This is a genomic window from Streptomyces sp. 8N706 (genome assembly GCF_052245415.1).
In the GTDB taxonomy this organism is placed as follows: domain Bacteria; phylum Actinomycetota; class Actinomycetes; order Streptomycetales; family Streptomycetaceae; genus Streptomyces.
Window position 1 is genome coordinate 57,129 of record NZ_JBQQBW010000010.1, and the last position, 51,264, is coordinate 108,392.

General features: G+C 72.0%; 48 protein-coding genes and 1 pseudogene (1 of these 49 cut by a window edge). 11 read left to right on the forward strand and 38 right to left on the reverse strand.

Features of this window, described 5'->3' with window-relative positions; translation table 11 throughout:
• The 7 genes from cobT to ACTWQE_RS06595 all read right to left on the reverse strand — a co-directional run.
• On the reverse strand, positions 1-1,097 hold the beginning of the coding sequence (gene cobT, locus ACTWQE_RS06565; RefSeq protein ID WP_443327846.1) for a nicotinate-nucleotide--dimethylbenzimidazole phosphoribosyltransferase. The gene continues 2,785 nt to the left of window position 1, outside the view; only the first 1,097 of its 3,882 coding nucleotides appear in the window; the start codon lies at positions 1,095-1,097; its stop codon lies beyond the left edge, outside the window.
• Positions 1,098-1,372: 275 nt separating this feature from the next.
• The gene (gene cbiE, locus ACTWQE_RS06570; RefSeq protein ID WP_443327847.1) at positions 1,373-2,617 is read right to left on the reverse strand and encodes a precorrin-6y C5,15-methyltransferase (decarboxylating) subunit CbiE; all 1,245 of its coding nucleotides are present in this window, start codon (positions 2,615-2,617) and stop codon (positions 1,373-1,375) included.
• A 258-nt stretch (positions 2,618-2,875) separates the two neighbouring features.
• Positions 2,876-3,517: a GNAT family N-acetyltransferase gene (locus ACTWQE_RS06575; RefSeq protein WP_443327848.1), complete on the reverse strand. Its 642-nt coding sequence runs from the start codon at positions 3,515-3,517 to the stop codon at positions 2,876-2,878.
• A 344-nt stretch (positions 3,518-3,861) separates the two neighbouring features.
• Positions 3,862-4,692 (reverse strand): MetQ/NlpA family ABC transporter substrate-binding protein, encoded by an 831-nt coding sequence (locus ACTWQE_RS06580; RefSeq protein WP_443327849.1) that lies wholly within the window; start codon positions 4,690-4,692, stop codon positions 3,862-3,864.
• A gap of 59 nt (positions 4,693-4,751) precedes the next feature.
• The gene (locus ACTWQE_RS06585; RefSeq protein WP_443327850.1) at positions 4,752-5,486 is read right to left on the reverse strand and encodes a methionine ABC transporter permease; all 735 of its coding nucleotides are present in this window, start codon (positions 5,484-5,486) and stop codon (positions 4,752-4,754) included.
• A complete protein-coding gene (locus ACTWQE_RS06590; RefSeq protein ID WP_443327851.1) occupies positions 5,483-6,550 on the reverse strand; it encodes a methionine ABC transporter ATP-binding protein in 1,068 nt (355 codons plus the stop codon). Before ACTWQE_RS06590 ends, ACTWQE_RS06585 begins: the two co-directional genes overlap by 4 nt.
• A 603-nt stretch (positions 6,551-7,153) precedes the next feature.
• Complete coding sequence (locus ACTWQE_RS06595) at positions 7,154-7,801, reverse strand: HAD family hydrolase (protein ID WP_443327852.1); 648 nt, start codon at positions 7,799-7,801, stop codon at positions 7,154-7,156.
• A gap of 133 nt (positions 7,802-7,934) precedes the next feature.
• On the opposite strand from ACTWQE_RS06595, the gene ACTWQE_RS06600 reads away from it, so the two are divergent.
• Both ACTWQE_RS06600 and ACTWQE_RS06605 read left to right on the forward strand, forming a co-directional pair.
• A complete protein-coding gene (locus tag ACTWQE_RS06600) occupies positions 7,935-8,303 on the forward strand; it encodes a hypothetical protein (protein ID WP_443327853.1) in 369 nt (122 codons plus the stop codon).
• On the forward strand, positions 8,296-8,790 hold the full coding sequence (locus tag ACTWQE_RS06605) for a hypothetical protein (RefSeq protein ID WP_443327854.1): 495 nt from the start codon (positions 8,296-8,298) through the stop codon (positions 8,788-8,790). The genes ACTWQE_RS06600 and ACTWQE_RS06605 overlap by 8 nt, the downstream gene beginning before the upstream one ends.
• An 11-nt stretch (positions 8,791-8,801) precedes the next feature.
• On the opposite strand, the gene ACTWQE_RS06610 is transcribed toward ACTWQE_RS06605, so the two are convergent.
• The 3 genes from ACTWQE_RS06610 to ACTWQE_RS06620 form a co-directional block, all read right to left on the reverse strand.
• Entirely contained in the window at positions 8,802-9,305 is a 504-nt protein-coding gene (locus ACTWQE_RS06610; protein WP_443327855.1) for a GNAT family N-acetyltransferase, read from the reverse strand.
• Between the two features lie 118 nt (positions 9,306-9,423).
• Positions 9,424-9,999, reverse strand: coding sequence for a sigma-70 family RNA polymerase sigma factor (locus ACTWQE_RS06615; protein ID WP_443327856.1), 576 nt, complete (start codon positions 9,997-9,999; stop codon positions 9,424-9,426).
• 227 nt (positions 10,000-10,226) lie between these two features.
• Positions 10,227-11,369, reverse strand: coding sequence for a glycerophosphodiester phosphodiesterase (locus ACTWQE_RS06620; RefSeq protein WP_443327857.1), 1,143 nt, complete (start codon positions 11,367-11,369; stop codon positions 10,227-10,229).
• 244 nt (positions 11,370-11,613) lie between these two features.
• Between ACTWQE_RS06620 and ACTWQE_RS06625 the strand changes: the two genes are divergently transcribed.
• Complete coding sequence (locus ACTWQE_RS06625; protein ID WP_443327858.1) at positions 11,614-12,282, forward strand: lysophospholipid acyltransferase family protein; 669 nt, start codon at positions 11,614-11,616, stop codon at positions 12,280-12,282.
• A 409-nt stretch (positions 12,283-12,691) separates the two neighbouring features.
• Here ACTWQE_RS06625 and ACTWQE_RS06630 read toward each other — a convergent pair whose 3' ends face one another.
• The 4 genes from ACTWQE_RS06630 to ACTWQE_RS06645 form a co-directional block, all read right to left on the reverse strand.
• Complete coding sequence (locus tag ACTWQE_RS06630; protein ID WP_443327859.1) at positions 12,692-13,516, reverse strand: alpha/beta fold hydrolase; 825 nt, start codon at positions 13,514-13,516, stop codon at positions 12,692-12,694.
• Between the two features lie 112 nt (positions 13,517-13,628).
• Positions 13,629-14,600: an aldo/keto reductase gene (locus ACTWQE_RS06635; protein WP_443327860.1), complete on the reverse strand. Its 972-nt coding sequence runs from the start codon at positions 14,598-14,600 to the stop codon at positions 13,629-13,631.
• Between the two features lie 1,103 nt (positions 14,601-15,703).
• The gene (gene argH, locus ACTWQE_RS06640) at positions 15,704-17,152 is read right to left on the reverse strand and encodes an argininosuccinate lyase (RefSeq protein ID WP_443327861.1); all 1,449 of its coding nucleotides are present in this window, start codon (positions 17,150-17,152) and stop codon (positions 15,704-15,706) included.
• 102 nt (positions 17,153-17,254) lie between these two features.
• Positions 17,255-18,448, reverse strand: a complete 1,194-nt coding sequence (locus ACTWQE_RS06645; protein WP_443327862.1) for an argininosuccinate synthase — start codon at positions 18,446-18,448, stop codon at positions 17,255-17,257.
• Between the two features lie 217 nt (positions 18,449-18,665).
• Here ACTWQE_RS06645 and ACTWQE_RS06650 point away from each other — a divergent pair, with 217 nt between their 5' ends.
• From ACTWQE_RS06650 to ACTWQE_RS06660, 3 genes are read left to right on the forward strand one after another with little or no spacing between them, the layout of a single operon-like run.
• Positions 18,666-20,048 carry a ferredoxin reductase family protein gene (locus ACTWQE_RS06650; protein ID WP_443327863.1) on the forward strand — a complete coding sequence of 461 codons (1,383 nt, stop codon included), beginning with the start codon at positions 18,666-18,668 and terminating at the stop codon, positions 20,046-20,048.
• A 4-nt stretch (positions 20,049-20,052) separates the two neighbouring features.
• Positions 20,053-20,610, forward strand: coding sequence for an FMN-binding protein (locus ACTWQE_RS06655; RefSeq protein WP_443327864.1), 558 nt, complete (start codon positions 20,053-20,055; stop codon positions 20,608-20,610).
• Positions 20,611-20,641: 31 nt separating this feature from the next.
• Positions 20,642-21,376, forward strand: coding sequence for an FAD:protein FMN transferase (locus ACTWQE_RS06660; protein WP_443327892.1), 735 nt, complete (start codon positions 20,642-20,644; stop codon positions 21,374-21,376).
• A 403-nt stretch (positions 21,377-21,779) separates the two neighbouring features.
• Here ACTWQE_RS06660 and ACTWQE_RS06665 read toward each other — a convergent pair whose 3' ends face one another.
• The 8 genes from ACTWQE_RS06665 to ACTWQE_RS06700 all read right to left on the reverse strand — a co-directional run bounded on the left by ACTWQE_RS06665 (position 21,780) and on the right by ACTWQE_RS06700 (position 29,041).
• The gene (locus tag ACTWQE_RS06665) at positions 21,780-22,316 is read right to left on the reverse strand and encodes an arginine repressor (RefSeq protein WP_443327865.1); all 537 of its coding nucleotides are present in this window, start codon (positions 22,314-22,316) and stop codon (positions 21,780-21,782) included.
• A gap of 5 nt (positions 22,317-22,321) precedes the next feature.
• Positions 22,322-23,515 carry an acetylornithine transaminase gene (locus ACTWQE_RS06670; protein WP_443327866.1) on the reverse strand — a complete coding sequence of 398 codons (1,194 nt, stop codon included), beginning with the start codon at positions 23,513-23,515 and terminating at the stop codon, positions 22,322-22,324.
• Positions 23,512-24,435 carry an acetylglutamate kinase gene (gene argB / locus ACTWQE_RS06675; RefSeq protein WP_443327867.1) on the reverse strand — a complete coding sequence of 308 codons (924 nt, stop codon included), beginning with the start codon at positions 24,433-24,435 and terminating at the stop codon, positions 23,512-23,514. The genes ACTWQE_RS06670 and argB overlap by 4 nt, the downstream gene beginning before the upstream one ends.
• Positions 24,432-25,583, reverse strand: a complete 1,152-nt coding sequence (argJ, locus tag ACTWQE_RS06680) for a bifunctional glutamate N-acetyltransferase/amino-acid acetyltransferase ArgJ (RefSeq protein WP_443327868.1) — start codon at positions 25,581-25,583, stop codon at positions 24,432-24,434. Before argJ ends, argB begins: the two co-directional genes overlap by 4 nt.
• Positions 25,580-25,708: a hypothetical protein gene (locus ACTWQE_RS06685; protein WP_443327894.1), complete on the reverse strand. Its 129-nt coding sequence runs from the start codon at positions 25,706-25,708 to the stop codon at positions 25,580-25,582. Before ACTWQE_RS06685 ends, argJ begins: the two co-directional genes overlap by 4 nt.
• Entirely contained in the window at positions 25,705-26,733 is a 1,029-nt protein-coding gene (argC, locus tag ACTWQE_RS06690; protein ID WP_443327869.1) for an N-acetyl-gamma-glutamyl-phosphate reductase, read from the reverse strand. Before argC ends, ACTWQE_RS06685 begins: the two co-directional genes overlap by 4 nt.
• Before the next feature lie 334 nt (positions 26,734-27,067).
• Entirely contained in the window at positions 27,068-27,382 is a 315-nt protein-coding gene (locus ACTWQE_RS06695) for a DUF4326 domain-containing protein (RefSeq protein WP_443327870.1), read from the reverse strand.
• Positions 27,383-27,586: 204 nt separating this feature from the next.
• On the reverse strand, positions 27,587-29,041 hold the full coding sequence (locus ACTWQE_RS06700; protein WP_443327871.1) for an aminotransferase-like domain-containing protein: 1,455 nt from the start codon (positions 29,039-29,041) through the stop codon (positions 27,587-27,589).
• On the opposite strand from ACTWQE_RS06700, the pseudogene ACTWQE_RS06705 reads away from it, so the two are divergent.
• Positions 29,040-29,934, forward strand: a pseudogene (locus ACTWQE_RS06705) (DMT family transporter). The gene ACTWQE_RS06700 and the pseudogene ACTWQE_RS06705 overlap by 2 nt on opposite strands.
• Before the next feature lie 111 nt (positions 29,935-30,045).
• Positions 30,046-30,252 (forward strand): DUF1918 domain-containing protein, encoded by a 207-nt coding sequence (locus ACTWQE_RS06710; protein WP_443327872.1) that lies wholly within the window; start codon positions 30,046-30,048, stop codon positions 30,250-30,252.
• A gap of 21 nt (positions 30,253-30,273) precedes the next feature.
• Here the strand turns inward: ACTWQE_RS06710 and ACTWQE_RS06715 are convergent, their stop codons facing one another.
• Positions 30,274-31,524 carry a glycoside hydrolase family 10 protein gene (locus tag ACTWQE_RS06715; RefSeq protein ID WP_443327873.1) on the reverse strand — a complete coding sequence of 417 codons (1,251 nt, stop codon included), beginning with the start codon at positions 31,522-31,524 and terminating at the stop codon, positions 30,274-30,276.
• Positions 31,525-31,706: 182 nt separating this feature from the next.
• Here ACTWQE_RS06715 and ACTWQE_RS06720 point away from each other — a divergent pair, with 182 nt between their 5' ends.
• Positions 31,707-32,567, forward strand: a complete 861-nt coding sequence (locus ACTWQE_RS06720) for a 3-hydroxybutyryl-CoA dehydrogenase (protein ID WP_443327874.1) — start codon at positions 31,707-31,709, stop codon at positions 32,565-32,567.
• A gap of 527 nt (positions 32,568-33,094) precedes the next feature.
• Complete coding sequence (locus ACTWQE_RS06725; protein ID WP_443327875.1) at positions 33,095-33,352, forward strand: hypothetical protein; 258 nt, start codon at positions 33,095-33,097, stop codon at positions 33,350-33,352.
• 465 nt (positions 33,353-33,817) lie between these two features.
• Here ACTWQE_RS06725 and ACTWQE_RS06730 read toward each other — a convergent pair whose 3' ends face one another.
• The 12 genes from ACTWQE_RS06730 to infC form a co-directional block, all read right to left on the reverse strand.
• Positions 33,818-34,348, reverse strand: coding sequence for an NUDIX domain-containing protein (locus ACTWQE_RS06730; RefSeq protein WP_443327876.1), 531 nt, complete (start codon positions 34,346-34,348; stop codon positions 33,818-33,820).
• 64 nt (positions 34,349-34,412) lie between these two features.
• A complete protein-coding gene (locus ACTWQE_RS06735) occupies positions 34,413-35,750 on the reverse strand; it encodes a transcriptional regulator (RefSeq protein WP_443327877.1) in 1,338 nt (445 codons plus the stop codon).
• 193 nt (positions 35,751-35,943) lie between these two features.
• A complete protein-coding gene (locus tag ACTWQE_RS06740; RefSeq protein WP_443327878.1) occupies positions 35,944-36,603 on the reverse strand; it encodes a hypothetical protein in 660 nt (219 codons plus the stop codon).
• A gap of 355 nt (positions 36,604-36,958) precedes the next feature.
• Positions 36,959-38,203, reverse strand: a complete 1,245-nt coding sequence (locus tag ACTWQE_RS06745) for a PP2C family protein-serine/threonine phosphatase (RefSeq protein ID WP_443327879.1) — start codon at positions 38,201-38,203, stop codon at positions 36,959-36,961.
• 235 nt (positions 38,204-38,438) lie between these two features.
• Positions 38,439-39,233 carry an Fpg/Nei family DNA glycosylase gene (locus ACTWQE_RS06750; RefSeq protein ID WP_443327880.1) on the reverse strand — a complete coding sequence of 265 codons (795 nt, stop codon included), beginning with the start codon at positions 39,231-39,233 and terminating at the stop codon, positions 38,439-38,441.
• Positions 39,234-39,671: 438 nt separating this feature from the next.
• Positions 39,672-42,197, reverse strand: coding sequence for a phenylalanine--tRNA ligase subunit beta (gene pheT / locus ACTWQE_RS06755; RefSeq protein WP_443327881.1), 2,526 nt, complete (start codon positions 42,195-42,197; stop codon positions 39,672-39,674).
• Positions 42,197-43,330 carry a phenylalanine--tRNA ligase subunit alpha gene (gene pheS, locus ACTWQE_RS06760; protein WP_443327882.1) on the reverse strand — a complete coding sequence of 378 codons (1,134 nt, stop codon included), beginning with the start codon at positions 43,328-43,330 and terminating at the stop codon, positions 42,197-42,199. Before pheS ends, pheT begins: the two co-directional genes overlap by 1 nt.
• 174 nt (positions 43,331-43,504) lie before the next feature.
• The gene (locus ACTWQE_RS06765) at positions 43,505-44,683 is read right to left on the reverse strand and encodes a sensor histidine kinase (RefSeq protein ID WP_443327883.1); all 1,179 of its coding nucleotides are present in this window, start codon (positions 44,681-44,683) and stop codon (positions 43,505-43,507) included.
• 40 nt (positions 44,684-44,723) lie between these two features.
• Complete coding sequence (locus ACTWQE_RS06770; protein ID WP_443327884.1) at positions 44,724-45,578, reverse strand: TrmH family RNA methyltransferase; 855 nt, start codon at positions 45,576-45,578, stop codon at positions 44,724-44,726.
• Between the two features lie 377 nt (positions 45,579-45,955).
• Positions 45,956-46,339 carry a 50S ribosomal protein L20 gene (rplT, locus tag ACTWQE_RS06775; RefSeq protein ID WP_016642495.1) on the reverse strand — a complete coding sequence of 128 codons (384 nt, stop codon included), beginning with the start codon at positions 46,337-46,339 and terminating at the stop codon, positions 45,956-45,958.
• Between the two features lie 115 nt (positions 46,340-46,454).
• Positions 46,455-46,649, reverse strand: coding sequence for a 50S ribosomal protein L35 (rpmI, locus tag ACTWQE_RS06780; RefSeq protein WP_014175142.1), 195 nt, complete (start codon positions 46,647-46,649; stop codon positions 46,455-46,457).
• A gap of 127 nt (positions 46,650-46,776) precedes the next feature.
• Complete coding sequence (gene infC, locus ACTWQE_RS06785; protein ID WP_443327893.1) at positions 46,777-47,415, reverse strand: translation initiation factor IF-3; 639 nt, start codon at positions 47,413-47,415, stop codon at positions 46,777-46,779.
• Positions 47,416-47,775: 360 nt separating this feature from the next.
• Here infC and ACTWQE_RS06790 point away from each other — a divergent pair, with 360 nt between their 5' ends.
• Positions 47,776-48,159 (forward strand): DUF1844 domain-containing protein, encoded by a 384-nt coding sequence (locus ACTWQE_RS06790; protein ID WP_443327885.1) that lies wholly within the window; start codon positions 47,776-47,778, stop codon positions 48,157-48,159.
• Positions 48,160-48,585: 426 nt separating this feature from the next.
• Here ACTWQE_RS06790 and ACTWQE_RS06795 read toward each other — a convergent pair whose 3' ends face one another.
• The 3 genes from ACTWQE_RS06795 to mycP all read right to left on the reverse strand — a co-directional run.
• The gene (locus ACTWQE_RS06795; RefSeq protein WP_443327886.1) at positions 48,586-49,347 is read right to left on the reverse strand and encodes an MIP family channel protein; all 762 of its coding nucleotides are present in this window, start codon (positions 49,345-49,347) and stop codon (positions 48,586-48,588) included.
• Between the two features lie 57 nt (positions 49,348-49,404).
• Positions 49,405-50,145, reverse strand: coding sequence for an SseB family protein (locus tag ACTWQE_RS06800; RefSeq protein ID WP_443327887.1), 741 nt, complete (start codon positions 50,143-50,145; stop codon positions 49,405-49,407).
• 22 nt (positions 50,146-50,167) lie between these two features.
• On the reverse strand, positions 50,168-51,264 hold a 1,097-nt coding region (gene mycP / locus ACTWQE_RS06805), incomplete at its 5' end, for a type VII secretion-associated serine protease mycosin (RefSeq protein WP_443327888.1).

Below are 51,264 nucleotides of genomic sequence, written 5' to 3' on the forward strand. Positions count from 1 at the left end.
GGCCCGGCCGCCGGTACACCGTGCTGCGCCATGCCGGGCTCGGGAGCGGACGGAGGAACCGGAGCGGAGGGCTCCGGGGCGGGCCCGGGGGCCGCCCCGGCCGATGGCCCATGGCCGGTCACCTCGGCCGGGCCGTCCTCGGCAGCCGTGGAGGGCGGTGCGGGGCTGACCGGCGGCCCGGCCGGCTGGGGAGCCTGCGGCGAGGTGTCCACTGGCTGAGCATCAACGGGCGGGGCGTCCCAGGCAACCCCTTGCGCCGGAATCTCACCGAGCTGCGGGCCGGGCAGCGACGCCGCAGGCTGCTCTCCGTACAGCGGTACGGAAGGGATGTCCTCCCGCGGCACGTCCAGATACTCGGGCCCGACGGTCGGTGGGCCCGACGGACGGGTGGATGTGGACGGCGCGCCCGCCGGACCCCGGTCGGCGAGGGAACGGACGACTCCGCAGGTGTTGTCGGGCACTTGCGGCCAGAGGTGGAGCGGACGCCGAGCGGGTCCGGCGGAGGAGGGGGTACCGCCGCCCGACGGCCGGCGTGGGTCGGGCTGCCCCGCGGCCGGCTGCGGAATCCGTACGGCGCCGTAGTCGACGGAGCCGGTGTCGCGGCCTCCGGTCTCATGGGCCCCGGCCTGATGTATAGCGGGGTCGTACCCCCCGGAGTCGCGCTGTGCCTGCGGCGGCACATAGGGCTGCGCGGACGGCGGGTGCTGCGCCGGAACAGCGTGCTCGCCGTATCCGGAATGCCCGGTGTACACCGAGTGGTCCGCCTGCACCGCGTGCTCGGACTGCACCGTGTACGGGGAGTGCACCGACTGCTGGGCGTGCGGGGACTGCTCCGGCTGCACGGGGTGCTGTGCGTGCGCGGACGGCTGGTCGCTCCACGCTCCCTGCGCTCCGGGCATCAGCAGCAGATCGTCGTCCTCGCCGCCGCTCTCGCCCGGGCCGTGGTAGGCGTACGCGTCGGGGCCCGGCATCGGGCCCGGCTGCTCCGACGGGCCGGCGCCTGCGGGGGTGGATGAAGCCGCGTACTGCGGCGTCTCCTGCTGTCCGCCTGCGTTCTCCGGCAGTCCCTCGCCCGGGACCTGGCCGGTGTCAGTCATGCGTACCCCTCGCCCATCGGTAAGTGCTCCTTCCAACCGCTCGTCCGGCGCGCCCGACCGCGGCGCAGCGGCCGCCCCGTAAGGAACAACGAGCGTATGCGCCGGGCGGCACGTGGCGCGTCCCCCGATCGTCGTATGCACTCACCTCAAACCGGGGGTGCTGACCGGACATTGGCGAACGAAGCGCCGAACGCCGTGCGGCAGTACAACGGTCCGCCAGCCTACCTGCCGACGGTTGCCCCACAGGTCAGGGGGCGGATTTCCGAGGGACCGTCTCAAGGCCTGGGCAGGCGGTGGCCGCACAGCAGAAAAGCGACGGTGCGCTCATGTTCGGCCCATCCGGACGACACCGACGTGTCCAACTCCACAGACTGGATGAGCGCGCACTCCACGGCGTAGCCGCCGTCGGCGAGAGCCCGTCCGATGGCCTCCGCCGCGTCGCGGGTCGGGGCATGGGCGACGATCCGCTCCGGCCGGCGAGCCGCGCAGGCCGCGACGACCGGGGCTCCGCCGCCGCCGACCCGGACCACGTCCGGTTCGGGCAGGTCTTCGAGGATCTGTGGTGCTGTGCCGTGCACCAGCTGGAGTTGGACGCCGAAGCGGCGGGCGACCGCGGCGGTTCGTCCGCAGGCGTCGGCGTCGCGGTCCACGGCGATGACGGCCGCGCCGAAACGTGCGGCCTCGACGGCGGCCGCGCCGCTGCCCGTACCGATGTCCCAGACCAGGTCGCCGACATGCGGTCCGAGCCGGGCCAGTTGGGCGGCCCGTAGTTGCGGCGACTCCCCCTCGCCGAGCTCGGGCGTGCCGTAGTCGTACGAGGGGAGCGCCCAGCCGCGGACCGCGGGCGGTTGCGCCGGGTCCCGCCCCGCGATCCAGCCGCCGCCCTGGCCTGCGGCGCCCGGTGCGGACTGGGTCTGGGAACCGCCGATGGAGATGACGACGTTGGGGTCGCGCCAGGTGTGGTCGGCGACCTTGTCGGAGGTGAGGACGGTCACCTGTTCGCGGGCCGTGCCGAGTTCCTCGCAGATGACGAAGGTGCGGTGCACCGGCCCCAGGAGCAGGGCGAGTTCGGCGGGACCGGCGCCGGGTGAGGTGAGCACGGCGACCTTGCTGTGGGCGCGGCAGACGTTGACGGCTCGGCGGAGGTCCCGGCTGTGTGCGACGACGACCTGGGCGTCGTCCCAGGGCATACCGGCCCGGGCGAAGGCGGCGGCGACGGAGGAGACCGCGGGGACGACCTCGACCTCCAGGCCGTACTCGGGGGCGCGCAGGGTCCGTACGACGCCGAAGAAGCCGGGGTCGCCGTCGGCGAGCACGACGGCGCTGCCGCGGTGCGCGGCGATACGGCGGGCGGCGAGATCCACGCTGCCGAGCCTGATGCGCTCCGCGGCGGGCGGAACCTCGTGCAGCGCCAGATGGTGGGCGGCTCCGGCCACCAGCGTGGCCGCGCCGAGCGCGGAGCGGGCCGCGGCGGTCAGCGGCGAGCCGTCCCACCCGATCACCGTGACCCGGTCGGCCATCTCGTCAGTCTCCTGGGCAAGTCGCAGGTCGGGCGTCCGCGGGTGCGCGGGCGGGATGACATGGGGGGATTCGGGGGTTCGCCCCGGAGGAGCACAGTACCCCGGCAGGTCCGGACCCCTTCGCTGCGGGTGGCCGCCCTGCTCGCCGGGTCCGGCGCTCCGGGTCCGGCCCTCGGAGACCGCCGGGACAGGAGCCGGGCCGGTCGGGGAAGCGTGCCGGCCCGGCCGTCCGGGGGTGCGTCCCGGGCGTGGGGGACGTCAGTTCCACTCGGGGTACGCGGCGAAGCCGTCCGCGCGCTGTGCCGCGAGGTCTTCCAGGTCCTCCGGCAGGAGGCTCCACACGATCAGATCGGTGCGGATGTCGGTCCAGCCGCCCTCCGCGCCGTTCTCGACACGGCTGCGGCATATTCCCGCATTGCGCAGCACGCCCTCGCTGATACAGCCGATCTTCTGCGCGACCTGCTGGGATGCGGTGTTGTCGGCCGCGGTCCGCAGCTCCAGGCGCTCGAACTTCTGGTGCCCGAACAGCCATTGCGCGACGGCGTGCACCGACTCGGACGCATATCCCTCGCCCCGCGCCCAGGGAGCGACGATATAGCCGACCTCGGTGGACAGACAGCGCCAGTCGGTGTTCTGCAGATGCACGGTGCCGACGAGACGCTGGGTGAGGAGCTCGGTGACGGCGAAGGTGATGCCACGGCCCTCGGCGCGCTGGGCGGGCGCCTGCCGCGTGGCCCACTCCCGGGCGTCGTCGACGGTGTACGGCTGGGGCACGGCGGTCCAGGCGGTCACGAGTTCGTCGTTCATCATGTCCGCGAGCGCCGGTACGTCTCCTGCCTCGAACGGGCGCAGCACCAGCCGGTCCGTGCTGATGGTGATGTCCGGGAAGGTGGATGTCATGCGCTGCTCCGTAACCAGGGCCTGCAAGAGAGCCCAGCATGCAGCATCGGTCTGCGAAAACGCAGCCTGGGTCGCGCACCGGCCGCTGCTGACGGCGCCCTCCGGCCCGTCCTCAGGACCAGGCCGGGGACGGGCCGGGGACGGGCCGGGGACGGGCCGCGGACGGGCCGCGGACGGGCCGGGGACGGGCTCGGAGCGGGTGGAGGCACGCCCCCGGCTCCGCGCGCCCCGGCCGCGGTTGTGCGGAGCCGATTCCGGGCGGTGCCGAGTGCCAAGGCAGGGACGGCCCGCCGGTACGGCAGTCCTGTGGAGGGCCGGGCTTCTTCAGCGCCGGATCAGCCGGCTCAGAAGGACGCGGTGACCGAGCCCTCGTACGTGTCCTCGATGAACTTCTTCACCTCGGGCGTGGTGAGGAGCTTGGCGAGCTTCTTCACTCGCGGGTCGTCCTCGTTCCCCTTCTTCACGGCCAGGAAGTTGCCGTACGGGTTGTTCTTCGGCGACTCCAGGACGAGGGCGTCCTTGGCCGGCTTCAGATCGGCGTCGATGGCGTAGTTGCCGTTGATCACCGCGGCGTCGACATCGTCCAGGGAGCGCGGCAGCTGCGCGGCCTCGAGCTCCTTGAACTTCAGCTTCTTGGGGTTCTTCGCTATGTCCTTCGGGGTGGCCTCGTTGCCGACGCCGTCCTTGAGGGTGATCACGCCGCCCGCGTCCAGGAGCTTCAGTGCGCGGGCCTCGTTGACCGTGTCGTTGGGGATGGCCACCGTCGCGCCGCTCCCCAGGCCGCCGGCCGACTTGACCTTGTGCGAGTACAGGCCGAGGGGCTCGAGGTGCACGGTGACGACGGGCACGATGTGGGTGCCCTTCTTCTTGTTGAAGTCGTCGAGGTACGGCTTGTTCTGGAAGTAGTTGGCGTCCACCGAGCCGTCCTCGGTTGCGGTGTTCGGCGTGACGTAGTCGGTGAACACCTTGACGTCCAGCTCGAGGTTCTCCTTCTTCGCCAGGTGGTCCTTCACATAGTTCAGGATCTCGGCGTGCGGAACCTGGCTCGCGGCGACCGTGAGCGGGGCGTTGGCGTCGGCCTTCGTGGAACCGGATTCGGATCCGCAGGCGGAGAGTCCCAGGGTGAGGGCTCCCGCGGCGAGGACCGACGTGGTGATCTTGGCAGTGTTACGCACGAAAAGTGCCTTTCTCCATGGGTGATACGCCCTGCCGGGGGTGGGGCAGGGACCGGTGGTCAGGAGACCTTGGTGGGTTCGGCGGCAGGAGCCGGGGTGCGCAGCAGCCGCAGCCGGGGTGCCGACGAGGAGGAGCGGCCGCGCTTGGACAGGCCGCGTGCGGTCAGGTCGCCGATCAGCTGGACGGCGGTCACGAGCACGGTCAGCACGCCGACGGTGATGAGCATGAGGTCGGTCTCGAAGCGCTGGTAGCCGTAGCGGATGGCCAGGTCCCCGAGGCCGCCGGCGCCGACGGCGCCGGCCATCGCGGAGTAGCCGATCAGCGCGATGACGGTGGTGGTCAGCCCGGAGACGACCGAGGGCAGGGCCTCGGGCAGCAGCGCCTTGCGTACGACGGTCCAGGTGCTGCCGCCCATCGCCTGCACGGCTTCGACGAGGCCGTGGTCCACCTCGCGGACCGAAGTCTCCACGAGCCGGGCGTAGAAAGGGATCGCGCCGACGGCGAGGGGCACGATCGCCGCCTCGGGGCCGATGGTCGTACCGACGATCGAACGGGTGAAGGGGATCAGCGCGACCATGAGGATGATGAACGGCAGCGAGCGGCCAATGTTCACGATCACCCCGACGACCTTGTTCACGGCCGCGTTCTGCAGCAGCCCTCCGCGGTCGGTCAGGACCAGCAGGACACCGAGCGGAAGGCCGCCGAGGATGGCGATCAGCGCCGACCAGCCGACCATGTACAGCGTGTCCCAACACGCCTGGGACAGCAGCGGCTGAATCTCCGACCAGGTCACTTGGCGCCCTCCTCGGCGAGCTCGACGGCGGCGGCCGCGTCGGCCACGTCCACCTGAAGGCCCTGCTCGCGCAGGAACCCGATCGGAACGACGTTCTCCTCGAAGCGGCCGGGCAGTTCGATCCGCATCCGGCCGATCTGACGGCCCGCGACGGTGTCCATGGCGGCGCCGAGAATCGAGATGTCGATGTTGTAGGTGCGCGACAGCTGCGAGATCACCGGATGGGTGGCGGCCTCACCGTGGAAGGTGAGGTCCACGATCGTGCGATCGGGGCCCGAAGCCTCGCCGCCGACCGGGAACAGCTCCTGCGCCAACTCGGAGCCGGGGGTGGCCAGTACGTCGGAGACGGTGCCGGACTCCACGATCCGGCCGTCCTTCATCAACGCGGCGGAGTCACAGACCGACTTGATGACGTCCATCTCGTGCGTGATCAGCAGCACGGTCAGGCCGAGCTGCCGGTTGAGGTCGCGCAGCAGCTGGAGGATGGAGCGGGTGGTCTCGGGGTCGAGCGCGGAGGTGGCCTCGTCGGAGAGCAGCACCTTGGGGTCGCCGGCGAGAGCGCGGGCGATGCCGACCCGCTGCTTCTGGCCGCCGGAGAGCTGCGCCGGGTAGGCCCCGGCCTTGTCGGCGAGGCCCACCAGGTCGAGGAGGTCCAGCGCCTTGCGTGAGCGCAGCCGGCCGGAGATGCCGAGGATCTCCAGCGGCAGCTCCACATTGGCCTGGACGGTGCGCGAGGACAGCAGGTTGAAGTGCTGGAAGACCATTCCGATATGGCTGCGGGCCCGGCGCAGGGCCGCGTTCGCCCTCTGCGAGCCGCCGCCGGGAGACGCCCCCCGGCCGCGGCCGGCGAGGGCGGTGAGGTCCTGGCCGTCGACGGTGACCGTGCCGGAGGTGGGGCGTTCCAGGAGGTTCACACAGCGGATCAGGGTCGACTTGCCGGCACCGCTCCGGCCGACCACGCCGTACACCTCTCCCTCACGGACGTGCAGATCGACGCCGTCCAGGGCAGTGACCTCTCGGCCTCGTGAGCGGTAGACCTTGGTCAGGTCCGTTGTGGTGATCACAGGATGTCCATCACTGTCGAGTGCACGACGGGATCGCCGCCGGCACGGGGCATGGGCTCGGGGCGCGCCACGGTGCGACAGGGGTCCGGGCGGGGCCGGACGGAGCACGCGTGACACAGGGAAGGCGCGGTCCGGCACGTCGGTACGTGCGGAGCGGCGGGGCTCTTCCTGCCCGGTCCGGGCGGGAAAGGCCGGTCTCGCTTCGGGGCGCGAGGCTCAGGCGGGGGCCCTCAGCGGTCACACATTCGACACAGGCAACGAGCAGTTGGCATCGCCTCGATCGCAGGGGTGCGGTCGCTCGTCGTGGTCATGCGGGCCAGTAAAGCAGACACGTATACGAGCTGATCAAACGGGTCCACATACCGGACACGTTTGATCGGCACGCGGACACAGGACCAGCGACGAGAGCGCAGGCAGGCCGCCCGAAAGGCCGAAAGCGCGGGCGAAAGCGCGGGCGGCCGAGAGCGCGGGGGCCGACGGGCCGGACGGGGCAGGGGGACTCGACCACCTGCCGGGGCCGGACCGGCAGCAGGCCCAACTGCCTGCCGGGACCGGCCGGGAAAGGGGCTCGGCCGCCTGCCCGGGACCGGACGGCCAGGGGGCTCAGCCGCCTGCTGTGATCTCCACGCCGCGTGCCGCGGGCCGCACCGAGACGGCCGAGAGGTCGGCGACGACGACATCCGCGAGCAGTTCGTCGCGTTCGTGCGTCGTGGCCAGCGCCACGGTGCGCATACCGGCCGCGCGCCCCGACGCCAGGCCCGCCGGGGCGTCCTCGAAGACGGCACAGCGCTCGGGGTCGGCGCCGAGCTTCGCCGCGGCGAGCAGAAAGGGCTCCGGGTCCGGCTTGCCCCGGGTGATGTCGTCCGCGGCGACCAGCAGCGGCGGTTGAACACCGACCTCACGCAGGCGTGCCTCGGCGAGACGGCGGGTGGCCGAAGTGACCACGGCCCAGCCGCCGTCGGGCAGCGAGGAGAGCAGCTCCTTGGTGCCGGGGAGGATCACCACACCCCCGGGGACGTCGTCGACCTCGAGCTGCTCGATACGGTCCACCGCCTCCGGTATCCGCTCGGCCGGCAGCAGCTCCGCGATGATTTCCACGGCGGGACGGCCATGGAGGGGGACCCGGGCGAACTCCTCGGCCCCTATCCCGTACTCCTCGGCCCACCGCGTCCAGCAGCGCAGCACCGACTCCATCGAGGAGATCAGGGTTCCATCCATGTCGAACAGCAGTGCGTCAGCGGGGATCTTCATGGTCAAGGAGCGTACGTGCCCGCCACGGGGCCGCGCGCAGCCGGACGTATCGGGCGCATTAGAGTCATCCCATGCCTGTCGACCGCACACCCGCCCACGGCCCAGCGCCGCGCCGCGCCCCGGTGAGGCCCCGGTGATCGACGCACTGACGCTCGTGGTCGGTGCGACCGCCCTGGCACTCGCCGCGTGGTGCGGCTTCGCGGCCTACCGCGACCAGCCGACGAAGGACTGGCACTTCATCGGCATGGCCGTGGTGACCCTGCTCGTGGTCGCGCAGCTGGCCGTGGGCGTCGTACGGCTGGCGGGCGGGGAGAAGCCGGACGACGGTACGGGCATCTTCCTGGCGTATCTGCTCGGGGCGGCCGCGGCCGTGCCCGCCGCCGGTTTCCTGTCGCTGTCGGAGCGGACTCGCTGGGGGTCGGCGACGGTGTCGGCCGGAGCGGTGGTGCTGGCCGTCCTCGAAGTGCGGCTGTTCGACATCTGGGGAGGATCCGGTGCCTGAGCCCACGACCACCCGCGGCACGTCCGCGCCGGACGCGAGCCGGGCCGGGACGGCCACGGCGTCCGGTGTCCGCTCCAGCCGGATCGGCGAGGGCCCGGGCCGCCTGCTGGTGCTGCTCTACGGGGTCTTCACCGTGGGCGCCGCGTCCCGCTCGATCGCCCAGATGATCATGAAGTTCGACCAGGCGCCGCTCGCGTACGTGCTGTCGGCCGTCGCCGCGCTGGTGTACGCGTTCATCCTGGTCTCGCTGGTGCGCGGCGGCGAGACCGCACGCCGGCTCGCCATGGTCTGCTGCGCCGCCGAGCTGGTCGGGGTGGTGACCGTCGGCACCTGGACCCTGGTCGAGCCGTCCGCCTTCCCCGACGCGACCGTCTGGTCCGACTACGGCATGGGCTATCTCTTCCTGCCGCTGGTGCTCCCGGTGACGGGGCTCCTCTGGCTGCGCGGAGCCCGCCGGACAGGGCCTGACCGTCCGACGGGCCCGTAGCCGACGGGAATTCAGGCACTGGCGACGAAGGCCTGAGCCGTCGCCTCCTTCTCCAGAGTGATCACACTCAGCTTGCGGGAGACCTGCTCCGTGCCGACGGGCGCGTAGCCGTACTTCCGGTAGAGCCGCAGATTGCCCTCGCTGCGGTGCCCGGTGAACAGCCGGTACCGCTTCGCCTCGAGCTCCCCGGCCAGCCGCTCCTCGATCGCCCGGAGCAGCCGCCCGCCGAGCCCGTGCCGCTGCATCCGCGGATGCACGATCAGCTTGGCGATGCCCGCAGTGCCGTCCGGGTCGACGGCACCCCGCACCGAGCCGACGACCTCCTCGCCGAGCCGGGCCACGAGCACACAGCCCTGGCTCAGTTCGGCGCGGAGGTCGTCGAGGCTCTGGGTGAGGGGCTCGAGGGTGTAGTCGCCGTAGATTTCCGCCTCTCTCTGGTAGCAGAGGTACTGGAGCTTGAGAATCTGCTCGGCGTCGTGCTCGTTCGCCGCAGAGATGGTCACGCTCATGCCCATGTGCGCATGCCTCCCCTAGTCGGTCCGCCCGGGCGCGATGAGGGTGGTTGGGTGCGCCCGGACCGTTGGCCCTGACCGGAGCCGCGTGGGTGCACGCGGCCTCCGTGGCGCCGGTCGGCTAACGCTCCTTTCCCCCGTGTTCAGGAGCCGCAACCTCCGCCGCGAGCATTCTGCGCAGACACCCAAGGCAACGGGAACGTACCGGCCCCAAACTCCCTTGTGAGATACCCAACTCACCTGCGACTTCGCGGTAGGTCGGGTCCCTGGGCGACAGCATCGCACCGAGCAGCCGGGGACAGCGTCCGGGGAGACGGGTGACGGCTGTACGAAGGGCGCGCCCGGTCTCGGCGGCGAGCACCCGGTCCTCGACCGCCGCCGCCGGATCGCCGATCCTTTCGGCGGCCACGGGCAGGAGCTCCCCGGCCCCGCGGCCGCGGGCGGACTCGGCGGCGCCCGGGTCGTACGGCACCTCGCGCCGCGCCCGGCGGCGCGCCGTCCGGACCTCGGTCCGCACGGCCGCTCGCAGCCAGGCCGCCGGGGCGGCCGGCGGCCCGGCGTCCCTGGTGCGCTCCAACAGCCGCAGCCAGACGCTCTGTTCGAGGTCCGCGGGCTCGACTCCCGTGCCGTACGCCTCGGCGTCGGCCTCGGCGGCGAGCAGCGGGCGCAGGGCGGTGAGAAGATCGCTCGATGTCATACCGGGCGGGACACCGGGCGCGCGTCGGACGGTTTCACAGCGGCGGCGGGCTCACCCGTCCGTGTCGGAGCCGGTCCACCTGTCCGAGCCGGAAGCCGGTCCCCCCAGTCCGAGCCGGTACACCTGTCCATGCCGAGGGACGGCACGGCGAACCGGGGAAGTGCCCTGTCCCCTGTCGCCGGGGGCGGCCCCTCGGCGCGGGGGCCGCGCCCGGTGACGGGGGCGTCTCATTCCTTGAGGAAGTCCGCCTGCGCGAGCAGCGCCGTGTCGGGGTTGTCGGAGAAGATGCCGTCGATGCCCGTCTCGAAGTACCTCTTGAACGCGCCGAACGCGTCACCGTAGGCCGCCGGGTCCGTGCCGCGCCGGAAGTCGGCGGGCAGGAACTGGTTCTCGTTGCGCATCGTGTACGGGTGCACGATCAGCCCCGCCGCGTGCGCGTCCGGTACCAGCGTCGTCTCCTCGCCGAGCTTGCCACTGTCGTCGCGCGGGATGATCAGGTCCACCCAGGGCCCGACGCCCTGCGCGAAGGTCGCGATCCACTTCAGGCCCTCGGGCTTGACGAGGTCCGCGGTGGTTCGCGGGTCGCCCGCCTCGGTGAAGTCCGCCGGGCGGACGTCGGGGGCGTCGAACAGGACGACGCGCGGTGCGGAGACCAGCTTGGCCAGCCGCTGGATGCTGCTCGGCTCGAAGGACTGGAGGAAGTTCGGCGCGTCCTTCCCCTCCCGGCCGTAGGCGCGGAGCAGCTTGGCGAGACGTTCCTCCAGGCCCAGGCCGAGCTTCCGGAAGTAGGTGGGGTGCTTGGTCTCGATGTGCAGCCACACCGGTCGCCCGCGCCGCTTGCCCTGCTCCTCGGCCCAACGGAGGACTTCCTCGAGGGTCGGCACGTCCCAGCGGCCGTCGTAGAGGGTGTTCCTCTGCCGCGTGCCCGGTATGCGCTCCTTGGCGCGCAGGGTCTTCAGCTCGGCGAGCGTGAAGTCCTCGGTGAACCACCCGGTGAGAGCAGTGCCGTCGACCTTCTTCGTGGTCTTCCGGCTCGCGAACTCGGGGCGGCCGGCGACATCGGTGGTGCCGGTGATGTCGTTCTCATGGCGGCAGACGAGATGCCCGTCCTTGGTGGGCACCAGATCCTGCTCGATCACGTCCGCGCCCATGTCCAGGGCGAGCTGGTACGAGCCGAGGGTGTGCTCGGGGCGGTATCCGCTGGTGCCGCGGTGGGCGATGACGGTCGGCACCGGCAGTCCGCCGAAGCCTGAGGTCGCGCCGCGCTCGGCGGCTACCGCGGTACCGGCCCCGCCGAGCACGGCCGCTCCCGCTCCAAGGGCCGCCGCCCCCAGGAGGGCGCGCCTCCCCGGATGATGCTCCCGCTCCATGAACACTCCTTGCTGTGATGGCCAGCACCTGACAAAACTCCGGATGATCGTAAGCGTCTGCGTCTTTCGTCGGGGAGGCATTGGGCAGAACGTGGTGGGAACACGGGTCAACACTGGGTATCAGCCGGGTGTACCCGACGTGCGCTCGTGGTTGACTCGCGAGTATCGTCCTCACCTGCACACTCGTGCGGTGGACAGGATCCCCGCACGGTGTCCCAACCGACCATCACGACCGGAGGGCCCGTTGTCCCGCATCCTGCTCAAGGCGTTTCTCGGATTGCTCATGCGCGTCCTGTTCCGCCCGAAGGTCGAGGGCGTGGAGAACATCCCGGAGACCGGGCCGGTGATCCTCGCCGGAAACCACGTCACCTTCATCGACTCGATGTTCCTGGCCCTGACCGTGAAGCGGCAGGTCTTCTTCATCGGCAAGGACGAGTACGTCAAGGGCAAGGGCGTCAAGGGCCGGCTGATGGCGTGGTTCTTCACCACCTCCGGCATGATCCCCGTCGACCGCGACGGCGGCCACGGCGGTGTCGCGGCGTTGATGACGGGCCGCCGTGTGCTGGAGGAGGGCAAGGTCTTCGGTATCTACCCGGAGGGCACCCGCTCCCCCGACGGCCGTCTCTACCGCGGCCGTACGGGTGTTTCACGGCTGGCGCTGATGACCGGCGCACCGGTGATCCCGTTCGCGATGATCGGCATGGACAAGGTGCAGCCCGGCGGCAAGGGCCTGCCGCGGATCAGCCCGGTGACCATCCGCTTCGGCGAGCCGCTGGACTTCTCCCGCTACGACGGCATGGACCGCGACCGCTATGTGCTGCGGGCCGTCACCGACGAGGTCATGAGCGACGTCATGCGGCTGTCGGGCCAGGAGTACGTGGACATGTACGCCACCAAGGCGAAGGCCGCATAGCTCCCGCTCCTCCGTCGCGAGCGTCGCGACACTCCGATCGGCGCCGAGGGGCGCCGGCCTCGCTGTCCCGGGACGGACGACGCGGCCGGCGCCCCTCCGTCGTCCGACGCCCCTGTGCGATCCGGCTCAGGCGCGGGGCGGCGGGAGATTCCGAGGTACGCCTGGGGGGCCGCGGCGAGTGCGGAACGCCGCCACGATCAGCGTGCGGGCCCCCCTGCGCAGCGCGTTCACCCGGTACGGCGTTCCGCGGCACGCTCGGCGAAGTCGGCGCCGATGAACCAAGCCGGGACCGCGGTCGCGAACAGCACCGTCACCACCGGCACCGCGACCGCGACCGTGCCAGGCGTCAGGCGTCAGTCCCCAGTCCTCATCCGTCGGTCCTCCGGCATACCGCCACAGACCTGAAGCGTCAGGCGAAATGGTCCAGCAGAGTGGCGGTCAGTTCGGCCGGAGCGTCCTCCTGGACGAGGTGGCCCGCGCCGGGGACGAGATGAAGCCGGGCACCGGGGATCACGGTGGCGAGTTCCCGGCCCCGTTCCTGGGGAATCCAGGTGTCGTCGGCGCCCCAGCAGACCAGTACCGGCAGGGCGATCTCCCCGTAGCGACCCTCCATCTCCTGGGTGTGGCGCTGATCCGCCTGGGCGATCTGGCGGTAGAACGCAGGCTGTCCGCTGTCGCCGAGCCAGGGATCGACGAGGCGGTCGAGGGTCCGCGGGTGCAGGCCCGGGCCGCTGGCGGAGCTGACGTACTCGCGGACCAGCGCTCGGTGCAGAGCGGGCGGGAGCTGCTCGAACACCGGCGCGTGCTCTCCGACCAGCCGGAAGAACGGCGAGCCCCACGGCGCGAGGGCCACGGGGTCGACCAGGGCCAGCCGGCGGTAGCGGGCGCCGTGCAGCAGATGGGCCCGCAGGGCCACGGCACCACCGAAGTCATGGGCCACCACCAGCGGTTCATCGAGCTCCCAGTGGTTCAGCAGCTCGGTGAAGACGCCGCCCTGCGCCGCCAGGGAGACGTCCTGGCCGGCGTACTTCTCCGAGGCGCCGTAGCCGGGCATGTCCCATACGAAGACCTGGTGGCGGTGGGCGAGCGAGCGCGCGATGGCACGCCAGACGTACGAGGAGAACGGAGTGCCGTGCAGCAGGACGACGGGCGGCTTCCCCGCCTCACCGAGGCGGGTCCAACGGACCTCGCCCGAAGCGCTCCGATACGTCTCCTTCAGCGGCCAGTCGCTCACAGCTGTGCCACCCTCCGATCGTTGGAATGTCGCCCCATCGCCACATCGCCACATCGCCGCATCGCTGCGCCGTCGTGTCGTCGTGTCGTCGTGTCGTCGTGGAGCGCAGTGCTCAGGCCCAGGGCAGCCCGGACCGGTGCTCCCAGTAGGCGGCGGGCTGCTCCGCGAGATCCATGAGGCGGGCCGACCGGTCGTCGTCGAGGCGGAGAGCCGAGGCGGCGAGGTTGGCGGCCAGCTGACCGGTCGTGGCAGCGCCGGAGAGGACGGTCCCCGCCCACGGCTGCCGCAGAACCGCGGCCAGGGCGACGGCGTCGCATCCCACGCCCGCCTCCTCCGCGACCCGTCTCACCGCCGACGGCGCGTCCGGGCCCGCCAGACGGCCGTTGGCCATGGCTTCCTTGACGATCACCCACAGGCCGGCCTCACGGGCCTCGGCCAGGGCCGGGCCCGCCGAGGTCTCCAGCAGGTTGTAGGTGGCCTGGACGGTGCGGAAGAGCGGCTCGCCCTCCACCGTGACCTCGAGGGCGGCGCGGATCGTGTCGGCCTGGGCGGGACCGCTGGTGGTCAGCCCCACCGTGACGCCCTCCGCCGCCAGCCGCGCCAGGCGGTCGTGCAGCGCGGGGTCGTCGAGCGCGGGGCTGTCCGGGGTGACGGAGTGGACCTGGTACAGATCGAGGCGTGCACCGAGCAGCGCCCGGGTCTCGGCGTACTGCCGGTCGAAGGCCGCGACGCTGTGGTCCTTGACCTCGTGCACCTCGGCGTCCGTGCGCCAGTCAGCGGTGTAGGTGTAGCCCCACTTGCTGCCGACCACGACGTCCTCGGCGTCCGGGCGCCGTCCCAGCCAGTCGGCGAGAAACTCCTCCGACCGCCCGTACGACCGCGCGGCGTCCACATAGCGCACCCCCTGCGCGTACGCCGCGTCCAGCAGCGCGTGGGTGCGCTCGCGCAGGGCGTCGACCGAGCGCTCGGCCGGAAGGTCCCGCTCACGGCCGAGGGTGATGTACCCGGGACGGCCGACCGCGGCCAGGCCGAGTCCGATACGCGCCGTCGGCGCGGTCGCTTCTGCAAGGCGGGCGAAGGCCATGGCGGGGCCCCTGTACAGGTGGTTCGGCGGGCGGACGCCAGCCACGGTAGCCGATGCCGCGACCGGGCCGTGCGGCACCGAACCACCGGGGCTCGCGCGGGGGGTGTCCCCACCGTCTCCGCACCGGTCGTGTCCTCACGCCCCCTCACGCGCGTCCTCCCCGGTGAAGGGCCGGGGGCCGCCGCCCCGTCGCAACGGAGCGGCGGCCCCTGAGGTCCTCGACCCCGCTGGTACGTCTCACCGCCGAGCCTGCATCCCATCCCGGCGCCCGAGTGTGGCCCTACGGAAGGACATCTGCCGTATCCCTCGCGCCCGTTCGCCCCAAGGGCGGCCCGGCCCACCGATTTCGACTGGAAGAAGAAACGGTCAATGGCGGGCCGCCGTACAAACACCGTCGATACCGAACCGCATTTTCCGGTGGTTCCGTCTCCGGCTGGTACGCCCGGGACGAGCGCGCCAAATGCCGACCCATTCTCCACCCGGGCAGGAGGATTCACCCCCTACCTGCGTGTGACGCAGTTCGACATGCGACAGGTCATATCTCTACGGCCTTCGCTCACGCCGGGAATAGCGGCCGTAAAGCATAGCGAACGAACTCACCGTGGAACAACGGAATTATCCGTAAGCACCCGCCGGTCTGCGGCCCTCCGGATGAAAGGTCGCGTGATGGTCGTCGTTCATGCTGCTACCGGCCATGAACAGGTCGCGGGCCGCTGTGGCCGCCGACCGCCCGGCTGTGAACAGTCGTGCTGTGGTGATGCCGCTGAAAAACCTTTCCATGACGTCGCCCCCCACCTCGTCGTGCCTATCAACCGCGTGCCTCAACACCATCGCTGCCTCCCCACAGCAGGGCGGTCATCGGTCCCCGGACACACCTCTCCCCTCGTCCGGGCAGAACAAGGCAGAGGAGTTCCGGTCGCGCACCCGCCGCGATCAACTTGATAGAAATTCTACGGGGAGGCACTGACAACGAAGCCACCCATTTCCTCGGGTGAGGAGCCGGGTGGCTATGTGTGGGAAGAAGGTTCCTCCTGGGCCGCGACGCCGTGGAAAGCCCTCTTCACGGGTTCACGACATTCCCGGCGGCGGCCAGGTGGCGCGTATCAGCCCTTGGCCGTGGCCCACTGCCGCTGCCGGGCGAGATCGGCCTTCACCTCGGCGAGTTGGGCCGCCACCGCGGACGGCGCCGTGCCACCGCGGCCGTTGCGCGAGGCGAGCGCGCCCGGCACGTTCAGGACCGTACGCACCTCGGGGGTGAGGTGCGGGGAGATGGTGGCGAACTGCTCGTCGGTGAGCCGGTCGAGCTCGATGCCGTGCGCCTCGCACTCCTTGACGCACTCGCCCGCGACCTCATGGGCGACGCGGAAGGGGACTCCCTGCTTGACCAGCCATTCGGCGATGTCCGTGGCGAGGGAGAACCCCGCGGGGGCCAGCTCCTCCATACGCTCGCGATTGACCGTGAGGGTCGCCATCATCCCGGTGAAGGCGGGCAGCAGGACCTCGAGGGTGTCGCAGGAGTCGAAGACGGGCTCCTTGTCCTCCTGCAAGTCGCGGTTGTACGCGAGCGGGAGGGCCTTGAGGGTGGCCAGCAGCCCGGTGAGGTTGCCGATCAGACGGCCGGACTTGCCGCGCGCCAGCTCCGCGATGTCGGGGTTCTTCTTCTGCGGCATGATCGACGAGCCGGTGGAGAAGGCGTCGTGGAGGGTGACGAAGGAGAACTCCTTCGTGTTCCAGATGATGATCTCCTCGGCGATCCGGGACAGATCGATGCCGATCATCGCGGTGATGAAGGCGAACTCGGCGACGAAGTCGCGGGAGGCCGTGCCGTCGATGGAGTTGCCCGAGGAGCCGTGCTCGAAGCCGAGGTCGGCGGCGACCGCCTCGGGGTCCAGCCCGAGCGAGGACCCCGCGAGAGCGCCCGATCCGTACGGCGAGACGGCCGTCCGCTCGTCCCACTGGCGCAGCCGCTCCGCGTCCCGGCTCAGCGCCTGGACATGGGCGAGGACATGGTGGGCGAAGAGGACCGGCTGGGCGTGCTGGAGGTGGGTACGGCCCGGCATGGCCACGTCCGGATGGGCCTCGGCGAGACCGATCAGCGCCTCCTGGAGGTCGGCGACGAGTCCGCCGATGATCCGGGCGTGGTCGCGCAGATACATCCGGAAGAGGGTGGCCACCTGGTCGTTGCGGGAGCGGCCGGCCCGGAGCTTGCCTCCGAGGTCGGGGCCGAGCCGCTCCAGCAGACCGCGCTCCAGGGCAGTGTGCACGTCCTCGTCCGCGATGGTGCCGGTGAACGTGGAGTCGGCGACATCGGCTTCCAGCCGGTCCAGGCCGGTGAGCATCCGCTCCAGCTCGTCGGCGGTCAGGAGCCCGGCCTTGTGGAGCACGCGCGCGTGGGCACGGGACCCGGCGATGTCGTACGGGGCGAGCCTCCAGTCGAAGTGGACGGACGCCGAGAGCTTGGCCAGCGCCTCGGCGGGGCCGTCGGCGAATCGCCCGCCCCAGAGCCGGACGTCGCCGGCCGTCCTGTCCGTCGACTCAGCGCCGTTGCTCACTGCTCTGCTCCTCGTGGCTGGGATGGTGCAGCCGCCTCCCCGCCGGGGGCGGAGAGGCGGCGGTGGTACGGGAGGTTACCGTCGGTGCCGTCGGGCGGCCCGTCAGGCCAGGTCGCGCTTGGACGCGATCTTCGAGGACATGCCGAAGATCTCGATGAAGCCCTTGGACAGCGACTGGTCGAACGTGTCACCGGTGTCGTACGTGGCGAGGTTGAAGTCGTAGAGCGACTCCTCGGACCGGCGTCCGGTGACCACGGCCCGGCCGCCCTGGAGGGTCATCCGGATGTCACCCGACACATGGGCGTTGGCCTCGGAGATGAACCCGTCCAGCGCGCGCTTCAGCGGAGAGAACCACAGACCGTCGTAGACGAGCTCGCTCCACCGCTGCTCGACCTGCCGCTTGTAGCGGGCGAGTTCACGCTCGACGGTGACGTTCTCCAGCTCCTGGTGGGCGGTGATCAGCGCGATCGCACCCGGCGCCTCGTAGATCTCCCGGGACTTGATGCCCACGAGCCGGTCCTCGACCATGTCGATCCGGCCGATGCCCTGGGCGCCCGCCCGGTCGTTGAGCTGCTGGATGGCCTGGAGCACCGTGACCGGCTTGCCGTCGATGGCGACCGGCACGCCCTCCTTGAAGGTGATGATCACCTCGTCGGCCTCGCGCGGCGTGGCCGGGTTCTGGGTGTACTCGTAGACGTCCTCGATCGGCGCGTTCCAGATGTCCTCCAGGAAGCCGGTCTCCACGGCCCGCCCGAAGACGTTCTGGTCGATGGAGTACGGGGACTTCTTGGTGGTCGCGATCGGGAGGTTCTTCTCCTCGCAGAAGGCGATGGCCTTGTCCCGGGTCATCGCGTAGTCCCGCACCGGGGCGATGCACTTCAGGCCGGGGGCGAGGGAGGAGATCCCCGCCTCGAACCGCACCTGGTCGTTGCCCTTGCCCGTGCAGCCGTGCGCCACGATGCCGGCGCCGTGCTTCTGGGCGGCGGCGACGAGGTGCTTGACGATGGTCGGCCGGGAGAGGGCCGAGACCAGCGGGTAGCGGTCCATGTAGAGGGCGTTGGCCTTGATCGCCGGGAGGCAGTACTCGTCGGCGAACTCGTCCTTGGCGTCGGCGACCTCGGCTTCGACAGCACCGCAGGCGAGTGCGCGCTTGCGGATGACGTCCAGGTCCTCGCCGCCCTGGCCGACGTCCACGGCAACGGCGATGACCTCGGCGCCCGTCTCCTCGGCGATCCAGCCGATGGCGACGGAGGTGTCCAGGCCGCCCGAATAGGCGAGTACGACGCGCTCGGTCACGGGTTTCTCCTTACGGTGCATACGCTGACGGGTATAAGTATGCAGCACTCCGTATGTTTCGTCAATGCGCTCCAGCGGTGCGGCGTACGGCGCCCCCCAACGCACCCAACCGGTCCCGCGAATGAGCATCCGCGGCCACCCGTGCGTATCAGTGGGTGACCCCGGCCCTTCGTAGCCCGTGCCGGGGCGCTCCAGGGAGGGCGGGACCTTGGCGACGATGCAGATCATTCAGGAGACCGGCCGGGCAGCCCGGCGCCGGGCGGAACAACGGATGCGGCCACGCCGCTCCCCCGCGACACCCCTTCTCGTGCTCCTCTGGGCAGGGGCCGTCGCGGTGATCGGATTGTGGTGGCACACCACCACCGCCGTCGCGGCCACCGCCGACTGGCTCACCGGGGCAGGGAGGATCACCGGTCTGCTGGCCGGTTACGCCACGGCCGTGGTGATCGCCCTGATGGCGCGGGTGCCCGCGCTGGAGCGGAGGGTCGGCTCCGACCGGGTGGCGCGATGGCACGCGATGGCGGGCCGCTACACGGTGTTCCTGGTGATCGCCCACTTCGTGCTGATCCTGTGGGGCTACGCCGCCCAGGCCGGGACGGGGGTGGTGGAACAGGCCGTCACCGTCGTCCTCGACTATCCCGACATGATCGAGGCCACGGTGGGGACAGCCCTGCTGCTGACCGTCGGGGCGGTCTCGGCCGGAGCCGTCCGCCGCAGGCTGCGCTACGAGAGCTGGTACTACCTCCATCTGCTCACCTACGCCGCCGTCTATCTGGCCTTCTGGCACCAGCTGACCACCGGCTCGGAGTTCGCGGCCGTCCCCGCGGCCCGCACCGGCTGGTACGCGCTGTACGGCACGGTGACCGCGCTGGTGCTGTGGTACCGCGTCCTCGCTCCCGTACGCCTCAACCTCCGGCACCGGCTGCGGGTGGAATCCACCGTCCGGGAGGCCCCGGGCATCCTCTCGGTGATCATCCGCGGACGGCGGCTGGACCGGCTCGGCGCGGAGGCCGGGCAGTTCTTCCGTTGGCGCTTCCTCGCACCCAAACTGCGCTGGACCTCGAATCCGTACTCGCTCTCGGCCCCGCCGGGCTCGGGTCTGCTGCGCATCACCGTCAAGGAGGCCGGTGACCACAGCGCGGCGCTGGCCTCCCTGCGCCCCGGGACCAGGGTGTGGGCGGAGGGGCCGTACGGTGCCCTCACCGCCGCCCGCCGGCAACGCGGCCGGGGTGCCAAGGTGCTGCTGCTCGCCGGAGGCGCCGGGATCACCCCGCTGCGCGCGCTCTTCGAGACGATTCCGGCGAGCCCTGGGGACCTGACCCTGCTCTACCGGGCGCGCAGCCAGGAGGACCTGGCTCTGTGGGGCGAGTTGGAGACGATCGCGAGGACGCGCAAGGCGCGGTTGCTGTACGCGGTGAACGGGCCGGACGGCGCCCGTCCCGAGATCAGCGCGGAGGCCCTGAGCCGCATGCTGCCCGACATCGAACGGCACGACGTGTTTCTGTGCGGGCCCCCCGGTCTGGCCGAGGAGTCCTACGCCGCACTGCGCGAGGCCGGAGTCCCGGCACGCCGTATCCACCACGAGTCCTTCGAATTGTGAGGCCATGAAAAAGCACCCGATACGCCGCATCCTGCTGAGCACCGCAGCCACCGTGTCCGGCGTCGTCCTGTTGCTGGCCCTCAAGTCGCCGGGGATGCCGGGGACTTCCGCGCAGGCCGGGGCTCCCGCGGCGGGGGTGACGGCCCCGGCGGAGCCCCAGCAGCCGGCCGGGGGCACCGCACCGTCCGGTCCTCAGCAGCCGGGACAGCAGGGGCAGCCGCAGAATCCCGGTCCACCGAACGCCGGGCAGCAGGGGGAGCAACCCCCGTCCGGGGGCGGGCAGGCCGCTCGTACGGTCACCGGCAAGGCGGTGAAGACCGACTACGGACCGGTACAGGTCCGGATCACCCTGGCCGGAGGCCGTATCACCGCGGCCGACGCGGTGCAGGCCCCGTCGTCCAACCCGCGGTCCCAGCAGATCACCTCCTCCGCGGTGCCGCAGCTCGGCAAGGAGACGATGGCGGCCCAGAGCGCGGAGATCGACGCCGTCTCCGGCGCCACGTACACCAGTGAGGGCTATATCGGGTCCCTGCAGAGCGCCCTGGACGAGGCCGGTGTCTGACCTCCGGCGGGTGCGCCGGGTCGAGCACGCGATGGGCACGGTCTTCTCGTTCGACATCCGCGGGGAGGGGGCCGCGCAGGCGGGAGCGGCGGTGGAGGCGGCGGCGCGCTGGCTGCACCGGGTGGACGCGCTGTTCTCCACCTACAAGCCGGGGAGCGAGCTGAGCAGACTGGCGCGCGGGGAGTTGACCCAGGCCGAGTGCGACCCGCTGATCTCGGAGGTGCTGTCGCTGTGCGAGTCCGCCGAGGCGCGGAGCTACGGCTGGTTCAACGCCCGGTACGCGGGTGGCCTCGACCCCACAGGGCTGGTCAAGGGCTGGGCGGTGGAGCGCGCCTCACTGCTGCTCACCGCGGCCGGGGTCCCGGACACCTGCATCAACGGCGGCGGGGACATCCAGTTGAGCGGTTACCGCGAGCCGGGCAGACCTTGGCGGATCGGCATCAGTGATCCGCTCCACCCGGGGCGGTTCGTGACCGTGGTGGAGGGTGCGGGCGAGCTGGCCGTCGCCACCTCGGGCACGGCGGAGCGGGGCTGCCATGTGCTGGACCCGTACACCGGCGCTCCGCCCCGGCACGGGCTGGTCTCGGTCACCGTGCTGGCCCGCGGCCTGACCGCGGCGGACGCCTGGGCCACGGCGGCCTTCTCCTGGGGCTCCGGTGCCCGCGAGTGGCTCGAGGAACTCCCGGACGTGGAGGCCTTCGCCGTCACCGCCGACGGCGGTACGTGGTGCACCGCCGGTTTCGGCCAGTTCGCCAAGGTGGGCTGAGCAGGTCCGGAAACGGGCGCACGGGGGGCTAGGGCGTGTTTCGAAAGTCCCGCCTGGCTCGCGACGCCTGGCACGCACGCTCGCTGCGTTGTCGGGCTCGTCCGAGTACGCCCAGTACGAGGACGACCCTCCGCCTTGCGATCGCACGCACCAGCCGCCGCGACCCCCACCCTTCGGGCGGACGGCGCTACTTTCGAAACCCGCCCTAGAGGGACGGCGTGCGGGCTACGGCGGACGCGCGGCAGCGGAGCGGCCGACGCCGGAGCAGACGGATGTCCCGTGGCCGGTTGCCGCCGGACTGCCCCGAACACGGGTGCGGCCGACGCCGGAGCGGCGCGACGTCCGGAGCCGCCGCTGGAGCGGCCCCGTCTCCGAAGCCGCCGGCGCCGGAGCGGCGCGATCGTCAGCGCGCCTTCTGCGCCAGCCGCAGCAGGTGGTCGGCGAGGGCCTGGCCGCCGTCCGCGGCCCGGCTGATGAGCAGCAGCGTGTCGTCACCGGCGATGGTGCCGATGATCTCGTGCACCCCCGCCTGGTCGATGGCCGAGGCGAAGAACTGCGCCGCGCCCGGCGGGGTCCGCAGGACGACGAGGTTGGCCGAGGCCTCCGCGGAGATCAGCAGTTCACCGGCCAGCCGCGCCATACGTGCCTCGCTCGCGGACTCGCCGAGGGGTGCGCGTGGCGTACGGTCGCCGCCCTCGGACGGCACCGCGTAGATCAGCTCGCCGCCGGTGTTACGGATCTTCACCGCGCCCAGCTCGTCCAGATCGCGGGAGAGCGTCGCCTGGGTGACGGAGAGTCCGTCGTCGGAGAGCAGCTTGGCGAGCTGACTCTGCGACCGCACCGGCTGCCGGTTCAGGATGTCGACAATCCGCCGGTGGCGGGCGGTGCGGGTCTGCGGCACGGCCTGCCCGCCGTGCTCGGTGTCCTGCGCCTCGGTCATCGTCGTCAGTCTCCGGATCGTCGGTCCCCGTCTGCGGCATCGAGGACGGCCGGGAGGGCCCGGAGGAACGTGTCCACCTCGTCGTCACCGACGATCAGCGGCGGGACCAGCCGCACCACATCGGGCGCGACCGCGTTCACCAGGAGACCGGCTTCCTGAGCCGCCCGCTGCACCTGCGGCGCAGCGGACTCGGTGAGCACGATACCCAGCAGCAGCCCCGCGCCACGGACATGGCCGACGAGCGGGTGGCCGAGTGCCTCGATGCCGGAGCGCAGCCGTTCGCCGGTCCGCTTCACCTGGTCGAGGATTCCCTGGTCCCGGATGGTGTCGAGCACCGCCAGCGCGGCGGCGCAGGCGACCGGGTTCCCGCCGAAGGTCGAGCCGTGCTGACCGGCCGTCAGCAGGTCCGCGGCCTCCCCGAACGCCACGGTCGCGCCGATCGGCAGACCGCCGCCCAGGCCCTTGGCGAGGGTGATGACATCCGGCTCGACGCCCTGGGCCTGGTGCTCGAACCAGTGGCCGGTGCGGCCGATGCCGGTCTGGATCTCGTCGACGACCAGCAGCGTGCCGGTGGCGCGGGTGATCTCCCGGGCCTCGGCCAGATACCCCTTGGGCGGTACGACGACGCCGTTCTCGCCCTGCACCGGCTCGACGATCACCAGTGCGGTGTCGGTGGTGACGGCCGCGCGCAGCGCCTCGGCGTCCCCGTACGGGACGTGCGTGACCTCGCCGGGCAGAGGCAGGAAGGGGTCCTGCTTGGACGGCTGGCCGGTGAGGGCGAGCGCCCCCATGGTCCGCCCGTGGAAGCCGCCGACGGTGGCGACCATATGCGTACGGCCCGTGCGCCGCCCGATCTTGAAGGCCGCTTCGACCGCCTCGGCACCGGAGTTGGAGAAGTACACTCGCCCCGGGCGGCCGAGGAGCTGGAGCAGCCGTTCGGCGAGGGCGACGGGGGGCTCGGCGACGAAGAGGTTGGAGACATGGCCGAGGGTGGCGATCTGGTCGGACACGGCCCGGAAGACGGCGGGGTGGGCGTGGCCGAGGGCGTTGACGGCGATGCCTCCGACGAAGTCGGTGTACTCCTTGCCGTCCGCGTCCCAGACCGTGGCGCCCTCGCCGCGGACCAGCGGCAGCCGCGGGGTGCCGTAGTTGTCCATCAGCGCGCCCTGCCAGCGCTGGGTCAGTTCCTGGTTGCTCATGACTCCCCCTGTGTCGCCGTCGTGTGGTGCGCGTTCCCGTCCGGCACGACCATCGTGCCGACGCCCTCGTCGGTGAAGATCTCCAGCAGGATCGAGTGCTGCACCCGCCCGTCGATCACCCGGGCGGTGGTGACCCCGTTGCGTACGGCGTGCAGACAGCCCTCCATCTTCGGGACCATGCCGCTGGCCAGGTCGGGAAGCAGCTTCTCCAGCTCGGTGGCGGTGAGCCGGCTGATGACGTCGTCGCTGTTCGGCCAGTCCTCGTACAGCCCCTCGACATCGGTGAGGACCATCAGGGTCTCGGCGTTCAGCGCGGCGGCGAGGGCGGCCGCGGCGGTGTCGGCGTTGACGTTGTAGACATGCCCGTCGTCGGCGCTGCGGGCGATGGAGGACACCACGGGGATCCGGCCGTCGTCCAGCAGGGCCTGGATGGCACCGGTGTCGATCTCGGCGATCTCGCCGACCCGGCCGATGTCCACCCGCTCGCCGTCGATCTCGGCGTACCGCTTGGTGGCCGTCATCGTATGGGCGTCCTCACCGGTCATCCCGACGGCCAGCGGGCCGTGCTGGTTGAGCAGACCGACCAGCTCGCGCTGCACCTGCCCGGCCAGGACCATCCGTACGACGTCCATGGCCTCGGGCGAGGTGACCCGCAGTCCGGCCTTGAACTCCGAGACCAGGCCGAGCTTGTCGAGATGGGCGCTGATCTGCGGACCGCCGCCGTGCACGACGACCGGCTTGAGGCCCGCGTGCCGCAGGAAGACCACGTCCTGCGCGAACGCGGCCTTCAGCTCGTCGTCGATCATGGCGTTGCCGCCGAACTTGATGACGACGGTCCTGCCGTGGTGGCGGGTCAGCCAGGGCAGCGCCTCGATGAGGGTCTGCGCTTTGGGAAGGGCGGTGTGCTTGCGTGCGGTCATGAGGAGTACGCGCTGTTCTCGTGGACGTAGTCGGCGGTGAGGTCGTTGGCCCAGATGACCGCGGACTCACTGCCCTCGGCCAGGTCGGCGGTGATGTCGACTTGGCGGTAGCGCATGTCGACGAGATCACGGTCCTCGCCCACCGAGCCGTTCCGGCACACCCACACGCCGTTGATGGCGACGTTCAGCCGGTCCGGGTCGAACGCGGCGGAGGTGGTGCCGATCGCGGACAGCACCCGGCCCCAGTTGGGGTCCTCGCCGTGGATCGCGCACTTGAGGAGGTTGTTACGGGCGATGGAGCGCCCGACCTCCACGGCGTCGTCCTCGCTCGCGGCGCCCACCACCTCGATGCGGATGTCCTTGGACGCGCCCTCGGCGTCGCGGATGAGCTGACGGGCGAGGTCGTCGCAGACCGCCCGTACCGCCTCGGCGAACTCGTCGTAGCGGGGGGTGACGGCGGAGGCGCCGGAGGCGAGCAGCAGCACGGTGTCGTTGGTCGACATGCAGCCGTCGGAGTCGACCCGGTCGAAGGTCGTACGGGTCGCGGCGCGCAGGGCCTTGTCGAGCTCCGGGGCATCGACGGCGGCGTCGGTGGTCAGGACGACGAGCATGGTGGCCAGCCCGGGGGCGAGCATGCCCGCGCCCTTGGCCATGCCGCCGACGGTCCAGCCGGTGCCTTCGACGACGGCCGTCTTGTGCACGGAGTCGGTGGTCTTGATGGCGACGGCGGCCTTCTCACCACCGTGGGAGGAGAGTTCGGCCGCCGCCTTCTCGACGCCGGGCAGCAGCTTGTCCATGGGAAGCCGGAGGCCGATCAGCCCCGTGGAGGCCACGGCGACCTCGGCCGCGCTCCCGCCGAGCACGTCGGCGACCTTCTCGGCGGTGGCGTGGGTGTCCTGGAAGCCGAGCGGACCGGTGCAGGCGTTGGCGCCGCCGGAGTTGAGGACCACGGCCGAGACCTGGCCGCCCTTGAGGACCTGCTCGGACCAGAGGACGGGAGCGGCCTTGACGCGGTTGGAGGTGAAGACGCCGGCAGCGGCCCGGCGCGGGCCGTTGTTGACGACGAGAGCCAGGTCGGGGCTGCCGTTCTCCTTGATCCCGGCGGCGATGCCCGCCGCCGTGAATCCCTGTGCTGCCGTGACGCTCACGGTGCCTCCTTCTTCACTCCGCCGCACCCGCGGCCGATGTCCCCGTCGCCCGCGCGGCACAGTGGCGCGGCACTCGTGACCGGCGTGATCGTCCGCAGCCCGGCGGCTGCGCGGGCGTCACTCACGGTGCGACTCCGATCGTGGAAAGACCCGTGTCCTCGGGGAGTCCGAGGGCGAGGTTCATGCTCTGCACCGCACCGCCGGCGGTTCCCTTGGCGAGGTTGTCGATGGCGCTGATCACGACGATGCGGCCGGCGGCCTCGTCCAGGGCGACCTGGAGGTGTGCGGCGTTGGAACCATGGACTGCGGCGGTGGCCGGCCACTGGCCCTCCGGCAGCAGATGGACGAACGGTTCGGTGGCGAACGCCTTCTCGTACACCTCCCGCAGCCCCTCCGCCGTGGTCCCCGGCTTCGCCTTCGCGGTGCAGGTGGCGAGGATGCCCCGGGGCATCGGCGCGAGGGTCGGGGTGAACGAGACGGACACCCGCTCCCCCGCCGCGGCCGAGAGATTCTGGATCATCTCGGGGGTGTGACGGTGGCCGCCGCCGACGCCGTACGGGCTCATGGAGCCCATGACCTCGCTGCCCAGCAGATGCGGCTTGGGGGACTTGCCCGCGCCGGAGGTACCGGACGCGGCCACGATCACGGCCTCCGGCTCGGCCAGCCCGGCCGCGTACGCCGGGAAGAGCGCGAGGGAGACGGCGGTCGGGTAGCAGCCGGGGACCGCGATACGCCGGGCCCCCCGCAGCGCGTCGCGGGCCCCGGGCAGCTCGGGAAGGCCGTACGGCCACGTCCCCGCGTGCGGGGACCCGTAGAACCTCTCCCAGTCCGCCGCGTCCTGGAGCCGGAAGTCGGCGCCCATGTCGATGATCAGCACCGAGTCGCCGAGCTGCTCGGCGACGGCGGCGGACTGCCCGTGGGGCAGCGCCAGGAAGACCACGTCATGGTCCGCCAGGGCCTCGGCGGTGGTGGGCTCCAGCGTCCGGTCGGCGAGCGGCAGCAGGTGCGGCTGGACCGCGCCAAGCCTCTGACCTGCGTTGGAGTTCGCTGTGAGCGTGCCGACCTCGACCCCGGGGTGACCGGTCAGCAGACGCAGCACTTCCCCGCCCGCATATCCGCTCGCTCCGGCCACTGCCGCTCGCACTGCCATCGAAACCTCCTCATCGATGGCATGACTATACGGAATATTGCAGCTTTATGCAATGCGCGGAGCTCAGCATCCGGCCTGCCGCATGTGACTCAGCGCTTCAGTGGCCCTTCAGCGCTCGAGTCGGCCGCGTTGAGCACCGTGGTTGGCCCGGCATGATGGCGATCATGCACAGGGCCACCTGCATCGCTGAGTCACACCGGCCGCACCCGGCCCGGGCGAGCACCCACCCCCACGCTGCGCTGTCGACGTCAGCGCCGAGCACGCCCTGCGGGAGGACGATTCCCCGGCGGTCGGCCCGGGGTGAGCACCGGCCGCCCCGGCGTCCCGTCACCCCTCACTTCACCCCCGCGTCGGCGAGCTCGGCGATGACCTGGGCATGGCAGGACTTGGGTACGCACCAGCAGCCCAGCCTGTGCCCACGGAGTTCCGGGAGGAGGGCGAGGAGGTCCGGGCGGCCCAGAAGATATGCGCGGTACTTCTCGACCACCTCCTCCCGGGTGCCGTCGGGGCCGGGACGGAAGGGGCTGGCCAGCGGGGACCCCTCGAGATGCCGGCCGCCGCGGTGCATGGGGCGGCCGACGTAGATGACATCGGCGAACTCCGGATCGTCCAGATGGCCTTTGAGGTTGACGACCGTGGTCTTGCTCATGTCCTTCATCCTCGGCTGTCGGCCCGCGCCCGGCAGCTCGATCTCCACAGAACGGCCCCAGCCCCGCACCCCGGATACATTCCCTTGCGGCCAGGCCGGCCCGCACCGCGGGTGCGTTTCGAGCTCCGGCCGGAGGGGGCGGTGGTACCCGGCGGCAGGGAACCCCCGGCCGCGGTGGCGGCCCGGCCCGCGGCCTGCCCGCTGTCAGCCGGTCGCCTCGGCGCAGGCCGTACGGAGTCGGCGGACGCCCTCGGCGATCTCTCCCGTTCCCGCCACCCCGGCGAAGCTGAGCCTCAGATGGGCGGCGGGCGGCTCGGCGGCGAAATACGGTCTGCCGGGGGCGACGGCGACGCCCACACGCAGGGCCGCGGTCACCACCGTGTCCTCCCCCGCGCCGTCGGGCAGCCGCAACCACACGTGGTAGCCACCGGACGGGACATGGCCGGCGGCGAGGCCGGGGAGCTCCCGGCGCAGCTCGGCCGCCATGGCCTCCCGGCGGGTGCGGAGCTCCGCGGCCACGGTCCGCAGATGGCGGCCCCAGGCCGGGGCACCGACGAGTTCCACAGCCGCCTCCTGGAGGGGGCGCGGGACGAAGAAGCTGTCGACGACCTGGATCGCCCGCAGCCGGGACAGCACCGGACCGTGCGCCGCGAGCGCACCGACGCGCAGGCTCGCCGACGTGACCTTGGTCAGCGAGCGAACGTGGACCACGACGCCGTCGGAGTCGTCCGCGGCCAGCGGCGGTGGCAGCGCTCCGGCGTCCTCATGGGCCAGGTAGCGCGCGAAGTCGTCCTCCACCACGAAGCCTCCCGCCTCGCGCGCCGCCCTCAGGACCGCTTCGCGCCGCCGCGGCGACAGCACGGCCCCGGTCGGGTTCTGGAAGAGCGGCTGGCAGACGAAGACCCGGGCGCCGGTGGCCCGGAACGCCGCCGCGAGGAGTTCGGGCCGTACGCCCTCGGTGTCCACCGGGACCGGCACCGGGCGCAGCCCCGAGGCACGTGCCACCGCGAGCATTCCCGGGTAGGTGGGTGACTCGACCAGGACGGCGGCGCCGGGCGGAGCGAGCGCGCGCAGCGCCGTGGTGAGGGCGCTCTGGCCGCCGGCGGTCACCAGGACGTCGGACGCCCCGACCGGACCGGAGGGCCCGCCGATCTCACGGGCGAACCACTCCCGCAGTTCGGTCAGGCCTTCCACCGGCGGGCGGCCCCAGGCTCCCGGTCGGCGCCCCGCTCTGGCGAGCGCGGCGGCGAGGGCGCGCTCGGGCTGGAGTGCGGGATGCAGATAGCCACCGTTGAACTCGATGACGCCGGGAGGCGGCGCGGCCAGGGTCGCGAGCACGCCCGAGGCGTCGACGGTACGCGGCACGGGTTCCCCCGAAGCCGCCGCGGACTCGGCGCTGAGGGAGAGCTCCTGCCAGGACGTGTCGCGCGGCTCGGGGGCAGGGTCCCTCAGCCGGGCACGGAAGGCACCCGCGCCGGGGCGGGTGACGACCAGCCCCTCGGCAGCCAGGACGCCCAGCGCCCGCGTCACCGTCACGGGGCTCACCCGATAGCGGTCCACCAGCGCCCGACTGGACGGCAGCTTCTCTCCCGGCGAGTAGTGGTTGACCTCTTCGCGCAGGACACCGGCCAGTCCGTCAACACTGCTACGCTCGTGCATGACAGTACAAGATAGCGCTACTGAACCGTTGACGATAGCGGTCGGCAGCGGAACCGCCCTCGCCGCTCTCGGCGTGAGCGCCTTCTCGCTGACGTTCCCGGCGACGGCCTGGGCTCTGGAGGGCCTCGGCCCCTGGAGCGTGACGACCGTCCGCATGGTGCTGGCCGCGCTCATCGCCGGCGGCTGCCTGCTGGCCCTCCGTGCCCTTCCCCGAGCGCTGCCACCGAGCCGGTCTGCTCGTCGTGGCGGCGGGGGTCGTCATCGGTTTCCCGCTGCTGACGACCCTGGCTCTTCGGACCTCCTCGACCTCGCACGCCGCCGTGGTCGTCGGACTGCTCCCGCTCACCACGGCCGCCTTCTCGGCCGTACGCACCGGCGCCCGGCCGTCCCGTACCTTCTGGCTGGCCGCCCTCGCCGGAGCGGCTGTCGTCATCGCCTTCGCCCTGCTGCAGAGCGGCGGCGCCCCGGCCACCGGGGACCTGTATCTGTTCGCCGCCCTGCTGGTGTGCGCGGCGGGCTACACGGAGGGCGGACGGCTCGCCCGCCGCCTCCCCGGCTGGCAGGTCATCGCCTGGGCGCTGGTCCTCTGCCTCCCGGCGGCCGTCCCCGCCGCCGCTCTCGCACTCCACACCGAGCCCGTCCGGCTCTCGGCGCACGCGGTCGCCGGACTGCTCTGGCTCGCCGCGGGCTCGCAGTTCCTCGGCCTGGTGGTCTGGTACCGCGGCATGGCCGTGATCGGCGTCGCCAGGGCCAGCCAGCTCCAGCTCGCCCAGCCGCTGCTCACCCTGCTCTGGGCCGTGCTGCTGCTCGGCGAACACCTCACCCCCGCCGCCCCGCTGACCGCGCTCGCCGTCCTGCTGTGCATCGCGGTCACCCAGCGCGCGAGCACCTGAACGGACGCTTCGGCGGGGGTGCAAGGCGCGCTCACCGCCGTAGACTGACGAGAACGAAGCGCCCTATTCCACCCAGTGGCGCAGCCCCTCCCCCGACTGGAGGTCAACCGGATGGAAGCCAAGAAAGGCGACATGCTGGTCGTGCACGGCAGGACCGTCGGGCATCACGACCGGGAAGCGCAGATCGTCGAGGTCCTGGGGGACCACGGCGAGCCGCCGTACCGAGTGCGCTTCGAGGACGACGGCAAGGAGTGCCTGGTGTCCCCCGGTCCCGACTCGGTGGTGCTGCACAAGGGCGCGCCCCACCCGGGGCGCTGAGCCGCACGCGCCCCCCACGGCTCAGCGCGGCGGGCGCACCGGCGTCGGATAGTGGTCGGCGACCACCCGGGCCATCGCCCCGATCCGGTCGACGACCACTTCCTTGCCGGAGAAGAAGACATGGCCGCGCACCTGCGGCCAGTCCCTGTCGAACGTGAGATGGCGGGACAGCTCCGCCGGGTCCTGCCAGGGTGCGGGTTGCGCCGGGTCGCCCGCCTTGTAGAGGGCCTCACCGATGTACAGGTCGACCCCGGTGCCTTCGACGACGCCGGACCACCAGGGGACGAGGGTGGCGTAGTCGGCCGCCGCGAAGCCGATGTTCCAGTACACCTGCGGGACGATGTAGTCGATCCAGCCCTCGCGGACCCACATGCGGGTGTCGGCGTAGAGGTCGTCGTAGGTCTGCACCCCCGCCCGGGTGTCGGACCCGGCCGGGTCGGTGGTGCGGTTGCGCCAGACGGCGAAGGGGCTGATACCGAAGCGCACCTGGGGCTTGATCTCCTTGATCCGCGCGGCCGTCTCCCGTACCAGGCGGTCGGTGTTGTCGCGGCGCCACGCGGCCCGGTCGGGGAAGCCCTCCCCGTACTCGGCCCAGGCCGCGTCGTCGTCGAAGACCTGTCCGGCGGCGGGATAGGGGTAGAAGTAGTCGTCCCAGTGCACGGCGTCGACGGCGTAGTGCCGGACCGCGTGGAGCATGGCGTCCTGGACGAAGCGCCGGACCTCGGGCAGCCCGGGGTTGTAGTACAGCTTGCCGCCGTAGGGCACCACCCACTCCGGGTGCACGCGCGCGGGATGGCCGGGGACCAGGCGTAACGGGTCGGTGTGGTTGGCGATCCGGTACGGGTTGAACCACGCGTGCAGCTCCAGGCCGCGGCCGTGGGCCTCGTGCACCGCGAAGCCGAGCGGATCCCAGCCGGGGTCCTTGCCCTGCTCTCCCGTGAGGTACTGGGACCACGGCTCGTACGGGGACGGCCACAGTGCGTCCGCGGTCGGTCTGACCTGGAGCACCACGGCGTTCAGCCGCCGCTGTACCGCCGTGTCGAGGAAGCCGGCCAGCTCGGCCTGCTGCTGGTCCGCGGGCAGTCCGGGCCTGGAGGGCCAGTCGCGATTGGCGACGGTCGCGAGCCACATGCCCCGGAACTGCCGCTGCGAACGGCGCCCGCCGTTTCGCTTCCCGCGAGGGGCGTACGCCGTCGCGTCGCCCGCCATCGACGTTCCGGACAGTGCCACCGCAAGCCCGGCGGCTAAGCCTCTTCGAGTGATACGCGGCATTTGTCGCCCCTTCTTGGCTGGGTACGTCCCCCCGTACCGGCCCAGGATGCCTGCCCCGGCCCCCTCGGCACAGGAGGGCGCAGAGTAACGTCTGAGGCCGAGGCGGGCGCCCGGTCCCCTGACCGACCGTCGGGGACGTACGGCCGCCTCGCCGGCCGAAGAAGATCAGCGAAAGGCACGATGTGACCGACATCCAACGCGTCGGAGTGGTGGGCTGCGGCCAGATGGGCGCGGGCATCGCGGAGGTCTGCGCCCGTTCCGGCCTGGAGGTCATGGTCGCGGAGACCACCGGTGAGGCCCTGGAGATCGGCCGTACCCGTCTGACGAACTCCCTCGGCAAGGCCGCGGAGCGCGGCAAGATCACCGAGGATGAGCGGGACGCGGCGCTCGACCTGCTGAGCTTCACGACCGACCTGGGGGAGTTCGCCGACCGGGATCTGGTCATCGAGGCCGTTGTCGAGAACGAGCAGGTCAAGACCGAGATCTTCCAGGTCCTCGACCAGGTCGTGACCCGGCACGACGCGATACTCGCCTCCAACACCTCCTCCATCCCGCTGGTCAAGCTGGCCGTCGCGACCTCCCGCCCCGACCAGGTCATCGGCATCCACTTCTTCAACCCGGCGCCCGTACAGAGGCTGGTCGAGCTGATCCCGGCCCTCACCACGAGCGACGAGACCATCAAGCGGGCCGAGGAGCTCGTCACCGGAGTGCTGGGCAAGCACGCGATTCACGCCCAGGACCGGTCCGGCTTCGTCGTCAACGCGCTCCTCATCCCCTATCTGCTCTCCGCGATCCGCATGTTCGAGTCGGGCATCGCGAGCCGTGAGGACATCGACAACGGCATGGAACTGGGCTGCGCCCACCCCATGGGCCCGCTGAAGCTCTCGGACCTGATCGGTCTGGACACCGTCGCCTCCGTCGCCCAGTCGATGTACGAGGAGTTCAAGGAGCCGCTGTACGCCGCTCCGCCGCTGCTCCAGCGGATGGTGGACGCGGGCCGTCTCGGCCGCAAGACCGGCTCCGGCTTCTATCTGTACGACTGACCGTCCGCGACAAGCCGCCTCTCCGGCGAAGCTCTGTCCCCGCGCGGCGTGACGAGCAGGCACCGCCCGGTCTTCCGCGCCTCTGCGCCTCCCTGGGCTCCCGCCTCCGTGGACCGCATCGCCGTGGATCCGCGCCTCTGCGGCTCCCTGGATCCGTGGCGCGCCTCTGCGGCTCCCTGGATCCGCACCTCTGTGCCTCCGTGCCCACAGGGCGCCGCCCCGTTCGCCATGACCGTACGAACGGGGCGGTGGGCCGCTGGGCTCGGGGCAGACCCGCGGCCCGGTTCCGAGGTGGCTCCCGGAGTCGCATGAAGAGTCAACCACTGCGCTGAGCGGACCGGCAGCGTGTGCGGCCCGGCGGCGCGGGTGCAGGTTTCACACGGGGCGCGCGGCGGATGCCCGCATATTCCTCCCGCACACTCTCCCGCCCCGTCCGGCCCGGTTGTTGACTCGGGATCGTACGGCTGACAGGCGGGCCGCGCCCCTGGAAGCGGCCGCGTGGAGACGACTCCTGCTGAGGAGCGGACGTGACCACCGAACCCGAGCAAGCCGTGGTAGCCGCGGAGTTCGCAGAGCTTCGCCGCATCCTTGATGTGGGCCTCGCCCGCATCGACGGCCAACTCGCCCTTCTCGCCCAGCGGAACGATCAGACGGATCGGGACCTGGCCGAACTGGCCGTACGGGTCGCCGCGTTGGAGCACAGCCGCTGGCCGCTACCGTCCGTTGCCGCGCTCACCGGCGTGTGTGCACTCGCCGTCACCGCCTGGCAGGCCACCGGCCACTGAGGGCAGCGGCGGGGCCCTGTCCGAGCAATCCCGGCCCGGCCCCCGGCCACGCCCCTCCGCCATGCGTTCGCCGCCGCCCCTGCTTCCGCGGCGCGGCCGGGGCGCCCCCGAACGAAGCCCGGGGACCGCCGTGGCCCGGCCCCGCCGGGTACAGCGCTCCGCCGCGGACGGAACCTGGTGCCGCGCCGGCCAAGGTTTGCCCAGTGGCGAGGTGGCCTGGTGCATCGGCCGCAAGGCGCCCGATGGGCCTCTGGGCCCCCATGCCGACGGCCGGCGGAGGGCCTGCTCGGCCGATCGGGCACCGCGGATGGGGCCCTCCGCCGGCCTCCGGCCGGAGGACCCCCAACCCAGCGGTAGCTGGGGAAGTGCGTGCCGGACGTCGCGGACCTGGGGCACTCCCCCAGCCTTCGGCCGGGGGCACCCCCACCCGGACGGAGTCCGGGTGCGGGACTGTTGAAACGCGCCCTAGCCCAGGCGGAGATGGTGCAGAAGCAGCAGGGCCGCGGCCATGTTCGCGGCGGGGACCTCCCCCCGCGCGACCATGTCCGGGACCAGCTTGAGCGGCACCCATTCGCGGCGGTCGGACTCGAAGTCGTCCTCCGGGTACCCGACATAGGTGGCCTCGTCGGACCAGTAGATGTGGTGCCGGGCGTCGGTGAGCCCGTTCGAGGGCTCGACGGTCAGCAGGCGGCGCAGCCTGCCGGGCCGCCAGCCGGTCTCCTCCTCCATCTCCCGGGCCGCGGCGGCCGCGATGTCCTCGCCGTCCTCGACGACGCCCGCCGCGAGCTCCCATCCCCAGGTGCCGGTGATGAAACGGTGCCGCCACAGCAGGAGCACCTCGTTGGCGTCGTTGACCGCCGTGGCCACCGCGACGGGCCGCAGCCGGATCACGAAGTGGTCGAGGTGCCGTCCGTCGGGGAGTTCGACATCGGCGAGGTTGACCCGGAACCAGCGGTTCTCGTACACGGTCTGCTCCCTGAGGTTCTTCCATCGCACGCGTCCGCCACCTTCCGCCGTGTGGATGGCAACATTCGCAAGTTCTCAGCGGGAGAGCGAGCGCTCACAGGGGAACGCGCAGCGCACCGTCGATCCGCTCGGCCGCCTCGGACGTCGCCGCGCACTTGCTGGCGACGAGGTGTTCCCGTACGGCACGGAGCCGGTCCCGCAGCCGCTGGGACTCCATACCGCGGGCCTGTTCGGTCATCTCCACCGCGGTGGCCACCGCCCGGTCGGCCTCTCCCTGACGCAGCTCGATATGGGTGAGCATGGCCAGGCGGTGGACCCGGCCCCGGTCGTGGGCGGGGGTGCCGACGGCGGCCGCGGCGTGCTCGCGAGCGGCCCGCAGGTCACCGAGGCTGAACAGGGCCTCCGCCACCTGCACATTGACCAGTCCGGGCTGCACATAACCGGTCTCGGCGGGCTCCTGTCCGCGGCGGATACGGCCGGCCGACGTCTCCGCGCTCCGGATGCAGGACAGTGCACTCGCCCCGTCGCCGAGCCGCGCGTACGACTTCGCCTGCATCGCGTACAGATCCGAGGCCAGGGCGGGGGTGATGTGCGGGCCCGCGGAGCGCAGCGCGGACTCAGCGAAGGCGACGGCCTGCCGGAACTCGCCCATGAACAGGCACTGGTTGACCAACAGGGCGATGACGTAGGCGCCGAGGCCGCGGTCGCCGCTGGCCTTGGCGAGCCGCAGCGCCTGGTGGAAGTACCGCTGTGCCAGGCCGTGGGCGTCCGAGTCGTACGCGCAGATACCGGCCACGGCCACCAGCCCGCCGGTGGCGCGGTGCAGCTGGCGTCCGGCGGCGTCGGTGTAGCTGCCCCGCAGCAGCGGTGCCGTCTCCGAGTTGAGGAAGCCCACGATACGAGCCCTGGTCGCGATCCCGCCGGCCTTGCGGTACATCTGCTCGTAGTGGGCGCGGGCGGCCCGCAGCATGTCGATGTCGGCCATGCCGACGCAGGTCTGGCCGCTGCGGGAGACATCGGCGTCCTCAGGTGGGTTCTCCCACTCCCACACGGGGATCACGGCCGGTGTGCCGGTCAGCGCCGGCGCCCCCACCACATGCGGACGCTGCTGTTCGTCGGAGCGCCAGAGCGCGGTGGCCCGGTCGACGAAGCCCGACAACGGGGTGCTCGGGGTGTGGCCGCTCCCGGCGGTGCCGAGCCCGATGTCGTCGAGGGTCAGCGCACGGTGCAGCCGCTCGCCGAGGACTTCGCAGATCAGGTCGGGGACGCGACCGCGGGGGCGCTGCCCCTTGAGCCAGCGGGCCACCGCGGTGTGTTCATAGCGCAGTGCCATACCGCGGGCGCGCCCCGCCTCGTTGATGTGGGCGGCCAGCCCGGCGTGGGAGATACCTGCTTCGTCGAGGACGGCGTCGAGCAGGGTGTTGGGCTCCATGGTGCCCTCCGGGTGTGCTCGGTGAGCTCAGCGTAGTGGAACCGTACGCACACGGGGTGTGAACCGGCCGCCCGGGAGCGCGAGTTCGGACTCCCCGATCCCGGGTGCACGCCCGCTCACACGGATGCCCGTACGCGGCCCCCGCCCCGGTCCGATGCCCGTACGACGCCGCCCCGCCCACCCGGTCCGGGACTCACCGATGCCCGTACGCGGCCCCGCCCACCCCGCTCGGGTGGGGCAGCAGCACGGTGCGGTGTGCGTACCCCCCGGCCGTCTCGGCTGATCGGCAGGCGGCGACGACGGGGGTACCCGCCTCGGCGACACGGCGGAGACCGGCCCAGACCCGGCGGCGCCCGGCGGCGTCGAGACCTTCGTCGGCGGACGCGACCAGGACTACGGCGGGCCGGTGCACCAGCGCGAGCGCGAGGGCCAGCAGCAACTGCTCGGCGGGGCCCAGATCTTCGTACCGGGCATGACGGAACAGATCCCCCGGCACGGCCCCCGTGGCCGTCTCCGTCACGGTCAGTCCGACGGCGGCCAGGGTTCGGAGCATCGCTTCGCCTCGGATACGCCTGCCGCGCCGGGCGCCCGCAAGGAGGTCGCCGACTCGGCGGTACGGGTCCGGGGCGCCGGCTCCTCGGGCCCGGACGTGCGCGGGCCGGCGGCCGACGGCCGGCCGGGCGGCGAGGGCACGCAGCAGGGAAGCGCGGGCGGAATCGTCCGGCCCGATCACGGCGAGGAGTTCGCTCCCGGGCGCCTTCGGTGCGGCGGGGTGCACAGGGCCGCGGGAGGGGTGCGGAGGAGTGCCGTCCGCGGTGAGGGACGTCCCGCGTCCGGTCGTCGCTGCGGCCATGTCTGCCCTCTCCTCGCCTGGGCGGTCGGGGCCCTACATCTACCAATCGCGAGAGGAAACGGCGCTGCGGCACTCCGTGCCGTGCACGCGACGCGCCCGGTCGGCGGCGGGGCGGGAGCGGCGGCGTACCGCGTACGGCACCCCGGTCCGGCAGGGCGACTCGCGCGGACCTGAGCGCCCATGTGTGTGTCCGGGCGGGGTCTGGTGTGTCCGGCGGCCTGGTGTGTCCGGGCGGCCTCGTGTCCATGCGGCCTGGTGTGTCCGTGCGGGAGCTGGTGTGTCCCTGGCCGGTCGTCCCGGGCGGGGATGCAGCGGGTCGCCTCCGCGGCGACACGGCCGTGGGCGGCCGGGGCCGCTACGGGACAGCCTCGGCGTCGGCCACCGACGCGGCGGTCGACGCGGCCGGTACGCGGTCACGGTCGTTGCGCAGCACCATCAGCGCGACATCGTCCGTGAGGCGGCCGCCGCTGTGCCGGAGCAGGGCGGCGTGCACACCGTCGACCACCGAGCGCGGGACGATCCCGGAGGCGCCGTCGGTGCCGCCCGCACCGCCGCCCTCAGCCGCGGCCACCAGAGCGTGGTGCAGGGGAAAGAAGTTCCCCGACGCGTCGCGGGCGTCCTCCGCACCGTCGGTGTGCACCACGAGTGTGTCGCCGGGCCCCATCCAGGGCCAGTGGAGCTCCGGCAGCTCCGTGGGCAGCGGGAAGGGCCCGAGCGGAGGCAGCGGTTCGCAGCCCCCCAACCGTACGGCCCGCACCCGGCCCGCCGCGCTCCGGGTCAGCAGATACGGCCATGGGTGACCGCAGTTGAGTGCCGTCACACCCCCGTGTTCGCTCACCTCCAGCAGGAGTACGGTGACGAACTCCTCGGCGAGCCGGCTGTCCTGGTCCGCCTCGTCCGCCCCCGGCCGCTCCGCACGCTCCCGCAGATGCCGCTCCATCGCGCGATCCAACCGCCGCAGCACGCCGGGGAGTTCCGGCTCGTCATGGGCCGCATCCCGGAAGCTGCCGAGCAGGGCCGCGACCGCGCCGATGGCGGCGAGACCGTGACCGCGTACGTCCCCGATGACGATACGGACGCCGTGCCGCGTGGCCAGGGCCTCGTAGAGATCGCCGCCCACCAGGGCCGCCCGGGTCGCGGAGAGGTGACCGGCGGCCACCGTCAGGCCTGCGAGCCGCGGCGGGAGCGGGCGCAGCAGCACCTGTTGGGCGGCGGTGGCGACCTCGCGGCTCCGCTCCAGCTCCCGTAGGAGACGTATTCTGCGGCCCGTCGTCAGATAGCTGGCCGCGACGACAGCCAAGATCGCACAGCAGGTGCCGACCCGGGGTCCGATGCTGTTCTCCGGCTCGACGGCGCTCAGTGGGATCAGGGCGAGGGCCGCGCAGACCCCGCCCAGGACCACACAGGGGCGACGGCCACTGCCCGCGCAGGCAATGGCGGGGGCGGCGGCCAGCAGCTGGACGGCCTGCGCGCCGCTCGGCCGGAACAGCTCCCAGGCCACAACCCCGAGAACCCAGAAGCCGGGAAGGGCGAAGACGAAACAGCGCCAGACCCATGACACACCTCGCGATGCCCTACCCCACCCCCTGGTACGGATCATGCACGCGGCCTCCCCTGGCAGGCTCTGTGGGCGGTCGTTCAGTTCCGGGCGGGACCGTACGGCGGTCATACGCCATGCGGCGGCCATGGGAGCCTTGACGACCGGCTCGATTCTGACAACTGTGCGCACTGGAGTAAGCACTATCCGTCGATATCCCACCCGATCGGGTGACGCCGCTCTTGCGCGATCGCTTATCGCGCATCGGCCCGGACGGGTCCCACGAGGCCGTGGACCGTCATGCGCTGTCCGGCGGCGGCTGGCAGCGAGGACACCACACCGTACGGCGACCGCCTACCCGGCTGTGGCGCAGCGCGGTCCCGCAACGGGGGCACGTCGCGTCGGGGTCGTCGCGCCGACCGGTGAGCCAGGACGGTCGTGGCGGCACCCTCCCCACTTTCACCGAGGCCCTCAGCACACGACGCATCTCGGTATGGATGCTCCGGACCTCTTCGCCGGTGAGGTCGCGCACGGGCCGCGAGGGGTGCACGCGTGCCCGCCACAGGATCTCGTCGACAAGAAGGTTCCCGAGCCCCGCGATGACCGACTGCTCCATGAGCGCCGGTTTGATGCTCCCCCGCCGGCCGGAGATGCGTGCGCCGAACTCGGCGCGGTCCACGGTCAGCGCGTCCGGGCCCTGTTCGTCGAGGACCCGTTCAACGGTCTCGTCGCCGCCGAGCCAGATTCCCTGCAGCTTGCGCTGGTCCCGGTAGCGCAGCTGGTCGTCGTCCCGATCGAGGGTGAAGACCACCCGGTCGTGCGGATCGACCGGCTCGGACGCGGAGCAGCAGACCAGTTGCCCGGTCATCCCGAAGTGCAGCAGCAGGGTCGGACCGTCGGTGGGGGCGACCAGCCACTTGCCGTGGCGCTCGGGTTCGGTGAACCGGTGACCCTCCAGGTCGCGCTTCAGCCGCCCCGGGGTCACGCCGTGCAGTACCCCCGCGTCGGCCACATCGATCCGTTCGATACGGCGCCCCCGCGCGCAGGAGACCAGGGTTTCGCGGAACCCTTCGACATCCGGCAACTCCGGCATGGCATCCACCCGTGGCCGTGGGCCCGCGCTTTCTGTGACCCCTGTGTCTCCAGCGTCGCACGGGTCCTGACGCGGCGCGTCCGCGGCGCAGGGGCCTCGCGCGGCGCCGTCCGCGCCGCCGGGTGACCACCGCGGGAAGACGTGGTGGTGCGGCCGGGCACGAGCGGACGGTACAGGGGCCCGGAGCGGACGGCCGGATTGCTGCCGTCAGTTGGCGGCGAGGCTGCCCGCGCGGCGGTCATGAAGCGGTCCCTGTGCTCCTCGGGGTGCTCGTTCACCTCGTCGCCGCCGATATCCGCCACGGCGCATACACCGACGGGCCCGGCCGAGGACACGGGCTCCGCCAACGAAGTCGGCGGAGCAGCAGGGAGCGGGTGCACCCGGCGGCCGGGTGCACCCACTCCTCTCACATCACTGCGGGCCGCGGGCCGCGGGCCGCTACGCCCCGCGCAGCACCGCTCCCGTGCGCTCGGCCGCAGCCGCGACGGCGGCGTCGCGGGCTGCCGACGCCTCCTCCACGGTCAGCGTCCGGTCGGGGGCGCGGAACCGCAGCGCGTACGCCAGCGACTTGTTGCCCTCGCCGAGCTGCTCGCCGGTGAAGACGTCGAACAGCCGCAGCGACTCGAGGAGTTCACCGGCACCGGCTCGCAGGGCCGCCTCGACGTCGGCTGCCGGGACGCCGGCGTCCACCACCAGAGCGACGTCCTGGGTCGCCACCGGGAAGGTCGAGACGTGCGGGGCCTGGACGGGCCCGGCCGCCGCCCGCTCCAGACGGTCGAGCTCGATCTCCATCGCACTGGTGCGCTCCGGCAGGCCGAGTGCCTTGATGACCCGCGGGTGCAGCTCACCGGCGTGGCCGACGAGCACCTCCTCGCCGTCGACCACGGCCAGCAGAGCGGCGCAGCGGCCCGGGTGCCAGGGCGCGTGCTGGTCCTGGCGGACGATCAGCTCCACCCCGGCCTCGCGGGCGACGGTACGACCTGCCTCGACGGCGTCCGCCCAGGTCGCCGGGCGGGCCTCGGCCCACCAGCCCGCCTGTTCGCGGGCGCCGGCGAGGACGACGGCCACGCGCCGTGGCTGCGCGGGCAGCGCGGCGTTCAGCCGGGCGATCTCCTCGTCGGTCGGGCGGCGGTCGACGGGCGGCCGTACGGGCTCCGCCTCGTCGCCCGTCGGCCGGAAGACGAGTCCGGTCTCGAAGAGCGCGAGATCGTGCTCGCCGCGGCTGTGGTTGCGGTGCAGCGCGGCCAGCAGGCCGGGCAGCAGGGTGGTGCGCAGTGCGGGCTCGGTGTGCGAGAGCGGGTTGACCAGCCGTACGACATCACGGCGCGGGTCGTCCGCGTCGAGCCCGAGGTCGTCGAAGACCTGCTCGCCGATGAAGGGGTAGTTCGGCGCCTCGACGTACCCGGTGCCGGCGAGTGCACGGCCCACCCTGCGGTGCAGCCGCTGCCGCTCGGTCAGACCGCGGCCGGCGGGCGGCCGCGGCAGGGTCGACGGCAGGTTCTCGTACCCCTCCAGCCGGATGACCTCTTCGGCGAGGTCGTTCGGGTCGGTGAGGTCGGGCCGCCAGCTGGGCAAGGTGACGGTCAGCTCGTCCTGGCCGTAGACGTCGCAGCCGACCTGCTGGAGGCGGCGGACGACGGTCTCACGGCCGTAGCCGACGCCCGCGACGCGGTCCGGGTGGTCGGCGGGGATACGGATGGTGCGCGGCCCGCTGGGGGTGACGACCTCCGTGACACCGGCCTCGGCGGTGCCGCCCGCGAGCAGCACCAGCAGATCGACGGTCCGCTGGGCGGCCGCCGCGGCGGCCTGCGGGTCGACGCCCCGCTCGAAGCGCTTGGACGCCTCGGAGGACAGCTTGTGGCGACGGGAGGTGCGGGCGATCGCGATCGGGTCGAAGTGCGCGGCCTCGATGACGATCTCGGTGGTGCCCCTGGCCTCGCCGGTCCCGGGATCGACGACGGGCTCGGCGATCTCGGTGTTGGCCCCGCCCATGACGCCCGCGAGGCCGATGGGACCGGAGTTGTCGGTGATCACCAGGTCCTCGGGGTCGAGGACGCGCTGGGTGCCGTCGAGGGTGGTGAACTTCTCCCCCGGCGTGGCGCGGCGCACCCCGATCGGCCCGTCGACCCGGGAGCGGTCGTAGGCGTGCAGCGGCTGGCCGAGTTCGAGCATCACATAGTTGGTGATGTCGACCGCGAGCGAGACCGGGCGCATCCCGGCCTTCTGCAGCCGGCGCTGCAGCCAGATCGGGGAGCGCGCCTCCGGGTCGACGCCGGTGACCGTACGGGCGGTGAAGCGGTCGCAGCCCACAGGGTCGTCGATCTCGACCTGGTAGCCGTAGGAGTTGGGGGACGGCACGTCCAGCAGCGCCGGATCGCTGAGCGGCAGGCCGTACGCGGTGGCCGTCTCGCGCGCGACTCCCCGCAGGGACAGGCAGTAGCCGCGGTCGGGGGTGACGGCGATGTCGAGCACCTCGTCGTAGAGCTCGAGCAGCTCGATGGCGTCGGTGCCGGTCTCGTGCTCCGGAGGGAGCACGATGATGCCGTCGTGCTCGTCGGACATGCCCAGCTCGCTCGCGGAGCAGATCATGCCCTCGGAGGTCCTGCCGTAGGTCGTGCGCGCGGTGATCTGGAAGTCACCGGGCAGCACGGCGCCGGGCAGCACGACGACGACCTTGTCGCCCACCCGGAAGTTACTGGCACCGCAGATGATGTTCTGCGGCTCGCCGGTGCCATTGGCCTGGCCGACATCCACCTGGCAGTAGCGGATCGGCTTCTTGAACTCCGTCAGCTCCTCGATGGCCAGCACCTTGCCGACCACCAGGGGGCCCTTGAGGCCGGTGCCGAGCTGCTCGACCCTCTCGACCTCGAGCCCCGCGGAAACGAGCTTGGCCTGTACGTCACGACCGGTCTCACCGGCCGGCAGGTCGACGTACTCCCGCAGCCAGGAAAGCGGGACCCGCATCAGATCTCCATCCCGAAAGGCCGGGTGAAGCGAACGTCACCCTCGACCATGTCTCGCATGTCCTCGACGTTGTGGCGGAACATCAGCATCCGCTCGATGCCGAACCCGAAGGCGAATCCGCTGTACTTCTCCGGGTCGATACCGGCGGCGATCAGGACCCGCGGGTTGACCATGCCGCAGCCGCCCAGTTCGATCCAGCCCTCGCTGCCGCAGGTGCGGCACGGGCGGTCCGGGTCGCCGACCGACGCGCCCCGGCACACGTAGCACTCCATGTCCATCTCGGCGGACGGCTCGGTGAAGGGGAAGAAGTTCGGCCGCAGCCGGGTGCTCATGTCCTCGCCGAAGAGCGCCCGCACCATGTGGTCCAGGGTGCCCTTGAGGTCCGCCATGGTCAGGCCCTCGTCGATGGCGAGCAGCTCGACTTGGTGGAAGACGGGGGTGTGGGTGGCGTCCAGCTCGTCGGTGCGGAACACCCGTCCGGGGCAGATCACATAGACGGGCGGCTCACGGTCGAGCATGGAGCGGACCTGCACCGGCGAGGTGTGGGTGCGCAGCACGACACCGGACTCCTCCCCCGTGTCCTTCGAGCCGTCGGGGCCCTGGACGAAGAAGGTGTCCTGCATGGCGCGGGCAGGGTGGTCCGGCGGGAAGTTCAGCGCGTCGAAGTTGAACCACTCCGCCTCGACCTCGGGGCCCTCGGCGACCTCGTAGCCCATGGCCACGAAGATGTCCTCGATGCGCTCGGAGAGGGTGGTCAGCGGGTGCCGGGCGCCGGCGGGGGTGCGGTCGTACGGCAGCGTGACGTCCACCGCCTCCTCGACCAGCACGCGTGCGTCGCGCTCCGCCTCCAGCTCCTCCTGGCGGGCCTTGAGCGCTCGGTTGACCTCGCCGCGGGCGCCTCCGACGCGCTTGCCCGCGTCCGCCTTGGCGTGCGGCGGAAGCGCTCCGATCTCCCGGTTGGCCAGGGCCAGCGGGGACCGGTCGCCGCTGTGGGCGACCTTCGCTTCGTGCAGGGCTTCGAGGTCGCCGGCCGCCGAGATGGCGGCGAGCGCCTCGTCGCGCATACGGGCGATCTCTTCCGGTTTCAGTGCCTCGACCTCGACAGGGTCGTACGACTTATTGGGTGCCGACATCTCTTCCCATGTTTCCGAATTGGCTGGATGGCGCTGCCCACGCTCGGTGGCAAGGCGGCCGAGGCTGCCAAAGGTGCCAAAGGCCGAGTCTACGGGGCGCGAGGTGCGTGTGCCCCCACCGGAGGCCCGGGGGGAACCGGCGGGGATCTCGCGGGGAAGAAGCCCGCGGGCCGCTCAGGCCATGAAGGCCGGGGCGCCCACGGGCAACGTAAATCGGAACTGGGCGCCGCCGCCGGGGGCCCGGCCGACCTCGATCACACCGCCGTGCGCTTCCACGATGCCCTTGACGATGTACAGCCCCAGGCCGGTGCCGCCGCGCTTGCTGCCCCGCCAGAAGCGGGTGAAGACGCGGCTCATCGACTCCTCGGGGATGCCGGGGCCCTCGTCGCTCACGGTGACGGCCGTTCCTTCTTCCTGAATACGGGTGGGGGCGGGTGCCACCTCGATGGTGACGGTTCCCTCGCCGTGCCGCACCGCATTTTCCAGCAGATTGCCCAGCACCTGGTCGACTTTGTCGGGATCCGCCCACAGCTCGGGGAGCGGGCTCACGGTCCGGACGTCGAAGCGGTCGTCGGGCTGTCCGGTGCCGGTGAGCGAGGCCACATGGCGCTGTACGGCCGCCACCATGTCCACGGGCTGGCGGCGGAGCTCCAAGCGGCCGGAGTCGATGCGGGAGATGTCGAGCAGCTCGGCAATGAGCCGGGTGACGCGGTTGGCGTCGGCGTCGACGGTCTCCAGCATCAGTTTCTTCTGGTCGTCGGTGAACCGCTCCCACTTGGCGAGCAGCGTCGCGGTGAAGCCCTTCACCGAGGTCAGCGGGGAGCGCAGCTCATGGGCGACGGTGGCGATCAGCTCGGCGTGGCTGCGCTCGGTGCGGCGGCGCGCCTCGGTGCCACGGAGGGTGATGACCAGCCGGTGGACGGGCCCGGTGGGACTGCGGCGTACATAGCGGGCGGAGACCAGCACCTCACGGCCGCCGGGCAGCAGCAGATTGCGCTCCGGCTGTCCGACGCGGGTGGCGAGCCCGCCGTACGGGTCGGTCACGGTCCACCAGCGGCGGCCTTCCAGATCCTCCAGGGGCAGCGCGCGCTCGAACCGGCGGCCGATCGCCTCGGCGGGGCTGAGCGCGGTGATACGGGCGGCCGCGGCGTTGAAGCAGAGGATCCGGCCGGTCTCGTCCGCGACGACGAGACCGTCGGGCAGATCGTCGGGGTCCAGGCCGAGTTCGGGAAGGGCGGTTCGGGGAGTGCCCGGTGCTGGAAGACCGGGTTCGGGAAGGCCGGGTTCAGGACCGGACGGAGAGTCGGATGCACTCCGGTTCCGGGCGCACTCGGCCGAAGTCCTGGCATCCATCCCCGCACCCCCCTTTCGGGCCCCCCGCGGCGCAACCCTACTAGCTCGGGGTGACGGAGCGGCACCCTCCGGCTGCACGCTGCGCACGAGCGGATGCATAGAGGCACACGGCGGCGGCCGTTGCGAGGTTGAGGCTTTCGGCCTTGCCGTGAATGGGCACGCGCACCACCGTGTCCGCGAGTGCGCGGGTCTCCTCCGGGAGCCCCCACGCCTCGTTGCCGAAGATCCAGGCGGTGGGACGGCCCAGGACGCCTTCGTCGAGCTCGGTGTCGAGGTCGCGCTCGCCCGCGCCGTCGGCGGCGACGATCCGTACGCCGGCCTTCTGGAGGCCCTGAACGGCCTGCTCGACGGGCACCCCCACCGCGACGGGAAGGTGGAACAGGCTGCCGACCGAGGCCCGTACGGCCTTGGGGTTGTAGAGGTCGACGGACGCGTCGGTGAGGACGACGGCGTCGGCCCCCGCGGCGTCGGCGCAGCGCAGCACGGTTCCGGCGTTGCCGGGATCCCGGACGTTGGCCAGGACGGCGACGAGCCGCGGGCGGGCGGCGAGGATCTCGTCGAAGGGCTGGTCGAGGAAGCGGCAGACCCCGACCAGGCCCTGTGGCGTCACGGTCTGCGAGAGGTCGGCGACGACATCGTCCCCCGCGGTGTGAACGCGCGCTCCGGCGTCCCGGGCGGCCTCGATGATGCCCGCGTGCCGGTCGGCGGCCTCGGCGGTGGCGAAGAGCTCGGTCAGGGTGGGCTCGCCGCCACCGCGGTGCAATGCCGCCTCGCGTACGGCCTGTGGTCCTTCGGCGATGAACCGGCGCTCCTTCACCCGGAAGTTGCGCCGGGCCAGCCGGCGGGCGGCGGCGACGCGGGAGGAACGCGGGGAGATCGGCTCGGCAGGGCCCATGGGCGGCGGCTCACTTCTTCGGACAGCTCGGGGACGGGTCTTCGGTCGGGGACGGGTCTTCGGTCGGCTCGGGGGCGGGCCGGGACGCGTCGGGAACGGACGGACGCATACGGCCTCGGCGCGGACGCGTACTCACCGGCGCGGACGCGTACGGTCACGGTCACGTACGCAGCGTACGGACGACGCCCGGACACGCACGCCTGCGGACGCGGGCGCATACGGACGGATGGGGCTCGGACGGGACGGGCGCGGGCCATACGGATGCGGGCGCGGACGCGTACCGGACGGGCGCGGACGCGTACCGGACGGGCGCAGACAGCGACGGACCCGCAGACCGGGAGGCCTGCGGGTCCGCTGAACGCTGTCGGATCGCCGGGTCAGGCGGCCTTCGGCGCGTTGACGTCGCTCGGCAGCGCCTTCTGGGCCACCTCGACGAGCGCGGCGAAGGCGTTGGCGTCGTTGACCGCCAGCTCCGCGAGGATCTTGCGGTCCACCTCGATGTTGGCGGCCTTCAGACCCTGAATGAAGCGGTTGTAGGTGATGCCGTTGGCGCGGGCAGCGGCGTTGATCCGCTGGATCCACAGCTGACGGAAGTCGCCCTTGCGCTTCTTGCGGTCGTTGTAGTTGTAGACCAGGGAGTGGGTGACCTGCTCCTTGGCCTTGCGGTACAGGCGGGAACGCTGGCCGCGGTAGCCGCTGGCCTGCTCGAGGATCGCCCGGCGCTTCTTGTGAGCGTTGACTGCCCGCTTGACGCGTGCCACTTGTTAACTCCTTGTACGGGGCCGCGGGTGAGTCACACGACCCGGAATCGGATAGGTCCCGGTGTACGGCGTACGCCCCGGTCTGCGACGTCGTGCGACGCCCGGGGCGGGTACGTCACTTGCCGAGAAGCTTCTTGATCTTCTTGGCGTCGGCCGGGGCCATCTCGGTCTTGCCGGCAAGGCGGCGCGTCAGCGTGGACGGCTTGTGCTCGAGAAGGTGGCGGCGACCGGCGCGCTGGCGCATCACCTTGCCGGAGCCGGTGAGCTTGAAGCGCTTGCTGGCACCACTGTGCGTCTTGTTCTTCGGCATGTCGCCGTTCTCTCCTCGTCGGTGGCGCTTCCGGTTCAGCAAGCCGGTGAAACCGGCATACGGAAGCGTCAGCTGTTTCGGTTGGTGTCCGGGGCCGGAGCCCCGTCTTTCCCGGAGGGAACCGGGATCACGCCTCGACGTGCTCCTCGGCCGCCTCGGCGGGGGCGCCGCTGCGCTCCGCCTTGCGGGCGGCCTGCGCCTCACGGGCTTCGGCCATCGCCTCGGTCTTCTTCTTGTGCGGGCCGAGGACCATGATCATGTTTCGGCCGTCCTGCTTCGGGTTGGACTCGACGAAGCCGAGGTCCTGGACGTCCTCCGCCAAACGCTGCAGCAGTCGGTAGCCCAGCTCGGGGCGGGACTGCTCGCGGCCACGGAACATGATCGTGATCTTGACCTTGTCGCCCTGCTTGAGGAACCGGACGACGTGACCCTTTTTGGTGTCGTAGTCGTGCGGGTCGATCTTCGGCCGGAGCTTCATCTCCTTGATGACCGTGTGCGCCTGGTTTTTGCGCGCCTCACGTGCCTTCATGGCCGACTCGTACTTGAACTTCCCGTAGTCCATGAGCTTGCACACCGGCGGACGGGCGTTCGCCGCCACCTCGACCAGGTCGAGGTCGTACTCCTGCGCAAGCTCCAGTGCCTTGGCAAGCGGCACGATGCCGACCTGCTCGCCACTGGGACCGACGAGTCGCACCTCGGGGACTCGGATCCGGTCGTTGATGCGGGGCTCGGCGCTGATGGGGCCTCCTCGGTTGCACCACGCGATTGCCTGGCGGACAACCGCGTCACGTCTGTATCTGTCGACCCCTGCCCCGGACGCGGAAAACGCCCCGAACGGGACACAGGCGGAGCTCCTCGCGAACCGGGAACACCGCCGCGGCTCACCGCGGGGCGCATCGGGCAGCTCCGCGTCGTCCGTACGGAACGACGGGCGCTGCCTGACCGGTGACCCACCGATCCGTGGGATCGGTCAGGTGGGAGTTCGGAGCCTCCACTTGCGGGCCGGGCACAGGCGTGTCCGGCCGGTCAATCAACAAGCATACCAGCGTCCGGGCCAGGTCCCCACCCGTGTGGACGGGGCCATAGGCTGAGGTCAACCGTCCAGCCGAAAGTGAAGCCTGAAGCCATGAGTGACGCCACCCCGCAGCAGCCGACGCCCGAGCCCCAGGGGCAGGCGCCCGATTTCGACACGATGACCCGCGATATCGCGGACGTGCCCGCGGTCGAGGTCATCACGACGGTCGCCGTGCACCTGATGAGCGCGGCCGCGGTGAATCTGGGGCTGGCCGAGGACGGCTCCGACCACAAGGACCTGGACGAGGCGCGCAAGCTGATCACTGCGCTGGCCGGTCTGGTCACCGCGAGCGCGACCGAGGTCGGCTCGTACCACGCCTCGCCGCTGCGCGACGGACTGAAGTCGCTCCAGCTGGCCTTCCGGGAGGCGTCCGTGGTGCCGGACGAGCCGGGCCAGGGTCCGGGCGAGAAGTTCACCGGCCCCGTCTACGGCTGACGCCCCGACCAGGCGGTCCCGTTACGGGTCGTGTCCAGACCGTCCCGTTACGGGCGATGCCCCGGCCCGGTCGTCCCGTACGGGCGATGCCCCGGCCTGACGTTCTCGTTACGAGTGGTGCCCTGACCGGCGGCCCCGTCTACGCCTGACGCCCTGACGGAGCGGTCCCGTCACGGGTGATGCCCCCGGGCCCGGCGGCCCGACCACGGCCGAACGCCCCGGACCGACGCCCCGTCCACCGCGCACTCCCCGGACCGTCGGCCCCGTCCACCGCGCACGCCCCGGCCCAGGAGTCCACCGCCTACGGCTGAGGCCTGCCCGGCGACACCGTCTCGGCTGACGATCGCCCGGGCTGTCGGCCCGTTCGCGCTCGAACGGAGTCGAGGGCGTCGGCGCCGAGAACGGAACGGAGCGGCGGTCCCTCCGTCACTCGGATACGTCCGTAGTGGCGGCCCGGGTGACCCCGAGCGGCCCGGCCGGGTGCGTGAGGCCGTACACGAGCGCGGCGAGCGCCCCGCCGACCAGCGGCGCGATGAGGAACAGCCAGATCTGCGCCATCGCGTCCGCGCCGGCGAAGAGCGCGGGGGCGAGGCTGCGCGCCGGGTTGACCGAGGTGCCCGTCAGCGGGATCCCCACCAGGTTGACCACGGCCAGGCTCAGACCGATCGGCAGACCGGCCAGACCGATCACCACCAGATCACGGGTCACGGCCAGATAGACATAGACCAGCAGAAACGTCAGCACGATCTCGGCGAGGAACGCGCCGAAGATATTGACCCCCACGGCCGAGCGGTATCCGTAGCCGTTGCTGCCGAACCCGCCGGTCGTCTCCAGCCCCGGTACTTGTTCGGCCAGCAGGAACAGCAGGGCCGCTCCGACGACAGCGCCGATCAGCTGCGCGACCACGTACTCCAGCGCCGTACGGGGCGTGATGCGCTTGGCCAGCAGCATGCCCAGGGTGACCGCCGGGTTCAGATGACAGCCCGAGACCGGGCCGAAGGTGTAGGCGAGCGCGAGCAGGACGAAGCCGAACGTCAGGGCGATGCCGACCGTGCCGACGTACTCGGCGCCGAGGACCGCCGAACCGACGGCGAAGAACACGAGCAGCAGGGTTCCGAGGAACTCCGCCACGACCGTGGGCGTGGCGACCGAGCGCAGGCCGAGTCCGCGCGTCGTCGTCTCAGCCATCTCGCCCTCCTAGCAAAGATCACACAGCCTCTCTGCATTGTGAGGCGGATCAGGGCACTACGCCTGCCGGACGAAGAGCGGCTCACCCGGGATCGCGGCCTCCGCGGGAAGCAGCGCCAGATCCAGACCACGCACCAGCCGGGCCCGCAGCACCGCGTCGCCGGCCAGTGCGGTCGCCACGCGCCGGGCCACCTCGCGGGCGGGGACCTCGGGTGCGAGAGCCAGGGCCAGCGTGCCGTCGGCCTCCCCGCCGGCGGCCAGATGGGCTCGCACCACGCCGGGTTCGCCGGCGAGAACGGCCCGTACGGCTTCGGCGACGGCCGGGTCGGCCAGCGGATCGGCGCTCTCCCGGCCCTCCGCGAGGGCGAGCAGCGCGGGGCCGGTCAGCTGATAGGGCACGGGACCGGCGAGGTCCAGGACGATGGTGTCGGCCTGTTCGTGGGCGGCGGCCTGGAGCGTCCGGTGCAGCGGTACGGCCACGGGGCGGGCCTCGGGGTCCCAGCGGGCCAGGGACTCCGAGGAGGTGAAGGCCGGAAGGGCCCGGCGGCCTCCGGGCCCCTTCAGGGTCGGCACCGCCATATCGCTGGTCTTCTCACGGCGCAGTCCGTCCGGCCCGGTCTCCGTCTCGCCGAGGACGGCGACCACGGGCACCAGCAGCCTGGCGCCGGGGAGGGCCGAGAGCACCTGGGGCTCGGCGGCACGGTCGTCGGCGTAGGCGGCGAGTGCGGCCGCGAGCCGGGGGTCGGCAGAGCCGTCGTCATCGGAGAAGCCGGAGTCCGGGATGTTCTTGAGCGCCACGCCCCGAGGGTATCGGCCGGGGTCAGTGGGGCCGTACGGGCGTCCCGCGGCGGCCGGTGCGCCAGAGGGCCACGGCAGTGGCCAGGAGGACGGCGCCGGCTCCGGCCGCGACGGGAGCCAGGGCATCCGTCGCACCGTCCTCGGCCCGCTCCTCGTCGGGCCCCGCGCCGAAGTAGCGCTGCTCGTAGGGGGCCGGGGACGGCCGCTGGGGCCGGGGCGTGAGCCTGCCGCCGGCCCGGATCGCCGCCGCGGCGTCGACCAGTCCCGCACCACGGTCGTCGCTGCGGCCGCCCTCCGGGCTGTCCCGCGCGGTGTCGGCGAGCAGCTTCTTGATCTGAACAGGGCTCAGATCGGGGTGTGCGGAACGGACCAGGGCGACCGCACCGGAGACGAAGGCGGCGGCCGCGCTGGTGCCCCAGCCCTCGTAGTAGTGGCGGTCGGGGTCGGCGATGACCACGTCGACCCCGGGAGCGCAGACCGTGGCGTACCAGCGGCGGGTGGAGAAAGGGGCCCGGCTGCCGTAGCGGTCGACGGCGGTCACGGCGATCACACCGGGGTAGGCGGCCGGGTACGAGACATGGTCGCCCTCCTCTCCGCCGTTGCCCGCCGAGGCGACCACGACAGCGCCCTTGCTCAGGGCGTACTGGACCGCGGCGTCCTCCCGCGCCTCCGGGTGGGCGGACTTGCTGTCGTCGCCGAGGGAGAGGTTGATCACGTCGGCGCCGTGGTCGGCGGCCCAGCGGATGCCCTCGGCCAGCGCGTTGCCACGGGCACCGCGGGCCTTCTTCCGCGCCGGGTCGGCGTCCTCGAGGATCACCCGGACGGGCAGGATCTTCGCGGCGGGGGCGACGCCGAGCACACCGTCCTCACGGCCGGGGCCGTGGCCGCGGCCCGCGACGATCCCGGCCATGGCGGTGCCATGCCGCGCCCAGGCCCGGTCGCCGCGGCCCGCTCCGAAGCCGATCAGGTCCTTGCCGGTGAGGACCTGGCCCGCGAGGTCCGGGTGCTGGTCGTCGACCCCGGTGTCGAGGATGGCGACGGTGACGCCGTCGCCACGGGTGGTACGCCAGGCGTCCTCGACGCGGATGGCGTCGAGGGCCCACTCCTGGGCCCGTATCC

Coding starts and splice junctions, on each gene's coding strand:
- ACTWQE_RS06765 (WP_443327883.1), bottom strand. CDS start 44,683: ATGGATGCCAGGACTTCGGCCGAGTGCGCCCGGAACCGGAGTGCATCC.
- ACTWQE_RS06715 (WP_443327873.1), bottom strand. CDS start 31,524: ATGCCGCGTATCACTCGAAGAGGCTTAGCCGCCGGGCTTGCGGTGGCA.
- ACTWQE_RS06655 (WP_443327864.1), top strand. CDS start 20,053: ATGAAAAAGCACCCGATACGCCGCATCCTGCTGAGCACCGCAGCCACC.
- ACTWQE_RS06795 (WP_443327886.1), bottom strand. CDS start 49,347: ATGGCTGAGACGACGACGCGCGGACTCGGCCTGCGCTCGGTCGCCACG.
- ACTWQE_RS06670 (WP_443327866.1), bottom strand. CDS start 23,515: ATGAGCAACCAGGAACTGACCCAGCGCTGGCAGGGCGCGCTGATGGAC.
- ACTWQE_RS06735 (WP_443327877.1), bottom strand. CDS start 35,750: ATGGAGCCCAACACCCTGCTCGACGCCGTCCTCGACGAAGCAGGTATC.
- ACTWQE_RS06790 (WP_443327885.1), top strand. CDS start 47,776: ATGAGTGACGCCACCCCGCAGCAGCCGACGCCCGAGCCCCAGGGGCAG.
- pheT (WP_443327881.1), bottom strand. CDS start 42,197: ATGCGGGTCCCGCTTTCCTGGCTGCGGGAGTACGTCGACCTGCCGGCC.
- ACTWQE_RS06695 (WP_443327870.1), bottom strand. CDS start 27,382: ATGAGCAAGACCACGGTCGTCAACCTCAAAGGCCATCTGGACGATCCG.
- ACTWQE_RS06740 (WP_443327878.1), bottom strand. CDS start 36,603: ATGGCCGCAGCGACGACCGGACGCGGGACGTCCCTCACCGCGGACGGC.
- ACTWQE_RS06650 (WP_443327863.1), top strand. CDS start 18,666: ATGCAGATCATTCAGGAGACCGGCCGGGCAGCCCGGCGCCGGGCGGAA.
- argB (WP_443327867.1), bottom strand. CDS start 24,435: ATGACCGCACGCAAGCACACCGCCCTTCCCAAAGCGCAGACCCTCATC.
- ACTWQE_RS06615 (WP_443327856.1), bottom strand. CDS start 9,999: ATGACATCGAGCGATCTTCTCACCGCCCTGCGCCCGCTGCTCGCCGCC.
- ACTWQE_RS06620 (WP_443327857.1), bottom strand. CDS start 11,369: ATGGAGCGGGAGCATCATCCGGGGAGGCGCGCCCTCCTGGGGGCGGCG.
- ACTWQE_RS06635 (WP_443327860.1), bottom strand. CDS start 14,600: ATGGCCTTCGCCCGCCTTGCAGAAGCGACCGCGCCGACGGCGCGTATC.
- ACTWQE_RS06750 (WP_443327880.1), bottom strand. CDS start 39,233: ATGCCGGAGTTGCCGGATGTCGAAGGGTTCCGCGAAACCCTGGTCTCC.
- ACTWQE_RS06700 (WP_443327871.1), bottom strand. CDS start 29,041: ATGCACGAGCGTAGCAGTGTTGACGGACTGGCCGGTGTCCTGCGCGAA.
- ACTWQE_RS06710 (WP_443327872.1), top strand. CDS start 30,046: ATGGAAGCCAAGAAAGGCGACATGCTGGTCGTGCACGGCAGGACCGTC.
- ACTWQE_RS06665 (WP_443327865.1), bottom strand. CDS start 22,316: ATGACCGAGGCGCAGGACACCGAGCACGGCGGGCAGGCCGTGCCGCAG.
- ACTWQE_RS06745 (WP_443327879.1), bottom strand. CDS start 38,203: ATGATCCGTACCAGGGGGTGGGGTAGGGCATCGCGAGGTGTGTCATGG.
- argC (WP_443327869.1), bottom strand. CDS start 26,733: ATGGCAGTGCGAGCGGCAGTGGCCGGAGCGAGCGGATATGCGGGCGGG.
- ACTWQE_RS06770 (WP_443327884.1), bottom strand. CDS start 45,578: ATGGGCCCTGCCGAGCCGATCTCCCCGCGTTCCTCCCGCGTCGCCGCC.
- pheS (WP_443327882.1), bottom strand. CDS start 43,330: ATGTCGGCACCCAATAAGTCGTACGACCCTGTCGAGGTCGAGGCACTG.
- ACTWQE_RS06610 (WP_443327855.1), bottom strand. CDS start 9,305: ATGGGCATGAGCGTGACCATCTCTGCGGCGAACGAGCACGACGCCGAG.
- cbiE (WP_443327847.1), bottom strand. CDS start 2,617: ATGGCCGACCGGGTCACGGTGATCGGGTGGGACGGCTCGCCGCTGACC.
- ACTWQE_RS06660 (WP_443327892.1), top strand. CDS start 20,642: ATGGGCACGGTCTTCTCGTTCGACATCCGCGGGGAGGGGGCCGCGCAG.
- ACTWQE_RS06595 (WP_443327852.1), bottom strand. CDS start 7,801: ATGAAGATCCCCGCTGACGCACTGCTGTTCGACATGGATGGAACCCTG.
- rpmI (WP_014175142.1), bottom strand. CDS start 46,649: ATGCCGAAGAACAAGACGCACAGTGGTGCCAGCAAGCGCTTCAAGCTC.
- ACTWQE_RS06575 (WP_443327848.1), bottom strand. CDS start 3,517: ATGACATCCACCTTCCCGGACATCACCATCAGCACGGACCGGCTGGTG.